This window comes from Candidatus Accumulibacter sp. ACC003, from assembly GCF_907163085.1.
GTDB lineage: Bacteria > Pseudomonadota > Gammaproteobacteria > Burkholderiales > Rhodocyclaceae > Accumulibacter.
This window is the reverse complement of sequence record NZ_CAJQTX010000003.1, coordinates 1-57,671: the sequence shown is the minus strand read 5'-3', so window position 1 is coordinate 57,671 and position 57,671 is coordinate 1. Positions and strand designations below refer to the sequence as shown.

The window sequence follows — 57,671 nt, the reverse complement described above, 5'->3', positions numbered from 1 at the left end:
CGGTGAGTGGATCGGCTTCGGCAGCACCGTCACCGACCCCGGGCGCCAGCACCTTCGCAGTGCGGCCGGGACGGTTTGACGCGTCGAGCGCGTCGAGGTCCAGATACCAGGTCGCCAGGGCATTGGTGCCGGCCAGCGATACCGTCGTCTCGGGATTGTCCATCGCCAGGTGCAACGCTTCACGTTGCCGATCGGCGACGGTGACGGTGTTGGCGGTGGACATGAAGTTGTCGCCGCCGTTGCGTGGCACCGACTCGAAGGGATTGTAGATGTACTCGTCGAACAGCCCGAGGTTGTGCGCCAGTTCGTGACCGACGACCCAGCCGAAGGACTCGCCGACGTCCTGGCGCGTGTCGCCGACATCCACATACGCGCGCAGGATGCCATCGACGACCAGCGTCATCGGCTTACCGCCGGCCATCGCACCGGTACGCAGCGGATTGACCACTTGCGACAACAGGAAGCGCTTGGCGGGAATCGAAATGTCATCGCGCAGAACCTTGCCGCCAAAGCTGTTGACGCCACCACCGGCCTCGGTGAGATCGTTCTCGAAACTGGTATAGGCAAAGTCGAGCCCGGCGAAGCTGCGCGACTCGTCGTCGGTGACGTTGAGCCACGCCCGGTTGATCATGACAATCGGATTGAGACCATTTTCCGCGTAGGCAAACTCGTCCTGCTCGATACTCGGCAGGTAGATCGACGCCGGGTACACCGGCCCCAGCGCATTCGGGTCCTTGCCGAAAACGTTGTGGAAACCAGTCAGCACGTCGGCCCATTCGGCGTCGCTGATCACCGGCGAGAAGAGGTTGACGAAGGTGCCGTAGTTGCCGGTGGCGAAACCGTTGGCGTCGTGCACCGGCGTCGTCGGGTCGGCGAGCCACTGCTCGTACTCGCTGCGAATCGCCTGCACCATCGTGCGCAGCGTCGACAGCGAAACGCCAACGGTCTGTTTCTCGACGGCGCGCGCCTTGACGGTGATCTTGCCGAGGTTGCGGCCGCCCTCCTCGATCTGGTACTCGGCAAAGTCGTCGATCGGGCTGGGGTTCGCCGACTGGTACTTGATCCCCTGCGCGATGTCGCCGACGACCTCGACCGAGAATCGTCCGCTCTGATTCAACAGCGGCTTGACGTCTACCTGTGCGGCATTGTCGAAAGACAGCGTTCGCGTCTTGCCGTCGAGCGTGTCCATCATCGTCCACACGCCATCGCCAGCGTCACCGTCGGCAAAGTCCGGCAGGTAGAAGAGATCGACCACTTCGTCGCGGACGGTGCCGTTGCCGAGCGTGATCGTGAAGTACAAGGCAGTCTTCTCGATCGGCAGGTCGGCGTCGGCGTAGGTCTTGACGAACTTGTCGCCGAACCTCGCTTTCAGGTCGAGGTGCAGGCTGTCGCCGGGATTGAGCAGCAGGTTTTCGTAGATCGGCGCGTGCGCCAGGTTGTCGTTGAGCGCCTTTTCGAAGCCGCCGTCGACCAACACCAGGAAGTCGTTGGGGTCGGTCGTCACGGTAACCGTGAACGATTCCTTGAAGCCATTGGTCAGCTCCACCCACTGACTGTCGAAACCGCCCGCCGTATCGGTAAAGAATACGCCCCGGTCACTCTCGTCGGTGGTGCTGTCGGTGATCAGCCCGCGCGAGAACTGGACATGGTCGAGCAGGATTTCGGCGTCGGCCGAGCCGCCAGCGCTGAGCGAGAACTTCAACATCCGTTCGGCGCCCCGGAACTCGACCGGGACTTCCAGCAAGCGGTTGACGAAACCGCTGTTCTCGCTGTCGACGGCAACCGCGCCGAGGAAAATCCAGCTGTCCGAGTCGGGCAGGTAGCCAGACACCCGCAGCGTCTCGCTGTCACCCGCGTCAAGTACCTGGACGTCGAAACTCAGGTACTCGGCCCAATCGGGGACGACCATCCGGTTGTGCTGGATCCACGAATTGTCGTCGTCGAGCAGCGCCGCGTGCTGGCCGTTGCCCAAGGTGACCAGTCGGTCGCCGGGAGCGTAGATTGCCGCGAATTTGCCGCCATGGAACGACCAACCCGGCAGATCGCCGGTGAGGTTGGTTGCCAGGCCACCCGCCGAGTACTGCAGGAGCCAGCTGCGGTTGAGCGCGCCTTCCTCGAAATCGCCGTTGAAAACCGAGGGTACCGGCAAGCCCGAGGAATTGATCGTCTCGCTGTTGTCGAAACTCACCGGGATGCGGATGGTGCTCGGCGTACCGGCAAAAGGCACGCCACCCTGCGGCGAGAGCGCCCAACCGGTGCCGATACCTTCCGAGGGACCCGAACCAAGGGCAAACGACTGCGCGTTGTACCAGGGGATGCTGACACCCTGGAACTCGATCGCGTCCCGGTCGGCCAGGCGCCGGTAGACCGGCTCGCCGGCCTTGTCGAAGTTCACCGCCGACAGATCGGTGGTTGCGCCGTACCAGCGCCAAACGCGGCTGTGCGGGCCGCCCGGCCTGAGCGAGCCATCGTTGAGGGCGGTCAGCGTCGCCAGCCCGTCGTCGACGGTGAAGCCGGCGCGACCGTTAAGATTAATGCTGACGTCGAAATTCGGCACAAAGCGGCCGTTCGGTGTCGACACGATGCCGCTGCCGAGCGGCAGCGCCGTCGGACTGGCGAGAATCTGAAAATAGTGCTCGGCGAAATCGATGTTGCTCCAGCGCTGCACGTCGGGATCGAGGAAGTTACCCGTCGGAATGATCTCGTTGGTCGGCAGCATTCCCCATAACTGCGTCAGCGCGCCAAGTCCGCCCAGGCCAAGTACGCCGAGAACACCGCCAAACAACTGGATATACTCGCCAACGGGAATGTCGAGCGACGGCTGATTGAAATCATGGACGTCGAGTGAGGTCATCGTCAGCCGCACGTCCTTGGCGTAAATGCCGAAACGCTGGGCGATTTCACTGTTCACCACCGTGCCACGGCTATGACCGATGAGGTGGAGCGGCGAGCCGAACAGCTTGTTATCGCCGACGTCGAAGTTGAGCCTGGCCAGCGCCGAATAGAGCGCGTCGGCGGCCGCCTCGCTGAAGCCGTTGGTCGGAAAATCCGACTCGTTGAACCAGTCGCTGACCAGCACCACCGGCTTGCCGGCCATCGCCGGCGAGGCCAACACCGTTTCCAGATCGACGTTCGTTGCGAAGGTGGCGCCGTTGTAGAAAACCAGCCAGCGGCCGCTGGTCTTCTGGTACAGCGCGGCAACGCCCTCGCCGCCGGCGCGGGCGATGTCCTCGGCCATTTCGATGAACGGGGCAATGCTCTCGGCGACGTTGGTCGGCGCCGTCGGCGAGAGCTGGAAGCCGTGCGTCAGTAGTGTCACGCTGCTGAACGGCTTGGACGCGTCGCGGAAGGCTTCGGTCTTGAAAACGCGCCAGTCGCGGGCGACCACCGTGCCCGCCGGCGACACCACCTCGACGCCCCAGAAATACTGCTGACCGGCGGTCAGCTTGAGTTTCTCGGTCAGCGCCTTGATGAAAATCGCCGACCCTTGCTGGTCGATGCTGCTCGCGTCGAGCAACTCGGACGCGAAGATCCGGTCGGCGTTCTGATCGGGCTTCCCGAGGTCGCTCGGGAAGAGGCCTTCACTGCCCCGGTAGGTGCTGACGTAGAGCCGGCTCTTGGCGTTCTCGAAGCCCTTTACCAGCCACGAGAACGTGGGTAGCAACTCGCTCGTCGTTTTGCCGGGCGCCAGCAGTTCGAGCGACGCGCCGCCCTGCGCGACCAGGCCGTTGGCCTGCCCGCCGACGCCGATCGGGCCGGTGAACTCCTCGCCCGCCGGCACGCCGAAGACCGGGTCCGTGAAGTAGCTGCCGGGCTCGATGATCTTGAAGTTCGAGCGAACGTTGATCGACGGCGCGAGATCGTCGATCGGCTTGCGGTCGAGCTGCCCGGCAAAGTCCGGGTTATTGACCGCTGTTATCATCGCCTGTACGTCGAAGCCCATCACCACCCGCTGACCGCGGTAGGCGCTGTAGAGGGTGTCGCCGTCGGGCGACAGGACCAGATTGTCGGGCCACGACATTGGCACCGGACGCGTTGCGGCGACCAGCGTCGGCGTCGCACCGAGCGGGCCGCGAATGATACCGACGTTGCCCCCGGCCGGGTGGAAGGGGTCGTAGTTCGGGTCGTGCGACGGATTGTCCTGAATGAAGACGTTGAAGCCCGAGACGAAGGCGTACTCGCCGTCCTTCGAGAGCACCACCGAGATCGCATTGTTGACGTCGAAGTAGTCGGTCGCCGGACCCAGATGCATCGCGACGGCGGTCTGCGTGTAGCTGCCGACATCGCCCTTGACGATCACCACGCCCCGCGAGTCCGACAGGCGGTTGGTGTACAGCATCACGTTGGCGTCGTTGGTCGCCGACACGCCGTACGGTTCGCCGCCGGCCAGCAGGACTTCAACGACCTCGCCGTAGGTCTCGCTGCCCTCTTCGACGTCGACCACGAAGACTCTGCCGTCGCCGCTGCCGCTGCCGCCGAACAAGGTCTTTTCGGGAGCGGCGACGAACAGCCGCGTGCCGCTGGCGTTGATCGCCATGCCGCGCAGGCCGGACGGCGCCGGTGCCACATCGAGAGTCTGTACGAGCTTGTGGTAGCTGCCCGAAGATGGATCGATGTCGAGCACGTAGATGCGCCCGGCGACCTCGTCCGAAACGTAGGCCTTGTTGCCATTCTTGCTGACCGCGATCCAGAACGGCCGGGCGCCCGGCAGCAGCTCGATAGTGCTGACGCCGTTGGCCAGGTTGCCGTCGGCGTCGAGCTGCTGCAGCGCGACGGTATCGACGACGGCGACGGCGCTCTCGAAACGCAGCGTCGCGTAGGCGCGCGTGTTGTCGGCGCTGATCGCCACCGAGCGCGGCGCCGGGTAGTCGCCGCCGATCGGGATCCGCGCCGCCAGATACTTGGTCTGGCTGTCGATCACCAGCAGCTGGTTGCCGCTGAGTCCGCCAAAGACGTAGCGTGCGTCGTACGACAGCTGCACGCGGTTGCTTTCCTTGCCGACCAGCTTGTCCCAGGCGCCATTGTTGCTGAGCACCTGCGGTCGCTTGACGTAGACCTTGGCGGTACCGATGGCTACCGACTGCGGCACCTGTACGAAAACCTGCGTCGGCGAACTCGAGGCGTCGGGATGGACCTCGTAGTGGCTGCCATCGGGCGCCTCGAAGATGACGATCAGGTCGGTGATGACGCTGCCGTCCTTGGCCGTAGCCGGCGCCGGCGGGTTGTCGTAGGTGAAGCGATCGCCCGTGATCTCGACGAAGGGAGCGAAGGCGTTGGCGTCGGCCGGCCGAAAGACCAGCCGGGCCTCCGAGATGAAGGGCTCGCTGGCCGCCGAGGTGTTCGGTTCGTACGGATTGACGACCTGGATCGAGTAGTCGCTGACCTTGCCCGGGGCCACCTCGACGCCGACCGTGGTCCGTTGTGGCAGACCCTGCGCCGGCACCGAAATGATCTGCAGCTCGCGCGCGCCGAACAAGGCGGTCATGATGAAACCGGTGGTCAGCGAGAAAGCCGCGCCGATCGCCGCGCCGCCGCCGAGCGACGAGAGCATGGCAAACGACGAGCCACCGTCGTTGATCCCCGACGGGAAAGTGCCGTAGGTCCGCCCGCGGATCTGTCCGAAAGTGGCGTCCGATGCGACGCCGGCAATATAGACGCCCGAGATGGCGACGCCGGCGTATGGCGGTGACGACGTGCGCGCCATGCCATCGGCGCCGACGATGCCGGTTTCCTCCTGCAGCCAGACCGGCAGCAGCGTCCCCTCGGGCGTCGGCACCTCGGCGTAGCGCATGAAGACGACCTTGGTGCCGGCGGCCAGGCCGCTGGTCGGAATCGCCAGCTGCACCGGCGTCGCCAGCTTGCCGTCGCCGACCTCGAGCCGGAAAGCGCCGGCCATGAGCATCTCCTCGGGCATGCTCAGCGGCAGCATCGCCGGCGCCAGCGCGACGATCGAGACCGGCGTATTGCCGGTCAGCGCACCCGCCGCAACCGCGACGATCGAGCCATCGCCTCCCTCGACGATGCCGCCGAGGCTGCCGAGCACCGCCGGCCCGCTGATTGGCGCCTCGACCATCGCCGACAGAACGAACTCACCGCCACCGTTGATCACCGTGACCGTCGAGCTCCCCGCCGCCTTGCCGGTGATCAGGCCGTCGGCCGAAACGCTCAGCACCCGGTCGTTGCCGACAAAGTAGAGCGTGCCACTGCTCGCTGGCGTCAGATCGACCTGGCCGGCGAGGCTGGCGACGATCTGCCGCTGCCCACCGTTCTCGACCAGCGCGACGGCGCCCGGATAAACGTTGATCCCCATTCCGAAGACGTAGGCAGCGACGGTCTCGGTCGGCGTGCCGACGGTGAACGACGTCGCCGCGCGCAAGTCGCCACGTTCGGCGACGAGCACGCCCGAACCCTTGCCGACGGCGCTGATCCGGCCGCCGCTGGTGATCGTGCCGCTGCTCGCCTTGCTGCTGCTCAGCGTGACGTACGACAGCGGCAGTTCGACGCCGCTCTGGTCGGCAAAATCGCCGACCAGGCTGATCCGCCGCGCTTCGCCGACGTCGAGTCGCAAGACACGCTCGGCGAAGTCGATACGCGTCAAGGCCGCGTTGCTGATCATCACGGCGATGCTCTGGATCGTCTGGCCGAAGCCGTCGTCAGCACGGATGGTGAAATCGGCCGTACCGACGAAACCCATCTCGGGCGCAAAGATCACCGAACGACCGTCACCCGAAAGCCGCGCCGCGCCGTGGTTGGCGCCGACGATCGAGAAAAAGCTGCGGTCGCCTTCCGGATCGCTGACGAAGCTCGCTACCGGCGCGCTGACGTCCAGATCCGCGTGCGTGCTGACCGTGCCGGCGACCACCAGCGGCGCCCGATTGGGCGTAAAACCGGTGTTCTGCATCAGCAACTGCAGGTCGAGGCTATCGATCACGCCGTTGCCGTCGGCGTCGAGCGCCAGCGCGTAGCCGACGTCGCCGCTATGCAAGCCGGCGGCGGCAGCGATCAGCTGCGCGTCGCTGCCGTCGGCCTTGCCGTCACGGTTGGCGTCGCCGGCGACGAACAGCGATAGCTGGTAGCTGCCAGCGCTCGCCGCGCCGACGTCGATCAACTTGAGTCCGGCGCGATCGAGTTTGTAAAGCGCGAAGGCACGCTGGCCCTGCACGGACGAAGCCACCGGGGCAAGTCCCGGCAAGACCGGCAGCAGCGGCAGCAGGCCACCACTGCCCTCGACGACCAGCCCCAGGTAGACCGAGCCGCTGGCCGTCGACGCCAGTTCGGAGTCGCGCAGCGTGAACGCGAAGCGGGCCTTCTCGCCGGCGGCGAGATTGCCGGCGACCGGCGCCGCCAGATAGCCGATCGACGAACCGAGGTCGGCGGTGATCGCCTGCTCGACAACGCCGGAGCCACCCATGTCACCGTAAGTGAACACGCTGCCGCCACCAGCACTGGCGAGCATCGCCAGGCGTCCGAGCGCGCCCTCCTCGTAGCCGTAGCGCTGCGAGCGCGCCGCTTCGAGATCGCGAACGGCAAGCAGGCGACCCGACGCGTCGTAATCGTAAAGGAACTGGCGGCCGTCGTCGGCGACGACGCGTTCGATGAAACCATCGGCGTTGAGCGAAAACTGCACGCGTTGGCCGTTGCTGGCGACGATACCGCTATCGCTGAGCAGCAAACGAACGCCGTCGTTAAAGGCGATCTCGCGCACTTCGCCGTCGCCGATGCTGTAGCGCGTGCCGTCGGGAGCGACCAGGACGTAGTCGGTGCCGGTGGCGTTGGCCGGGTTGTAGCCGCGGCCGCTGAGCAGCTCGAAATAGCTGCTGCCGGCGCGCTGCAACAGCGTCGCCGGCGCCTCCAGCGACCAGCCGCTGGCGTCGCCAACGAAGGCCGGCAGATACCAGGTCTGACCCGGAATCGAGTGCTTTTGCGGCGCGAAGCTGAAAGCCATGCGCCGGCCATCGGGCAGCGTCACGAAAACGCGCTGGCCATCGGCAAAGGTGCCGAGCACGCCGGCCGTCTCACGGCCGGTCAGCGACGCGTCGGTCTGCAGATCGACGTCGCGGAAAGCCAGCCGCCAGCCCTCGCCAAAGCTGCCCGGAATCGAGCGCGCCAGCGAATCGTAGTGGCGCGCGAAGGAGAGATCGTGACCGCCGACGGTGAGCACGAAGTCGGTCTCCGAGCGCAGCAGTTGCGGCTGCTTGCTCGCCGAATCGACCTCGATGGTGATGCTCGCCTCGCCACGGCGACCGCCCAGGTCGACGACCCGCAGGCGCAACGAATAGAAGCCGTTGGCCAGGCCGCTCGGATCGAGCTGCAGGAAAGCCGCGCCATCGACGGCGCTGTCGCCGTTGGCCAGCAGCGAAAAGTGCTCGTCGCCGTAGCGGGCGATTTCCAGCGTCCACGTGTCGACGTTGTCGTCGCCGGTGCTGCCGATCAGCGCGCTCGTCGCGGCGATCCGGGCAAACGCCAGCTGACTGGCGAAGGCCGGTGTCGGCGCGCGCTTGTCGAGCGGATCGCGGACGCGGATCAGCGACGTGCTGCTGCCGACGAAACCGTCTACGTCGGCCGCTTCGGCGCGCAGCGCGATCTTGCCGACCGCGCTGGTGGTCAACAGCGCCCGCCCGTCCGCGTCGAGCGGCAACTCGACGTCGTCGGCGAAAAGTCGCAGGCCGGCGATCGCACCGAAGCTTTCGGCGATCACATGCACCAGCACTTGCTGGCCCGGGATGACCGGGAAGCTCGGCGTGTTCTCGATGATCACGCTCGGCGTTGGCGGGGTCAGCGCGGCGCGAAGCAGCAGCGGCAGCGTCGTGCTCGCCAGACCATCGGAGACCTGCGCCATGATCAGGTAGTCGCCCGCCTGGCCAGCGCCCGGAGTCCATTGCAGCAGCCCGGTCACCGCGTCGAGCGTCGCGCCTTCGGGCAGACCGCTGGCGCTGTAGCTGAGCTGCGAACCCTGATCGGCGTCCTGGCCGACGATCTGGAAGCGCAGCGGCCGGCCGAGCAGCGCCGCGTGATTGGCGACGATCAGCTGCGGCGCCCGGTTGACGTTGGCGATCGCCACGCTGACCGTCGTCTCGCTGCTCGCGCCCTGCGGGTCGCGGGCCGAGAAGCTGAAGCTGTAATCGCCGGCTTGTTCGTAGCTCGGCGTCCAGCGGAACTCGCCGCTACGCGCGTCGAAGCGCGAACCCGCCGGCAGCGGCGTCAGCGCGCTGAACACCACCGGGTCGCCGTCGACGTCACCGACGACCAGCTGGAACTGCAGCTGCACGCCCTCGCGGCCACTCTGCGGCAGCAGCGCAACGACGATCGGCGCCTGGTTGCTGTTCTGTACCGAAAGACCAACGGTCTCGCTGCTCGCGGCGCTGCCATCGCTGACCGAGAAGCGCACATCCGGGTAGTCGCCGGCGCTGAAGAGATGCGGCGTCCAGCTGAGGACGCCATTGACGGTATCGAAGCGCGCGCCCGCCGGCAGATTGGCGACCGCGTAGCTGAGCGCGTCGCCGTCGGCGTCGAAGGCCGCCAGTTGCCGGCTGAAAGCCTGGCCCTCGAGCAGCGTCAGGTTGCCGACCGGCGCCAGGACCGGCGCGCTGTTGCTGTTGCGGACCTTGACACGGACCACCTGCGACGCCTTGTTCGGCGCCGTCGCGCCGTTGTTGCCGTTGTCGCTGACTTCGAAACGGACATCAAAGCTCTGGCCGAGGCTGGCCGTGGTCGGCGTCCATTCGACCAGCGCCCGGCCGTAGGTCGGCAGCGGCGTGATGCTCATCCCGGCCGGCGCGTTCAGCATCGCGAAGCTGAGCGAATCCTGATCGAGATCGCTGGCGTCGATGGTGAAGCTCAGGCGCTGGCCGACCAGCGCCAGCTTGTCGCCGAGTGGCGCCAGCAGCGGCGCTTCGGACGCCGACAGCGCGCTGAGGATGAAGCGCCGGGTAAACGACTGCGCCAACCGTGCGCCGCCGCCGCCGTCGTCGTCGGTCGCAGTGAGTGCGATCTCGTAGTCGCCGCGATCACCCGAATGCGGTGCGAAGATGAACTTGCCGCTGCCGTCGCCCTTATCGACGAAACTGGCGAAAGCCGGCAAGCCGCTGACGGCGAGCGTCAGCGCATTACCGTCGGCGTCGCTGGCGCTCACCGGCAGCTCGAAAACGCTGTCGCGCTGGACGCTCTGCGGCACGATCTCGGCAACTTCTGGCGCGCGGTTGGCGTTGCGGATGCTGATCGGTACGACGATCTCGGAAGTCAGCGGCGCGCCGCCGCCGTCGCCGTCGTCGGTGGCGGTGAAGCGCAGGCGGTAGTCGCCGGCCTGGCTGAAATCGGGAGTCCAGTTGAACATCGCCGTCAGCGGATCGAAGCGGGCGCCGGCCGGCAGACCGCTGACGACGTAGCTGACGCTGGCGTCGGAACCTTCCTGGATGGTCAGCGTGCCGCTGCTCTGCCGATCCTGCGGGACAAAACCGGGATTGTCGGGATCGAAGGCGAAGGCGCGGAAGCTCAGCGCCTGCCCCTCGAAGCTGATCCACGAACCGAGTTCGTCGAATCGCGGCGCGGCGTTGACGTTCAGGACGTGCACGCGCAGCTCGGTCTCGGTCGACTTGCCGCCATCGCTGGCACCGAGCTTGAGCAGGTAATCGCCGGCCTGCGTGAATACGGAGGTCCATTCGAAGACGCCGGTATTGGGATCGAGATACGCGCCGACCGGCAGGATGTTGGCAAAGAAGTGGAGTTTCTGCCCGTCTACGTCGCTAGCCTGCAGCTGCAGGCGTAGCGAATCGCCTTCGCGGATCGTCCGTTCGGCGAGCGGCTTGACTTCGGGCGGCGCGTTGTCGGGTTTGACGAGCAGCGTGAACGAGCGCGTCACCGAGGTCTTGCCGTCGCTGACCACCAGTTCGATATTGTTGTAGGTGCCGGCGGACTGGTAATCGGGCGTCCATACCAGTGCCTTCAATTCGGGATCGAAAACGGCTCCCGGCGGCAAGTTGTTGGCGAAGTACTGCAGGAAGTCCTCGTCGGGATCCTGCGCCGAGAGACCGACCAGCAGCGACTGGCCTTCCTGGCCCTCGATCTCGCTCGGCAGTTCCGAGACCACCGGCGGCCGGTTGGCGCCGGCGACGTCGATGACAAAGGCCTGGGTGTCGAAACCGCCGCGCGTGTCGTAGACGCGCAGCAGCAGCGACGCGCTGGCCGGAGCGAGCACCATCGGCAGCCAGCTGACAACGCCGCTGTGGCTATCGAGCTGCAGGCCGCTCGGGCCATCGAGCAGCAGGTAGGCCAGCGCGCTGCCGTCGGGGTCGACGGCCAGCGCCTGGTAGCTGTACGCCTGGCCGACGGCAGCGACGCTCGGCGGCGTCGACGTGAAGCTCGGCCGCTGGTTGGCATACGGCACGGCGTAGATGCCATGGCCGACGCCAATCTGCTGCGCCGCGCCGTTGCTGATCGAGACGCTGAAGGTCGCCAGCGACGCGCCGGCCTGCAGCTTGCCGTTCGGCAGCTTGCCCGAGAGGTCGATATACCACAGGCTGCCGGCGCCCTGCGGCGCAATGCCGCCAAGCGGCCGGCCCTGGAAATAGCGCGCCGGATCGATGACCAGCGACGCCGGCAGCAGCAGGTCGTAGTCGGCCTCGTTGCTGACCGTGACGTCGTAGGAAACGATACCGCTGCCGCGGTCGAGGCGGACGCGATCGAAGTCGAGGCGGATCACCGACGAGAAATCCTGGGCAGCGACGAAGCTCGAGATGAACGCCGATCCGAGCGCCATGCCGGCGCTGCTGCCGACGCTGCCGAGGACGCGCAGGTCGTAGAGGTCGGCTTCCAGGTCGCTGACCGCCAGCGTGACGGTACGCGCCGCTGCGTCGTAGCTGACGCCGCTGATCGTCGCCAGGCCGCCGTTCTGGCGGACGACCTGGTAGTTCAGCGGATTGAGCACCGAGGCCGAAGCCGGCCCGGCAAACATGTCCTGGTCGAAAGTGATCGTCAACTCGGACAAGGGCAGCAGCACCACCGCCCGGTTGGGTGGGTTGCTGGCGATCACCTGCGGCGCGACGATCGGACTGATGACGTCGACCTGCTGCGACTGGCCGAGCAGGACGCGACCGTCGCGGGTCGCCACCACGGCCTCACCGCGCGAGCCGCCGCGAGCAATCTCGACGCTGCGCAGCGTCGCCAGATCGATCATCGTCAGCGCCGAGCCGACTTCGCCGTGCGTGGCGTTGCTCGAAACGAACAACAGCCCCGCCAGGCGCGTGCCGGCCTGGCCAAAGGCCAGCGAGTCGACTTCGCCGTCGAGGCGCACCATGACCGTCGCGCGGCCACGCTGGTCAAAGCTGACGACGTCGCCACGCGCCGGCCACGAGGTCGCCCACAGCGTCTCGTCGGCGGCAAAAGCGAGGTCGTCGACGCGCCGGTCGCTGAAATGCCGGAACTTGCCACTGCTTGGGTCAAAAATTTCGACGCCGTCGCCCGACGAAACGTAGATCTCGCCGGTCGACGGCTTGATCGCCAGCGCCTGCGTGATGCCGGTGCCAAAGCGCGCCAGGATTTCGCCGCTGTCAGCAGCCAGGCGCAGCAGCGCGCCACCGCCGGTGGTCGCCCACAGCTGCCCCTGGTCGTCGAGCGCCAGGTCGAAGATCGGTTCGTCGAGTTCGACGAAAGGCTGCAGCGCGCGACCGCCATCGTGCGCGATGCGATACAGCCAGCCGCGGTTCGGGCCACCGCTGACGATCGCCGAACCATCGGGCATCTCGACGATCGCCAGCGGACCGATCGCCGCGTGGCTTTCGACGAAGTCGGTGGCCCACGACTGCGCGGTAAACGGCCGGATGGTCGCGGTGAACACGGGCAGCCTGGCGAGCGGCGTCGCCGCCGGAATCTGCTGCTGCGCGGCGACGAACAGCGGATTGGTCGGCGGCAGCACTGGCGCTGGCGGCGGCGGCAGATCCTGCGAGCTCTGGCCGAAGCTCGGCAGGCCGCCAAGCTGGGCGCCCGAGCCGTCGTCGGGCGCCTGCACGCCACCCGGCGGACGTTCGCGATTGCCGGCCAGGTCGGTCGCCAGCGCCAGGAATTCGTAGCGGTGACCGGCGACGCCGGCGTAGATATCAAAGGTATCGGTGCTCTGCCGCTTCCAGATCCGGAAATCGCCGCCGTCGCTGGCGACATAGACCGTGACGTGCGCGACGCCCGAACCGCCGTCTTCGTCGACGGCGCTCCAGCGCACCTCATAGTCGGCGCCACCGCTCTGCACCGGCGTCGCGGTCAGTGTCGTCAGCGGCGCAGCGCTATCGAGCGTCTGCAGCAGTTGCTGCGTTTCCTGCGGCGCGATGGCGTTGAAGCGAACCACTGCTTTGGCCTTGATCTGCGTTCCCGAGGCGAGACCGTCCCTGGCCTGCACGCTATAGCCGAGCTGGCCGACGCCACGACCGTCGGCGGCGTTGGGCAGCAGCAGGCCACGCGTCGCATCCACCAGCACCTCGCCGGTGTCCGGGTCGATGGCCTGGAAGACCCACGAAGCGGTGTTCGTGCTGGGGTCGATTCCCGCCGAGACGCGCAGGATGAAACCTTTTGAATTGCGCAGGTCGAAGTCGCCCTGGAACAGCGCCCGGCCGGTCGGAATGTGCACGGTCAGGTCGGCGAGCTTGATGTCGCCGAGGCGGAAGGTGCTCGGATCGAGCGCCGGGTCGAGTTCGCTGACGACGCGGATCTCGGTCACCGAGGTCGCCGCCGCCGACGGATTCTCGAACTTGATGGTGTACGGCAGCGCCTGCCCGACCGGCACGAACTGATCGACGCCGTAGCCCTGCGGACCGGCGATCGATGCCAGCTGGCTGTCGCCGATCGCTTGCTCGTAGAGGCGCGAGAAATCGAGCGCAGTCAGTTCGTTGGACGCCGCGACCGAGGCATAGTCGGGCAAGGCAATCGTCGCCGCCGATGCACCGTCCTTGCTGAAGCCGACGTAGGGGACGAAGATGTTGAAGGTCTGGAAGTAGGTCGGATGCGAAAGACCGAGGTCGTAGTCGTCGAATACCGGCAAGGCCGGAACCGGAATCACCCCTTCAAGGCAATCGCTCTCGCGCGGCTCGAAGTGGTCGATGAGCGCCTTGCTCCCCGGTACGTCGCCGTACCACTCCTTGATCTTGGCGAAGAAGTCGGCGAGGTCACCGGTCGTGCGGATCTGCGCACCGGCCGGACCGACCAGGACGCCGCTCGCCAGGGTACTCACCAGGCTCATGACCTTGATGTCCTGGCGGATCGGCGGCGCCTGGTCGACCGGCCGCAGGATACCCACCTGTTCGAGCGCCGCCAGGTAGGCCTGGCTCCAGGTCGTCGCATCGGCGGCGAGGACGCGCAGCGCAATCGCCGCCCGCTTTTCGGCCAGCGACGTCTCGTCGCTACGCGTGTCGGCGATCTGCGCGCTGAGATCGGCGTCGGCGAGAATTGCCGCGCGCAGCTTGAGCGCCTCGGCGGTCTGGTCGGCGACGAACTCGTCACGAGTCATCGCCGTCGCCGCGCCGACGACGTTGAAGCGGTAGGGAATGAAGGGGATTACGCACTTGTCGGGCAGGCCTTCTTCCGAGCCAGCCAGCAGCCACAGATCCCAGAATTCGGGCAGCACCGTGATCAGCGACTGCGGGCCGCCGGCGAGCGCCTGAATCGGCTCCAGGTCGGGGTACATCTCGTACAGGCCAAGACGCAACGCTTCCCAGTTGAGCGTCGCCAGCGCTTTCAGCAGCGGGTAGGTCTGGACGTTGAAAGTGGCGCCGACGTAGCCGCCGGCGATGACGTCGTAGGCGTAGCCCGACGACAGGATCTGGCCATTGGTATTGGTCGCCGAATCGAGGCTCGCCCACGGCACGTCGCCGAGGTCGGCGCCGCTCTCGGGCTGGCCGCGCAGGTTGTTGTAATACTTGAGGAAGGGCAGATCGTAGACGTAGCTGTTGGCGCCCATCTCGGGAACGCCGAAGCTGAAGCGCACGTAGGGCGTGTCGACATTGGTCAGGCTCTGCAGCGCGACGCCGTAGGTGCCGGTCTCGCCAGCGGCGAGCACGCGCGGACCGCCGAGGCCGATGGTCACGTCGGTTTCGAGGGCGCGCTCGATCAGGAAGCGGTAAGCGACCACCGCCTGAGCGCCGTTCGGGTTGATCACCTTGAGGTCGTAGAGACCGAGCGGCGCGTCGCGGAAATCGAAGGTCGCGCGAATCCACGTCGAATCGATGACGTCCCACTTGACGGGTTCGTACTCGGCGACGCCCGGCCGCACCAGTTTGAGGATCGCGTTGTCGGCGAATTTTGCGCCACGCACGTCGATCGTCACCCAGCGGCTGTCGCCGCCCTGGTCGACCTGCACGCCGGTGATCGCGAAAGGCACGACTTCGGCGAGCAGCTTGACCTGCGCGTTCGCCTTCGGTTCGCTGTGACCACGAATCAGTACGTAGTAATCGCCCGGCTTGCTAAACGGAATGACCGCCGTCTGGTTGGCCTGCAGCGGGTTCTCGTAGGTCGCGTCGTAGTTGAAGCCGTCGGGAACGTCGCCGTAACGAACGAAGATCTCGTTGGCGGCGTCGTGGTCGGCAGCGCTCAGGCTCAGCCTGAGCGTCTCGCCCGCACCGATGGTGAGCTTGTAGACGCGGCTCTGGCCGGTCGACAGGGTGGTGCTCAGCGCGACGCCGAGATGCAGTTCGTCGACGGCGACGCTGAGGACGTTCGCCGAGGTGCTGAAGTTGTTGGCTTCGCCGGCCGCCCGGTAGGGGCCTTCGAAGACTTCGTTGTAGATGTCGGGGCGGACGATGAGGCGATACTGGCCGATCCTGATCGGCGGCACCAGCGCGTCGAGGATCGCCGTGTAGCTGTCGTTCTCGGCGAGCACGCCACTGTGCGCGACCTTGCCGAGCAAGCGGTCGCCGATGTCCCAGAGGTTATCGTCGGAGAGATAGACGGCGTCGCTCCAGGCAGCCGAAGTGGCGTTGCTGCTGTGGTTGGCAACGGTCCACTCGACGTGCAGGGTTTCGCCGGCCGAGCCGCTGCCGGAAAAGATAATCGCGTCGACCTGGACGTCGGCCGGCGGCGGCAGTTCGAAGATCGACGGCGGCGAACTCGGCGTCGCGTTGTTGCGCTCGAAGCCACCCTCGAAAACCTTGCCGCGACTACTACCACGAGCCGGATCGGCGACGACGAAGACGTAGTACGCACCACTGATGTCGAGCGGTGCGCGCAGCGTCTTGCTGACCGTGTAGGAGTCGCCCTTTTTCAGGCCGTCAACGTGCTCGACGGTCAGCAGGTAGCGGTCGCTGTCGAGGTCGAGCAAGGCGTCGCGCGACAGGTAGATCAGGTCGTCCCAGCTCTTCTGCTCGGGCAGCGTGTCGGCGCCACCAAGGTTGCCGACGGTATAGGTGACGGTGAACTCGTTGCCGACGGTGATGTGATTCGGCGCGCTTACCGCGGTGACCTGCAGGTCGGCGAGCGGCGCCGCGGTCACCAGCAGCGAGGCGACGGTGATGTTGTTGCCCTCACCGCGGAATTCCGGAACGGCGTCGCTGTTGGCGTCGATGCCGACGCCGCGATACTCGGGAACGATGTTGCTGTTCCACCACGCCAGACGGCTGTCGGCTTCCGAATCGGTGAAGGCCAGCAGGCTGAAGGCACCGGCGATGCCGTCGGGCAAGCTGACGGTCGCCGTACCGGTATAGCTGTCGCCGGCGTTCAGTATGCCGTAGTGACGCGCCTCGGCGACCTGCAGGTCGAAGGTGTCGAGCGAATCGTCGCGTGACAGGAACAGCCGGTCCCACCAGCCATTCTCGCGAGTGTCGCGGTTGCCGATGTTGGTCACCGTGTAATTGACGGTGAGCGTGCTGCCCGACTGCCCGCCGCCGACCGGCACCAGCAGCGCCGTGACTTTCAGGTCGGGTTCGCGGTAGGTGACGGCGATGCTGCCGACGCCGCGGTTGTTGTCCTGGCCGCCAACGCCTTCGTACGCCGAAGTCGGGTAGTAGCCATCGCGAAAATACGCATTGTCGCCAGCATCGGCCTCGCCGGCCGGGTAGCGCGGGTCGTAGCGGTTGGCGTCGGTGATCACGTAAATGTAGAAGTTGCCGCCGATACCGCGCGGCAGCGTCACCTCGGCGCTCTCGGTGTAACTCGCGCCGGCTGCCAGGCCAGCCGCGTTGCTGTGCACGAAGCTGCCGAGGTTGCTCGCCCGCTCGGGCAGGAAGACCGGGTCGGGCGACAGATAGACGCTGTCCAGCCAATAGCGAGTACCTTCCCAGAGCGCGCCGCCGAAGTTCTTGACGGTCCAGCTGATGGTCGTCTTCTCGCCCGAAAAGTTCTCGCCCGGCGCGGCGATGGTCAGCACCTGCAGGTCGGCCGGCGCCGGCACGACGCTGCTGTCCTGGACGCGGGTGTTGTTCTCTTCGTCGGTCTCGACAACGTCGTAGGGCTTTCCCTTGTAGACGTTGTAATCGGTATAGGCGATCAGGTACTGGCCGGCGGCTGCCGGGTTTAGCGCAAAGCTGCTGCTCTGCGTATAGCTGGCGCCCGGCGCCGCACCGCCGTCGTGCGTCACCGCGCCGAGATACCACTGCCTGGCGCCGGGCGCGTTGAGCGTCGGCTGGTCGGACAGCCAGAAGACGTCGTTCCAGCTGCCGGCGGCTTCACCGGCGCCGGCGTTGACGACACTCCAGGTGACGTTCAGCGGCGCGCCGGTCGAGGCTTGCGGCGACGCGGCGAGAGCGCTGATCCGCAGGTCCGGCGGCGGCGGCGCAAAACCGCCGATGACGTCGATCGCGCGCGCCTTGTAGTTGTTGTTGTCGAGCTCGTTGATGTCGTCGGGGTTGAGGTTGCTGGCCAGCGTGTCCTCGAGGATGACGTCGTAGGAGTCGCTCCAGACGGTGATGTAGTAGGTTCCCGAGACGACGTGCGCCGGCAGGGCGACCTGCGTGACGACGTCGTAGCTGCCACCGACCGCCAGCGCGCCCTGGTGCTGCAGCGCGCCGAGCAGGATGGCGCTGTTGCCGCTGGCGTTGGGCCGCGTCTTGTCGCGCGACAGCCAGATGGTGTCGGTCCAGTTTTCGCCGGCGGTGGTGCCGCTGCCGCGGTTGGCGACGCTGTAGCGGACCTCGATGTTGGCGCCTTCGACGGCCTGCGCCGGCGCGACGACGCCGCCGGCAACGAGGTCGGCGAGCGGGTACGGTTCGACGAACAGCGGCACGGCGGCAATATTGTTGGCGTCGTTGGGGTACTCGTCGACCGAGCCACTGCCGTCAGCCTGGACGATCAGGAAAACGTCGCCGCGGAAACGGATCGGGATCTGCACGCTGCCGCTTTCGGTCGCGTACTGCTCGCCGGGATTGAGCGCCGCACCATTGTCGTAAGAGCCGATCAGCAGGTCGTCGCCGCTGAGCTTGTTATCGAGCGACAGGTAGACGCGATCCTGCCAGCGCGGCGTCGTCGTCGGCACACTACCCTGGTTGATGATCGAGAAGCGTAGCGATACCGTCGCGCCGGCCGAGGCGCGCGCCGGTGCGACGACGTTGGCCACCTGCAGGTCGGAGCGCGGCAGCAGCGCGACCTGCAGTACCTGGTCGTCGGCGGCGCTGTTGTTGGCGGCGGCGGCGCCGTACTCGTACACCTGCCGGCTGGAATTGGTCAGCACCAGCAGCTGATAGACGCCCTCGGTGCGCGCTGGCAGGCGGAAGCGCTCGGTGCGCGTGTAGGAAATACCGGCTTCGAGGCCGCCGGCATCGTAGGTGAAGCTGCCGAGGAAGATCCCGGGGTCGTTGGGCTGGCCGACCTTGCGCATCGAGACGACGTCGGTCCACGCGCCTTCGGCCCTGGCCAGCCCCTGGTTGCTGACCGTCCAGCGAACGTCGATGGTGTCGCCTTCGGACGCTGTCGCCGGCGTCTCGATGTCGGTCACCTGCAGGTCCGGCGAGTCCGACAGTGCGACTTCAAGCGGCCCGGCAACGCGGCTGTTGTTGTCGGTGTACACAAACTCGAAGGGACCCGAGCTGCGCACGCGCACGTAGTACTTGCCCGACAGCCCGTTGGGGATCGTCACTTCCTGGGTGCGGCTGTAGCTGTCACCGGCGGCGAGCACGCCGAGGTGCGTGAACACACCGAGCACGGCGACGACCTGCGTGCCGGCCGCATCCGAAGTGAGGACCAGCTCGTCGTTCCAGCCCGGGATGTCGGTCGGGCCGATGCCGACGTTGCTGACCTGCCACGAAACCTCGACAGCGCGACCCGAACGCGCAGTCGCCGGCACACTCGCCTGGCTGACGACCAGGTCGGCGTTTGGTATGCGCATGACGTCGAAGAGGCGCGCCGGCTCGCCGGCATTGTCGGTCTTGAGGCCGTTCTCGAAGACCGTGTTGGCGGCGTCGCTGCGCACGAAGAAGTGATAGCGCCCCTGCAAGTACGCCGGCAACAGGAAGGTTTCGGAGCGCGTGTAGCTGTCGCCGACGGCGAGCGCGCCGACGTGCTCGTAGCTGGCGACGACGCGGTCGTCGCCGTTGCCGACGATGCTGTCGGTGGACACCAGCAGGGTGTCGGTCCACTGCGTCGTCTGGCCGACGCCGGTGCCGTCGTTGCCGACGGTCCAGCTGACGGTGATCTGCGCCGGGTCGCCGACGACCACCTCGGGTGCCGGCGCATAGGGCACGCTGGCGTCGGCGCTGACGGCGCTGACGACGAGGTTGGCGTAGGGCGCCAGGTTAGCGGTAAACGGCGTCGCGCCGACGTTGTTGTCCTCGGCGCCAACCTCGTGCACCTGCCCGAGCGCGTCGCCATAGACCAGCAGGAAGTAGTCGCCGCTGGCTGCCAGTGGCAGCTTCACCTGCAGTTGCGCGTCGTAGCTGGCGCCGGCGACGAGCGGCCCGCTGTGCGCCAGTTCGCCGAGCAGCGTGTCATCGACGCCGAGCGTCGCGTCGCGCGACAGGTAGACGCGATCGGTCCACGCGCCGAGCGCGTCGCTGCTGCCGGCGTTGCCCATTTTCCACGAAACGATGATCGCCTCGCTGGACAGCGCACCGGCCGGCGCGCTGACCGACAGCGGCTGCAGATCGGGATGGACGACGCGCAGCGTCGCCGTTGCGACGCTACTGTTGTTGCCCTCCTGGTCGCCTTCGAAAACGCTATCGCCGACGTCGCTGCTGACGACGATGTAATAATCGCCGTCGGCGACGTCGGGCAGCGTGATCTCGGCGCTGTTCGTGTAGCTGGCCAGCGCCGCCAGCTCGCTGCTGTGCGCCACGGTCGCCAGCAGTTGCGCGCCGCCGAGACTGCCGTCGGCGCTGAGGTAAACGCGGTCGCTCCAGCTGCCACGCGCAGCACCGCTGCCGCTGTTGACGACGGTCCACGCGACGGTCCGCGTCTGACCCGGCGCGCCCGCACCTGGCACGATGATCTCGCTGACGGCGAGATCGGCCAGCGTCGGCGCCAATACCAGGACCGCTGCCTGGCTGGCGGTGACGTTGTTGGCGTCGAAAATGCTCTCGAAGACCTGGCTGGCGGCGTCTGTTTTGACCAGGATGCGGTAGTCGCCGATGACGCCGAAGGGCAGGAAGACATTGCTCAGGCCGCTGTAGCTCTCGCCAACTGCCAGCCCGCCGCTGTGCAGGATCTGCGCCAGCAGCGCGTCGCCAGAGTCAAGAACGGCGTCGCTCGACAGGTAGATGCTGTCTTTCCATTGCGTCACGTCGGTCGGCCGATCGCCGGCGTTGCGCACGCGCCAGCTGACTGGCGTCGCTTCGCCGCTACGCGCACTGGCCGGCGCCGCGACGACTTCGACCTGCAGGTCGGCGTGCGGCGTCGACAAGTCGATCGTCGCCGTCGCGGTGTTGTTGGCGCGCGTGTCGGGTTCGCTGAGCTCGCCGAGCGCGTCGACGACGACCGCGACGCGGAAAGTGCCGTCCAGACGCTCGGGAACGAGCAGCTGCCGGCTCTGCTGATACGCGGCGCCGGGCGCCAGCACGCCGTAGTGGCCGACGCTGGCCAGCGTCAGGTCATCGGCGTTGCCGATCACGTCGTCAGCGCTGAGAACGATGCGGTCGCTCCACTGCGCGCCGCTGGCGATCGACCCCTGGTTGAGCACCGCCCACTCGACACTGATGGTCTCGCCGCCGCGGCCGCTGGCGGGTGCGCGCAAGCTGCTCACCGCTACGTCGGCGTACGGTCTGGCCGCCGCGGTGAACGCCAGGCGGGCGCTGTTGTTGCTCTCACCGCTGCCGCCAGCGGCGGTATATTCGACCAGGCTGCCCTGACCGGCGGCGTTCTCGTCGACACGCAGCTCGATCTCGATCTGGCCGCTGCCGCGCAGGCCCTCGGGCAACTGGAAGGTGTACGAACGCGCGACGCTGGCGCCGGCGGCCAGCGCGCCGTTGCCGATCAGCGTGATGTTGTAGGGCAGACCGACGTCGAGCAGCGTTTCGTTGCTGCTCAGGTTGCGCACAATCAGCCGGTCGTGCCAGCTCGCCGGCGTGGCGATCAGACCGTCGTTGCGGTCATCCCAGAAGACGGTGAGGGCATCGCCAGCGCTTACCGTGGGCGCTTCGACGCGCAGCCTCTCGACCAGCAGGTCGGGCGCCGAGGCGACGACCAGCAGCGCCGCGTTGTTGGTTTCCGCGGTGTCGCTGGAGTTGCTCTCGAATAGCTCGCCATCGTCGTCGGTGCTGACCAGGAATTCGAACTGGCCGCTGCCGCCAGCGCCGGCCGGCCAGCTGAAAGTGAAGCGGCGCTCGATCGCAGCGCCGGCGGCGAGCGCGCCATCGACCGCCGGCAGATAGCGGCTGCTGGTGTTGAGCAAGATCGCACCGGTGCTCAGATTGCGCACCCGGATGCGGTCGTTCCAGGCGTCGTTGACGCCGACGCTGCCGCTGTTGTTCACCCGCCAGCTGACGGTGACGCTGCTGCCCGCCGCCCAGCCGCTGCTCGGCGCCACCGCGAGGCTATCGACCTGCAGGTCGGGATACGGCGTAGACGCGGCCAGCGCGGTCAGGCTGGCGCCATTGTTCAGCTCGCCGATGCCGGGTTCGGCGACGACGTTGGTGACGTCGGCAGCGACTTCGAAACGCAGATTGCCGGCACCGCTGTTGCCGGGCGGCAGGCTGACCGTCACCTGCCGCGAACGACTGGCGCCGACGGCCAGCGGAACGGCAGCGGCAGCGCCGAGGTCGCTGTAATCGACCAGCACATTGACCACCAGCTCGCCACCACGATCCATGTTGCGCACCAGGAGGCGATCCTTCCACGGCGCATCGGCGGGCAGCGTGCCGCTGTTGCTCACTTGCCAACTGACCAGCACCTGGCCGCCGGCGGTGAGGCCGCCGCCGACCGGCGTCAGTGCCAGATTCTCGACCTGGAGGTCCGGACCCGGCTCGCTGCCAAGACCCGAGATGATGATCTTCTGCGCGATCGGCGATGGCGAGACGTTGAGCGTGTAGTTCGACGTGCCGCTCTCGTGGTAGCGGCCCTCGACGAGCAGGGTGTACAAACCGTCGAATTCGAGCGTCGTGACGTCGACGTCGTTGTAGTAGAAGTGCGTCGGCCCCCAGACCGTGTTGCCCCAGGGGTCGAGCAAACGCCACTCGGTATAGTAGGCGCCGCTGAAGCTGACGCGGTCGAAGTAGAAGCGGTCGCCAGCGGCGGCATTGAAGCGGTAGATATTGGTCGAATTGGCCGGGTTGAGCTGGCTGCTGACCGGCGTACCCGGCGTGATCAGCTGTCCTGCGGCGAGGTCGAGCAGGCGCAGGGCGTAGGCGCCGGTGGTTTCACCGCTGCCGTCGATGGTCAGCGTGTAGTCGCCCGGCAGCAGGTTCAACAGCGACAGGCCATGCACGCCGTCGGTGGCGCCGAAGGAGCGGTTCGACACCTCGACGCCACGCGGGCCGCTGAGAGTCCACGAAAAGTTGGTGTTGTTGGTCAGGACGTCGACGTAGACCTGCCTGGCCTCGGTGAGCGTGAAGGTATGCAGGCCGCGCTGACCGACGCTGTCGATCGAACCGGCGACCTCGCTGTCGAGCGTCATCGGCGTGACGTGATCGATCACCGGCTGGACGTTGATGGTGTAGGTCGACGTCGCCGCGTCCTCGTGGTAGCGGCCTTCGACCAGCAGGGTGTAGCGGCCGCTGCGCGGCAGCGTCGTCACGTCGACGTCGTTGTAGTACATGTGGGTGGGGCCCCACAGGGTGTTGCCGGCGGGGTCGAGCAACTGCCAGTCGGTGTAATAACCGCCGCTGAAGCTGACGCGATCGAAGTAGAAGCGCTCGCCGGCGAGCGCGTCGAACCAGTAGACGTCGGTCTCGTTGCCGGGCGTCAGCGTTCGGTCGAGCAGCGGCGTGCCGGGGACGATCTGCATCCCCGCCGCCAGATCGAGCAGACGGAAGGCGTAGGCGCCGGTAGTATCGCCGCTGCCGTCGATGATCAGCGTGTAGCTGCCCGGCGCGAGATCCATGATCGAGCGCCCGTTGGCGCCGTCGGTGGCGGCGAACGAGCGGTTCGATACCACCGTGCCGCGCGGCCCGCTCAGGGTCCAGCTGAGTTGGCTGGTGTTGGTCAGGACGTCGAAGTAGACGCGGCGTGACTCACCGCCAGCGATCTCGAAGCTGAAGCTGTCGACCTCGCCCGGCTTGCTCAGCTCGGCGTCGACACGGTCGCCGACGACGATCGGCGTGCTGACGCTATTGGCGATGCGACGCGCGTTGATCGTGTAGTTCGACGCCGTATCCTCGTGATAGCGCCCCTCGAGCAGCAGATAGTAGGTCCCCGAGTACGGCAGCGTCGTCAGGTCGACGTCGTTGGCGTACATGTGCGTCGGCCCCCACAACGGCCGGCCGAAGGGATCGATCAAGCGCCAGTCGGTGTAGTAGCCGCCGCTGAAGCTGACGCGATCGAAATAGAAACGCTCGCCGGCGAGCGCATCGAAGCGGTAGATGTCGGTCTCGTTGCCGGGGCTGAGCGTGCCGCTGGTGTCGGTATCCGGCGTCAGTATTTCGCCCTGATCCATGTCGATCAGCTTGAAGCTGTAGGCGCCGGTGCTGCCGAAAACCGACAGCACATAGTCGCCGGCCGCCAGATCGATCAGCGACAGGCCCTGGTAGGCATCCGACGCGGTGAAGCTGCGGCCGGCAACGAGCGTGCCGCGCGGCCCGCTCAAACTCCAGCGCAGATTACTGTTGTTGGTCAGCGAGTCAAAGTAGCTGCGCGTCGTGCCGGCGACGCTGAAACGGTAGCGATCGACCTCGCCGCTGGCCGACAGCGTGCCGCTGACCGGTGCGCTGCCCAGCGTCCGGAGCGGCAGGTCCTCGGCGGTACCGGCAACGACGGCGACATGGATGTTGTCGAGATCGTTGTCGGCGCGCCAGCCGCCGTTGCGTGCGCCAAAGGCCATGCGGCCGTCGTAGGCCTGCATGCCGCTGATGAAATAGTCCTCGACCACCGCCAGCTCGTTGCCGCCATTGGGCGTCAGGTAAACGGAAACCCTGCTGCCGCCGGTGACCGCGGTGATGACGACACGCGCGTGCTGGAAATCGCCGCTGTCGAGGCGGAAGCCGGAGACGGCGAACTCGGCGTACTTGCTGCCGTCGAAATGCAGCGAGACGTGGTTGTCGCTGACCTCGCCGTTGTTCACCGGGTCGAGGCCGACGCCGAAGCTGCCGGCCAGGTTGACCTCTTCGCCAAACTGCGGTGCCGGACCGCTGTTGCCCCAGGTGTCCGCGTTCAACCAGGCGAAGCCGATGCCGTCGCCCTGATTGCTGACCTTGCCGATCCGGAAGTCGAAATCGACAGTCACCGTCGCCGGGATGACGCCGATGCCGGCGTTGGTGAAGCCAATCGTGTTGTAACCGGTGACGCTGCCCGGCAGCAAGCGCAGGAAGTTGCCCGACTGCCCGCCGGGGAGCACCACCGGCACCGAGTTACTGAAGCTGGCGGCACCCCACGGTAGGCCGGCAAGGTCAAAATCCTGACTGCTGTGAGCGCCGGTATCCGGCAGCGCGGTGTCGGCGATCCTGAAACTGTAATCAAAGACCTTGCTCTCGCTGACGCGCCCTTCGAGCAGCAGGTAGTAGGTGCCGCTGAAGGGCATCGTCAGCGTGCCGGCGTCGGCAAAGTTGCTGGGCCCGAAAATGAGCCCCGAATACGGGTCGAGCAGACGCCAGTAGGCGCTGTTGCTGCTCTCGCTGAGCATCTCGAAAGCCAGACGGTCGCGGGCCTTGGCGACGAAGCTGAAGACATCTGTCTGGTTGCCCGGTTGCAGGCTGCCGCTGACGTCGGTGCCAAGGGCGATGGCGCTGGCCGCCGAGAGGTCGAGCAGCCGGAAGGCGAAAGCGCCGGTGGCGTCACCGACGCCGTCGACGACCAGCGTGTAATCGCCGGCGATCAGATCGAGAAGCGGGCTACCGCCGAGATCGGCCGAGTCGGACTTGTTGAACGCCCGGCCGGCGACGACGTTGCCGCGCGGTCCGCTCAGCGACCAGTTGAGGCTGGCGTCGTCGGTCCGCGAATCAAAATAGACGACCTTGTCGCTGCTCAGGCTGAAGGTATGGGCCTGCCGCTGGCCGGCGTTGGCGATACTGCCGACGACATCGGAATCGAGCACGAGCGCGCTGGCGCCGTCGTTGGCCGGCTGCACCTTGAGCGTGTACGACGAACTGCTGCCGCCCCAGTGGTTGCGTCCCTCGATCAGCAGCGTATAGGTGCCAACGAAAGGTAGCGTCGTCTCGACGTCGTTGCTGTTCGGGTTGTTGACCGCGCTCGGGCCGAAGACCGTGGCGCCCCACGGGTCGAGCAGTCGCCAGTAGGCGTCGGCTCCGCTGCGGGCGATGGCGTCGAAGAACCAGCGCTGATCGGCAACGCTCACTTCGAAGCGATAGGCGTCGGTGCGCCGCGCCGGGTAGAGGCCACCGACGACGATCGTTCCCGGCGTCAGGACCTCGGCATCGCTGAGGTCGAGCAGGCGGAAAGCGAAGGACCCGGTGGTCTCGTCGAGCGGGTCTACGGTCAGCGTGTAGTCGCCGGCGGCGAGATTGAAGAACGACGAGCCATCGTGCGAATCGCTCTGGCTGAACGCGCGGTTGCCGACCAGCTGGCCATTCGGGCCGGCCAGCGACCAGCGCATCGTCGAGGCGTTGGTCAGCGAATCGAAGTACAGCAGCGTCGGCGCCGCCAGGCTGAAGCTGTGGTTCACTGCCTGCCCCGGCTGCTCGACGCGACCCAGCACGATGCCGTCGGCGAGCGCCCTGAGCAGCCCCGGATTGCCGTCGCCAGAGAGGTCGCCGAGTGTCTCGCCGCTGCCCTCGTCGGCCTTCAGATAGAGTACCAGGCCGGCCTCGGCGCCGCTCAGCGGCGCATCCTTGGCGGCCTGGATCTGCGCCTGGCTACGCGCGCCATTCCAGATTCGTACCTCGTCCAGCGCGCCGGCAAAGACGTTGCTGTCGGCGGACTCGTAAAGCCCGCCGCCGAGCAGCAGCGGCTGCTCGTAGGCCGTCGAAGGCGTGCTGCCGATGTCGTCGCGGCCAGCCGCCTGCTCGCCGTTGACGTAAATTCGCAGACTGCCGGTGGCGCGGTCGATGGTCCCGGCGACGTGCGTCCAGACGCCGGCCTGGACCAGGCCGGCAGCGGTGCTGGAGTAGCGCGTATCGGAGCCGAAGAGCAGCGAGCCATCGCTGTTCAACCACATGGCGTAGCTTCTCTGTCGCCAGTCGCTGCTGGCGTCGCCCTTGTAGAAGATCGGCTGCCAGGTGTTGGTGGCGTGGTCGAGCTTTATCCAGGCCTCGAGCGTCAGGCTACCGGTGAGGTCGATGCTGCTGCTGTTGGCTACTTCCAGGTACTGGAAACCGTTGAGTTCAATGCCACCTGCCAGCTGGCCATCAAGCCAGTTCGCCGCCATTCCCGAGGCGACGCCGGGCACGATCGCCAGCGTCTGGTCGACCACCGTAGCGACGCGCAAGCCATAGCTGGAACTGCCAGCGCCGGCGTCGCGGCGGCCCTCGATCAGCAGCGTGTACACCCCGGCAAACGGCAAGGTCTGCAACTGCACGTCGTCGTTGGGCATGTAGTTGGGGCCCCAGAGCGTGCGGCCCCAGGGGTCGAGCAGGCGCCAGAAAGGCGAACCGCCGCTGCTCGCGGTGACGTCGAAGTACAGCCGCTCGCCGGCATTGGCGCTGAACTGGTAGACGTCGGTCTGGTTGGCCGGCGTCAACAGGCCAGTGACCGGGGTGTCGCGAGGCAGCGTCTCGGCGCCGGCGAGGTCGAGCAGACGGAAGCCATAATCGCCGGTGGCGTCGCCAACGCCGTCGATACGCAGCGTATAGTCGCCGGCGACCAGGTCGACGACGCTCAAGCCGTTCTGCGAATCGCTGTTCTGGAACGAGCGATCGGCAAGCAGCGTGCCGCGCGGCCCGCTCAAGGTCCAGCGGAGCTGGTTGTTGTCGGTCAGCGAGTCGAAATACAGCCGCGTACTTTCAGTGAGCGTGAAGCGGTAGTAGTCCTGCTGCCCGAAATCGATGCGACCGGCGACGACGCCGGGGGTGCTCGCCCAGGGATGGACGATCTGCCCGGTATTGCCGCGGCCGCTGCCGTCGGCGAGAGTCGTGCCGCTGGTTTCGTCAGCCTTCAGGTACATCAACAGGCCGGCCTCATCGCCGAGCAGCGTGCGGTCCTTGTTGTCGGCGATCTGCTGGGCGCTGCGCACACCGTTCCACAGGCGGACATCGTCGACCGCGCCCTGGAACACCGGGTAATTTTCCAGGTTGCTGCCGATCAGCAAGGGGTTGGCATTCGAACTCGCGGCAGTCCTGGCAAGAGCGCCGCTGGCGGCCTCGACGCCGTCCAGGTAGATCTTCATCACGCCGTCCGCACTGTCGCGGTCGAGCACCACGGCGACGTGCTGCCACTGACCAAGGACGACGCTGCCAGCGGCGGTGTTGACGTAATTGTTGGCGTTGTTGCCGGTCGACAGGTGCAGGTAACCCGCCGAATTGAGCCACAGCGTGTAGGTCCGCTGGTTGCTGTTGCCGTTGCCCTTGTAGAACAGCGCCTGCCAGGTACCGGCATAGGCGTCGACCTTGAACCACGCTTCGAGAGTCAGCGACCCGGTCGCGTCGAGGTCGCCATTATTGGCGACCTCTGCGTAGCGCAGGCCGTTGACATTCAGCGCGCCGCCGACCTGACCTTCGCTGCTGAATTGGTCGATCCCGTAGCTGACGCCAGGAACGATGTCCACGACGTCGTCGCTAATCTCCAGCAGCTTGAAGCTGTAATCGATTGTCGCGCTGTATTGCGTCTGCCAGATGCGGCCCTCGACGATCAGCGTGTAGGCACCGCTTTGCTCGAGCGTGAAGATATCGACGTCGTTGAGGTTGGTCGGGCCGAAGAGCTGCCGACCGTCGGGATCGAACAGACGCCAGGTCAGGCGGTCGGCGCCGCTACTCAGCGTCTGGCGGTCGATGTAGTAGCGCGTGCCGGCGCTGGCGTTGAAGGTATAGACGTCGGTTTCATTGGCCGGATCAAGCTCGCCGGCGACGACGCTGTTGCTGGTGAATGCCGTCGCGGCGGCGACGTCGAGCAGCCTGAAGCTGAAGTCGCCGGTCTGGTCGCCCTGCGCGTCGAGCGTCAGCGTGTAGTCGCCGGCGATCAGGTCGAGCAGCGGACTGGTCGCGCCGAGTTCGTGCGATTCGGAGCCGTAGAAGCGGCGATTGCTGATCTCGGCGCCGCGTGGCCCGCTCAGCGTCCAGTAGATATCGGGATTGGTGTTGTTCGGCGTCAAGCCGTCGAAGAGCAACCGGCGCGCGTCGCTGAGCGTGAAGCTATAGCTGGCGCGCTGGCCGGGCGCGCTGAAGCTGCCGCTGACGGCCTGCCCCAGCGTCAGGCTGGCGCTGATATCGACGACCCTGTGCATGTTGAAGCTGTAGGCGTTGCTCGGCGCGCTGTTGCCGACGCGGCCTTCGACCAGCAGGTAATACGTTCCGGACAGCGCAAAGGCGCTCATCTCCTGGTCTTCGGGCCAAACGTAGCCACCCCAGACCTGCTTGCCCTGCGGGTCGATCAGGCGGTAGGTGGTGTTGTAGTAGTCGCCGTAGCTGACCCGGTCAAAGTAGTAGCGCTCACCGGCGACGACGTCGAAGCGGTAGAAATCGCTGACGCGGGCGCTGCTCAGGCTGTCGCTGACCGCCGTTCCGGGGATCAAGGCGGCGGCCTCCTTGGCGACATCCACCAGTCGGAAGCTGTAAGCGCCGCTGCTATCGCCGACGCCGTCGAGGGTCAGCGTGTAGTCGCCGGCGGCCAGCCGCAGCAGCGGGTTGCTCTGGCCCAGTTCGTACGAATCAGAGTTTTGCAGGTTGCGACTCAGGAGGTAGCCGTCGGGACCGCGCAGTGTCCACGCGACGTTGGCCTTGCTCAGGCTGTCGAAATAGAGCAAGGTCTCGTCGGCCAGCGCGAAGGTATAGCGGTCCTGCTGACCGGTATGCGCGATGTTGCCGTCGACCGTGTCGCCGATGCTCAGCGCGCTCTCTGGGTCATCGACGACTGGCTGGACGTTGAAGCTGTAGTCGAAGCGGGCGATCGAATCGCTGGTCCAGACGCGCCCCTCGATCAGCAGCGTGTAGACGCCGGCAAACTCGAGCGTGCTGACGTCGACGTCGTCGTAGAAGTTCGCCGGCCCCCAGACCTGGCGGCCGTAGGGGTCGAGCAAGCGCCAGCTGACCCAACCCGAGTAGGCCGGGCTGAACGCCTGGCGGTCGAAGAAGACGCGGTCGCCAGCGTTGGCGGTGAAGCGATAGACGTCGGTTTCGTTGGCCGGATTCAGGCTCGCGCTGACCGGTGTGCCGGGCGTCAGCGTCGTGCCGTCGGCCAGGTTCAGGACGCGGAAACTGTAATTGCCGGTGGTGTTGCCGCTAGCCCAGACGCGCAGCTGATAGCGCCCGGCGAGCGGCACGTCGATCACCGGGTTGCCGTTGCCGAATTCGTAGGACTCCGAGTAATAGGTGCTGCGATCGGCGATCTCGGTACCGCGCGGGCCGAGCAGCGACCAGTGGAACTCGCCGCTGTTGCTGGGCGCGAAGCTGTCGAAGTAGAGCTGCGTTGGCCCGGCGACGTCGAACACGTAATCGTCGACCTCGCCAACGGCAGCGACGGTGCCGGCAACGGTGGCGCCCAGGGTGATCGCCGTTCCGGTCAGCGCGGCGACCGGCGCATTGCCCTGGAGGGCGATCTTGAAGCTGTAATCGATGTCGCCGCTTTCCCAGCTGCGACCTTCGAGCAGCAGGTAGTAGGTACCGCCAAGGCGCAGACTGGTACTCGCCCGGTCGGCAAAAGGCTCGGGCGCGAAGACCTGGAAACCGGTCTCGTCGAGCAGCCGCCAGTACGGGCTGCCGCCACTGAGCGCGATGCGGTCGAACTCCACCTGATCGCCAGCGCTGGCGGTGAACTTGTAGACGCGAGTCAGGCCTCCCGGAGCGAGCGTGCCGCTGACGTCGCTGTCGTAGACAACGACGCTGCTCGCCGTCGCCACGTTCAGCAGGCGGAAGGCGTAAGCGCCCGTCTTGTCGAGATTGCCGTCGACGCTCAGCGTATAGGTCCCGGCGGGTAGATCCAGCAGCGGCTTGCCACTGTACTCGGCCGAGTCCGAGTACACGAAGCTGCGCCCGACGACCTCGCTGCCGCGCGGCCCGGACAGGCTCCAGTTGAAGTTGTTGTCGTCGGTCAGCGAGTCGAACAGCAGCGGCGCCGGCGCCGCCAGCGTGAAGGTGTAGGCCTGCCGCTGACCGGCATGATCGAGATTGCCGTCGACCCGTGAATCGAGCAGCAGCGGCGCGCTGCTGTCGACGACGCGCTGCAGTTTGAACTGGTAGCCGCTGGAGTTGGTGTTGTAGATGCGGCCTTCCAGCGCCAGCACGTAATCGCCGTCGTAAGCCGCGGTGAACACCTCGACGTCGCTGCTGAACGCCTGCGGCCCGTAGATCAGGCCGCCCTTGGGATCGAAGATACGCAGCGAGCAGTTGTCGCCGGACAGCCCCTGACTGTCAAAGAAGAAACGCTCACCAACAGCGGCCGAGAACTTGTAGAGCCGTGTCTCGGTGGCCGGTTCATTGCTCGGCGGGCCACCGTTGGCACCGGCGTCGGCCAGCGTACCGCTGATCGTCGTGTTCACCGCAATTGCCTGTGCAGCGGCCAGGTCGAGCAAGCGGAATGCATAGTCGCCGACGCGATCGCCCTCGCCATCGACGGTCAGCGTGTAATCGCCGGCGCGCAACAGAATGCCGTTGTTGCCGGCCAACTCGTACGAGTCCGAATACTGGAAACGACGATCGGCGACGACCGTGCCATTCGGTCCGCTGAGCGACCACAGCATGTTGTAGTCGGCGGTCAGCGAGTCGAAAACAAGGCGCGTGTCGGCGGCCAGAGTGAAACTGTGGATGGCCCGCTGGCCGGCCTGCGCGATGCGACCGGCAACCAGCGCCGCCAGGGCCATCGGCTGCGGCAGCGGGTCGTCGACCACGGCGACGTTGAAGCTGTAGCTGGCGCTACCGGTGGTGTAGGCACGGCCCTCGATGAGCAGCGTGTAGCTGCCGTCCACGGGCAGTGTCACTTCGCCCAGATCATTGCCCATCTGCGTGCGATCAACGACGGTGCGGCCGTAGGGATCGAGCAGTCGCCAGTAGATGTCGCCGCTATTCGACAAGCGGTCGATGAAGAAGCGCTGACCGGCGGCGACGCTGAAGCGGTAGGCGTCGGTTTCGTTGGCCGGATCGAGTTGGCCGCTGACCGTCGAGCCGAGCGTCAGCTCCTGCGCCTGCGCGATGTCGATCAGTCGGAAGCTGTACGTGCCGGTGCTGTCGGCGACAGCATCGACGCTGAGCGTGTAATCGCCCGCGGCCAGTTCGAGCGCGACGTCGCCGCCGCGCTCGTAGGAATCCGAAGCGTCGAAGCCGCGATCGCTGACGACCGCGCCACGCGGCCCGGCGAGCGACCAGCGCATGCTGGCGTCGTTGGTCAGCGAATCGAAGACGACGCGAACCGTTTCGTTGAGCGTGAAACCGTAGCGATCGGTCTCGCCGGCGACGTCGATCGAGCCGTCGATCTGGGTGACCGGGATGCTCGGCGCGCCGTCGAGCAGAATGCGCGGTTCGAGCGCCTCGAAGCGCAGGCGCTCGGCAGGCATGGTCGGCTCTGCAGCCGGTCGCCGGAAGGCCTTGGCCAGAAAACCGCTCAACCAGGCCAGGCCGCGGCGAGTCCGCAGCGGGTTTCTCGGCGCCGTATTGCTCCGGCGAGGCGACGGTGGTGAGGCTTCCGGACGCGCTTTGCTATCCATCAGCCTTGCCACCGGAGCGTGGTTTCGCTATCCAATAGTCTTCTCCCGCTATCCACCTGCAACGAGTTTTCGGCATCGCGTCCTTGCCGCCTGCCTGCCTCTGAAGTCACTACACCTGCCAAGACGGCGCCGCTACCGTAGCCAGTGCTGGCACACCGAACGGCGCGCCAGCAGAGGCGTCGATCGCTCGCCACTGGAAACAAGCGCCCTCAACTATAAGCAATTCCTATACCGACGAGCAAACCAATTTTTATCCTCTTGATTAATCGGCATTTGACGGCATCGAGCCGACGCTGCTGCTGCCAGCTGTAAGAAATTCCGACAGAGTTCAGGCGCTCACTCGCCTTCCTGCCCAGCCTCGACTGGCCGCCGCTTGTTCTACGACTCCTTGCGGCGACCCTTGAGCAGCCAGCCGAGGAGCAAGGCTATCAGCGCGAAGGCCAGGCCGCAGACCAGCAGGAAGACGACTACGGCCAGCGGCGCGGCGAGCAACCACGGCAAGGCGCTATCGTGATTGTCGGCGCTCGAGAAAACGCGCCAGAAAGCGGCGCGCGCTGCCCAGTAGCCGAGAGGCACCGCACCGAGCGCGGCGACGCCCAATGGCAATAGCGAGCGGCCCAGGTTGGCAGGCGCAGCGACGGCCTTGCCGGCCAGCCGTTGAGCGCGCTTGCCGAGTCGCCAACGAACGACCAGCACGGCCAGAGCGCAGAGCAGCACGCCGGCAAGAGCCAGCAGCAGCGGCAACAGCCAGCGCTCGACACCGCCGACCCACGCCAGGTCGCGCGTCGGCGCCGACGTCGATATTGCCGCTGGCGTCGGCACGGCGGCCGACGCGGCCGTCGGCGCGAGCAGCGCGCGCGCCACTGCTGATTCGCCGCCGCGACGCTGTTCGGCTTCGTCGCAGCGCTCCTTGCCGGGCGGCCGAATCGTCCGCGCCGCCGCCGGGCAAGGCCCGTCGAGCAGGTAGCGGACACCGTTCAAATCGCAAATCGCGGAGTTGCGCAAGCGGCACTCCTGCGCCGGCGTCGGCACGTCGGCGTGGCCGACGCCGAAGAGCAGCGACAACAGCAGCAGCCGCGTCGCGACGCGCACCGCGCCGGCTCGATCGCGTGTTATGCGGCGGGCAGCGAGCAAGGGAGCCGCCAGCGCCTACATCGGCTTGCCGGACACCGCCGGCGCCGGCTTTGCTGGCGGCCGTGCAGCGCTTGCCGCCGGCGGCGCCGAGCGGCCAGCGATCGCCGGGAAACTGGCCCGGCACTTGATGCCGGCGGGTAGTTTCAGCGTTGGATTGGGCAATTCCAGGCGCACGCCAAAGGTACCGCTGGCGGCGTCGAGGACGCGATCGATGACCGCCACCGTCGCCGTATGACGACCGCCGACCGGCGCCTCGGGCAACACTTCGACCTTCTCGCCGATGCTCAGCTTGCCGAAGGCTTCGATCGGCATCAGCACTTCAACGTGCAGCGTGCCGATGTCGGCCAGCTTGAGAATTGGCTTGCGCAGGTCGCGGTTATCGGCCAGCTCGCCGGCGTTGAGCAGGCGGTCGACGACGATGCCATTGACCGGGCTCCTGATCGTCCGCAGCCGCAGTTGCTCGGACAGGCGCTGGTACTCGATCTCCGACAGACGGCGTTCGTCCTTGGCCTCGAGCAGCTCGGACTCGGCCAGCCGTTTCTCGGTCAGCGCTTCGTCGCGGTCGCTCAGCGAGATGAACGACTGGCTGGCGAGTTGCTCACGGCGCTTGTACTTGGTCGTCGAGAACTCGACGCGGCTCTGACCCGTCCGGATCTTGCCCTGCATCGTCGCCCGATAGCGCGCCGATTCGGCGGCCGCACGCTCGACGCCAGAATCGAGGGTGACCAGCACCTGATCCTTCTTGACCGTGTCGCCGCGGTCAACCCAGATCTTTTCGATCAGCCCCTCGCTCGCGGCGCGTACGTCGACGCTCTTGCTCGGTTCGATGATGCAGTCGAACTCGGCGGCGAGCCCACTGCCCGCCCAGCACAGCGCCAACAGCACGGCGCTGCCGACTCCTCTTACTCTTCCCCTTCCCGGCCCACCCTGGCGACTCGGCATTTTCCTATTCTCCTCTTCCGGCAAACGCCAGAGACTGTTCGACGCGCTTGTCCATTTCAACCGTCTGCCGGCGAACCAGCGAGTTCTGCCGTTCGGCCGCTGCTTGCGCCGAACGGCGCAGCACGCGTACCAGTGGCGGTGGCAGCAGCCCGGCCGCCGATACGTGCTGGCGCAGCCAGCCCAGCAGAGGCGAAGCATGGGCGAGAAACAATTCATCATCAAGCGAGACGATCGCTTCGCACGATCCGGGATCGCCCTGCCGACCGGCACGGCCGAACAGCTGCCGATCGATTCGCGCCGAATCGTGGTACTCGGAGAGAATGACGTGCAGGCCGCCCGCCTGACGAACTTCCGGACTGAGCAGGATATCGGTACCGCGCCCGGCCATGTTGGTGGCGACGGTGATCCGTCCCGGCTGCCCGGCCTGCGCGACGATCTCGGCCTCGCGCTGGTCCTGGCGCGCGTTGAGCACTTCGTGCGCCAGTGCGGCCGCGCTCAGGCGCGCGCTGGCCAGCTCGGAAGCCGCCACCGAACGCGTGCCGATCAGCACCGCGCGACCGGCGGCGCGCATTTCGGCGGCGCGCTCGACGACCGCTGCCCAGCGGCTGTCGCTGTCGACGAACACGCGTTGCCCGAGGTCACGGCGGACGACCGGCCGATTCGGCGGAATACGCAGGACGTCCATCGCGTACACCGAGCGCATTTCCGGCGCCACCTCGATCGCCGTGCCGGTCATCCCGGCCAGGCACAGGTAGCGGCGAAAGAAGCGCTGATAGGTGATCCGCGAGATGGTGTCGCGCCGTTTGCTGATTGCCAGCGCTTCCTTGACCTCGATCATCTGGTGCAGGCCGCGCTCCCACGAACGGTCGGCCATCACCCGACCGGTGTACTCGTCGACGATCTGCACCTTGTCGTCGGCGATGATGTAGTGCCGGTCGAGCTGAAAAAGATGCAGCGCCGACAACCCCTGTTCAACGAGTTCCTCGCGCGCCCGCGGGATGCGCCACAGTCCGGCCAGCCCGCAGGCGAAATCGCCGACCGCCGCGCGACCAGCGTCGGTCAGTTCGATGCTCCGTTCCCGGGGCCGCAAGACGTAATGCCCCTTGCTCTTCAGGCTGGCGGCGAGCGCCAGCGCCTGCTCGTAAAGCGCCCGCCCGTTCGCGTCGTCGACGTCACTGGAAATGATCAGCGGCGTTCGCGCCTCGTCGATCAGGACGCTATCGGCTTCGTCGACGATCGCGAAGTACAAGCCGCGCAACAAGACGCTGGCACTCGCCGGCGCGTGCGGCCCGGCCAGCCAGCCGTCGAGCACGGCGCGCGGGCCGCTGCGCACACGCTTCTGGGTAATGCGGTCACGCAGATAGTCGAAAACCAGGTCCTTGTTGACGCAGTAGGTGACGTCGGCGGCGTAGGCCTCGGCACGCTGCGCGCTCTCCTGTTCGGGGACGATCAGGCCGACGCGCAAGCCGAAGTACTCGTAGACCGGCGTCAGATACTCGGCGTCGCGAGCCGCCAGGTAGGGATTGACGGTGATCACATGCACCGGCGCGCCAGCCAGCGCGACCGTCACCGCCGGCAGAACGGCGGTCAGCGTCTTGCCCTCGCCGGTCTGCATTTCGGCCAGCGTCCCGGTCAACATGGCGTAGCCGCCCATCAGCTGCACCGGGTAGTGGCGCAGGCCGAGCTGCCGCGAACACACCTCGCGGACCAGCGCAAAACACTCGGCGACCAGCGCATCCTCCAGCCCGTCGACCGCCAGGGCCGCGCCAACGGCCGCCGCCCGGCGGCGCAGCGCCACATCGTCACTGGCCAGCAAGCCCTCTTCGAGCGCCTGCACGCGGCCGGCAAAACGTCGCATGGCGCGCCCGCGCAGCGGCGAGCCGGCCTGCGCACAGCGCCCCAGCAGGCGGCCGATGAAGCGATCGAGGCGACCGTCCTTGAGGTCCCGACGTTCCGCGTACAAGCCGGGAGCGAACTCTTGCACCTGCCAGCGCTCGAGCAGCGCCCTAGACATTGAAGCGCGACAGAAAGAGTTGCCGCAAGCGCCGTCCCCACTGCTTGGCCAGCGGTTCGGCGCGGTGCTGGAAACGCACGTAGACGCGCGTGCCGATGTGCAGCGCGCCGACTTCCGGCGGCAACTCGAGGTCGAACTGGAACAGCCTTTGCAGGGTTTTGAGGCCCTGCGGGTCGCGCGGATCGGTGCCGTGCTGGCCACCACCTTCAAGCGACAGCGCCTTGCTTGGCAACTGCTCGTGAGCACCCGGCACTTCGCGAATCAGGCGCGCCGAATACGTCTGCTCGAGGCGGTCGGCGATCTTTACCTGCACCTCGTCATGCGCCTCGCGAACCAGGGCAATGTCGTCCTGGCTGACGACCACCCGCACCAGGCGCGGCGGCCCGTCGACGATGTAGCCGAGCAGCTCGCCCTTCTTGACGAAGCGCTGCGGCAGATCCTGCGGCCGCGCCAGCTTGAGCGCGCCGGCGACCTCGGCGATGACCAGCAGCGAATCGAGCTTCTCTTCGGCGCGCGCCAGGGTCGCTCTTTCCCGGCGCAGGTCTTCGCTGATCGCCGCCGCCTGCACGCGCTCGTCGAACATCTGCGTGGTGTACTGCACCTCGAGCTGGCGTATGCGCGCCCGCACCTGCTCGACTTCGGCAGCCAGCGTCGGCTGGCTGGTCACCAGCAACAGCTCGCCGACCTCGACGCGGGTTTCCGGCTGCACCAGCAAGCGCTCGACAAAACCGTCGGCACCGGCGCGCACCTCGGCGTTCTCGGGAACCCAGACGACGCCCTCGGCGTGCGTTCGCAAGGGCATCGGCACGAGGACAACGAAGAGCAGCAAGAGTGCCAGCGAACCGAAAGTGACGAGGCGCGCGCGCCCCCGGTGGCGCTGCAGTTCGGGGCTCGAAAGCACGTAAGCGAGGCCCTTGCCGATCGGCAGGACGAACATCGTCGTCGCCGCCCAAAGCGCCAGCACCACCCCGACGAAGAAGAACTCGCCGGCGATGAACAGCGTGATGACGATCATCACCAGCGTTCGATAGACGAATGAGGCGGCGCCGTAGAAGACAAACCAGCGCCGCTCGCCGACCGACGCCAGCGGCCGGTCGACGGTCTTGACGCCGAACAGGTAGCGCTTGGCGAGCCATTGCCAGTATTGATTCGAGCGGTTGCCGAGGTTGGCGATCTCGATCAGATCGGCGAGGACGTAGTAGCCGTCGTAACGCAGCAGGGGATTGCCGTTGAACAGCAGCGTAGACGCACCGGCGACGAAGAGCACGTTGAAGGCGACCGAACGAACCAGCCCCGGCTCGACGAGCACCCACACGGCCATCGCGATCGCCGCCAGGAACAGTTCGACGAGCATCCCGGCGGCACCGACCATCGCCCGCCGCCACTTGTTGCGAAAGGCGCCGGCGGCGGTCGCGTCGACGTAGGGAATCGGCGCCAGGACGAGCAACATGACGCCCATCTCGTGCACCTCGCCATCGCCCGACTTGACCGCGTAGGCGTGCCCCAGCTCGTGCAGCGCCTTGATCAGCGGATAGACCAGCCAGAGCAGAAAGAGATTGTGCGCCGACAGCACCTGATCGCTGAGGTTGGCCGTCAGCTCGTGCCAGTTGACGCCGGCGAGAACGATCGCCGGCAGCACCACCAGCAACCACAGCAAGGCGCCGAGAGGAGCGAACAAGGGCTTCACCAGCGGCCAACTGCGGTTCAGGAAAGCGTCGGGATCCCACAGCGGGATGCGAATCGACATCGGATTGATGAAGCTCTGCAACAGCTTCTGACGCTTCTGCTTGCTGCCGCGCTCGGCGAGTTCGTCGACATCGGGAGGCAGGTCGGCCTGCAGCAGGTCGCCGGCGTGCAGCTGCGCCAGCAGGCGGATGACTTCGTCCTGCGTCGGCGCGTCTTCGCCGGCTTCTGCCGCGACCTCGGTCCAGACCTCGTCGATCGTTCGCTGGCCGTCGAGCAGCTGGATCACCCGGTAGGCGGCGGGACTGAAACGATGCAGCTTGCCGGAAGCGCTGTCGTGCAGGACGTACCACGGCTGACCACGAAAACGCTGGCGATGGATGCGCGCGTGCGCGCGTAGCTCGGGGCGAAGTTCGGCGACGCGATACCACGAGGCGCTGAGGAAAGGAGCGGCCATGCCGGTCAGCCTAAGGCAACCAGATCCAGGCCTGCATGCGCAACCAGTCGCTCAGGCGATGCGTCCAGATCCACACATAGCTCTGCTCGCCGACGCTGATCTTGCCGACGCCCTCCATTCCCGGGCGCAGCTGCAGGTCGCTGCGATCGAGTTGCGCTTCGACGCGGAAGGTATTCTTGCCGTCTTCGGCCTCGGCCATCGACACGTTGCGAACTTCAAAAGCAAGCGCCTCGCCGGCCAGCCCGGTGAGCACCAGACTACCCGACTGGCCGATGCGCACGTCGCGAATATCGCGATCCTCGACTTTCAGGATCACCCGATAGGCTTCCAGCGGCGCCAGCTCGAAGAGCAGCTTGCCCTGTTCGACCGGCGAACCGAGCAGCTGACTGAGATCGCCCGAAACGACGACGCCGTCGAAGGGCGCGACGATCGTCGCCCGCGCCAGTTTCTCGTCGACCAGCGCCAGTTGCGAGTCGGCTTCCTGCATCTGCGCCAGCGCGACGTTGGCGTTGGCTCGCTCGTGCTTGGCCAGCGCATCGCGGTAGCGCCCCTGGTGCTGCTCGCGTTCGGACAGCCAGCGCTGCCGCTCGACGCGCAGATCGCGATCGTCGAGGGTCGCCAGCACCTGTCCCTGCTTGACGACGAAACCGGCGCGCACCGGCGCTTCACGCAGGAAGCCATCAAAGGGAGCCACCGCCGCGCGTTGCAGCGCACCCTCGACGACCGCCCTGGCGCTGACGCGATAGTCCCCGTCGACCAGGAAAACGCTCAGCAACAAGGCCAGCGCCAGCGCCAGGCCAACGCGAAAACCCGGCCGCCGCGGATCCTTGAGGTGCCGCCACCAGCCACGCAGCTGGTCGACCAGACGGCCGGCGAACCAGCGATGCAGATCGAGCCGGCTCTCGAGCAAGGGGCCGAGCAAGGCGCTGACGGCTTCGAAAGTCCTGGCTTCGTCGGCGCTGAAAGGCGTCCCCTGATTGCGCTCGAAGGTCAACACGCCGACGCCGATGCCGCGGCTGCTGAGCACCACCGAGCACACCGCTCGCGTCGCCGCGAAGTCGCGGTGGGCGATGCCGACGCCGCTGTCGCCGTCGACGGCGGCCGGAAAGGCAACGCTGCGCCGCTGGTCGAGCGCCTCGTCCATGGCGTTTTCAAGCGCGGCGACGAACTGGCTCTTCTTCTCGAAGAACGCCGAGTGCGACATCGCCAGCAAGCGCGCGCGCCCGCCCTGGTCGACGCCGAGCGATACCCGGTCGCAAGCGAAACGGCTGGCCAGATCGTTGACCACCGCCATCGCCATCGGCTCGAGGCGGGCCTGCTCGGCGGCGACGGCGAGAACGTCGAGAGCGACTCGCGCGCGCTGCAGGGCCTGCGCGTCGTCGCCATTCTGGCGGCGCAGGAAGAGCGTTTCGATCCAGCCGATTCCCCAGTGCAATTGCCTGAGCACGGCCTGCAAGGCCTCGCCGCTGCGTTCGCCGACGTCGAGCACGACGGCGCCGTGCACCCGCCCTTCGAGTTCGACCGGATAAGCGACGACGATCACGGCACCCGCCTGGCCCGGCAGGAGAACACCGCGCCGCTCGCTCAGGCACTGTTGAGCGGCCGGCGCCAGATAGGTCACGTCGGTCTGCTCGGACGGCCAAACAGCAGCCGGAACGAAGGTGCCGCTACCCTGTTCGAGCAACAGCAAGGCGGCGCGCACGTCGGCCACCTGCAGGCATTGCAGCGCCAACCAGCTGCTGCAGAATTCAGCCGACGTTTCTGCCGACGCAAAGCTTCCCCACAGCGCCTCGTCGTGCGCTCGCCGGGAATGATCGCCGGCAGCGGCAGACAAGCCGGCGCCTGGCGTGTTGGCAGAGGAAGAGCTGGCAGACAAGTGGTGGCCTCAAAAGCGGCGGCGCAATGGAAAGCAAAACGACGCCTGCCAGGCACCGGCAGGCGTCTCTGGGGCAGCCCGACGCTAGCGGCCGGGGGCCGCCGGCCGCGCTCGGCTGCTCAGCTCAGTTCGCCGTAGCGACCCTCGTATTCGGTGACCAGCTTGCCGAGCATCAGCGCCAGACGTTTGGCGGCGAACGGACTCATCACGATGCGATGCTCCAGGCGCACGTCGTACTCGGAGGTGCCCCGGTCCCAGCTCTCGTTGACGCCGAAGTTCATCACCACTTCCTCGCGCGTCGTCGTCACATTGACCATGTTGCAGTAGCTGCTCTTCACCGACGCCGTGTTCATCCGGATCTGCTGAGCTTCCTGCCCCGTTGACGCTACGGGAGCGTCGCCTGTTGCCGCTGAGGTTTCCGCGTTCTCGGCGCGGCTTGCGACTTTCTCTTGTGCCACTATCGTTCTCCTGGAAAATAGTCTTGCGCGACTTGCCGCAGGTCGATGCTGGAGCGCCCTTGATGGCAAGCGGCCCCGCAGCGGCTGCGACGGCTCATACCGACAGTGTCGATTGTAACGAAGCTTTGCGCGTCGCCGGCAAGCAGCTGTTTGGATTGACGCAATTAATCGGCCTATTGTCACGAACGAGTTCGTCGGCTTGTCGTGCCGGTAGCGCGGCGATTGTTTCATCGACGCGACCGACAACGAGGAACGCGGCAGGTCGAGTCAGGTAAGCAGCGCCGCCGCGTGATGGCGCAGGTGATCGTCGATGAAGCTGGCGATGAAGTAGTAGCTGTGGTCGTAAGCCGGGTGTACCCGCAAGCGCAGCGGATGCGCAACGGCAGCGCAGGCTTGCCGCAACGTCTCGGGCTGCAACTGCTCGACGAGAAAAGCGTCGGCCTCGCCCTGGTCAACCAGCAAGGGCAGGCGTTCGCTGGCGTCGGCGATCAGTTCGCAGGCGTCCCAGGCCTTCCAGGCCGTACGATCAGCGCCAAGGTAGCGCGAAAATGCCTTCTCGCCCCAGGGACTGGCGAGCGCGTGGCAGATCGGCGCCAGGGCCGACAGCGAACGGTAACGACCGGGATTGCGCAGCGCACAGACCAGCGCGCCGTGGCCGCCCATCGAATGGCCACTGAGGCCGCGGCTGGCGTTGATCGGCAAACTCGCTTCGATCAGCTCGGGCAGCTCGAAGACGACGTAGTCGTGCATCCGGTAATTCTCGGCCCACGGCGGCTGCGTGGCGTTCAGGTAGAAGCCGGCGCCGTGACCGAAATCCCAGGCCCCGTCGGGGTCGCCCGGCACAGCCGCACCGCGCGGGCTGGTATCGGGCGCGACGATAGCCATTCCCAATTCGGCGGCGACGCGCATCGCACCGGCTTTCTGCATGAAGTTCTCGTCGGTGCACGTCAGGCCCGACAGCCAGTACAGCGCCGGCACCTTGGCTCGTGCCGCCTGCGGCGGCAGATAGACGGCGAAAACCATCTCGCAGCGCAGCGTCTCCGAGTAGTGGCGATAGCGTCTGTGCCAACCACCAAAACTGTGGTTGGCGGTGATCTCCTCGAGGGAGCCTGGAGTTCGGATCAGCATGCTCAGAAGCGAATCACCGAGCGGATGCTCTTGCCTTGGTGCATCAGCTCGAAAGCGTGGTTGATATCCTCCAGCCCCATGGTATGGGTGATGAAGGTGTCGAGCGGAATCTCGCCGCGTTGCGCCCGCTCGACGTAGCCCGGCAGCTCGCTGCGTCCACGCACACCGCCAAACGCCGAACCCCGCCAGACACGGCCGGTCACCAGCTGGAACGGTCGCGTCGAAATCTCTTCGCCGGCACCGGCGACGCCGATGATCACCGATTCGCCCCAGCCCTTGTGGCAGCATTCGAGCGCCGCACGCATCACCTTGACGTTGCCGATACACTCGAACGAATAGTCGACGCCGCCATCGCTGAGGTCGACGATGACTTCCTCGATCGGGCGGTCGAAATCGGCCGGATTGACGCAATCGGTCGCGCCAAGCTGCCTGGCGATGGCAAACTTGTCCGGATTGGTGTCCACGACGATGATTCTTGCCGCCCTGGCCATCACCGCGCCGATGACCACCGCCAGGCCGATGCCGCCAAGACCAAAGACGGCGACCGTCGCACCGGCTTCGACCTTGGCGGTGTTGACCACCGCGCCGATGCCGGTGGTGACGCCACAGCCGAGCAGGCAGACCTTCTCCAGCGGTGCGTCGTTGGCGATCCTGGCCAGCGAGATTTCCGGCAGCACGGTGTACTCGGAAAACGTCGAGGTGCCCATGTAATGGAAGATCGGCTTCCCTTTGTACGAGAAGCGGCTGCTGCCGTCGGGCATCAAGCCCTTGCCCTGGGTAGCACGAATCGCCTGGCAGAGATTGGTCTTGCCCGACTTGCAGAACTTGCACTCGCGGCACTCGGGGGTGTACAGCGGAATCACGTGATCGCCGACGGCGACCGAAGTGACGCCGGCACCGATCGCCTCGACGATACCGCCTCCCTCGTGGCCAAGAATGCTCGGGAAAATCCCTTCCGGGTCGGCTCCCGACAGGGTGAAGGCATCGGTATGGCAAACGCCGGTGGCGACGATGCGCACCAGCACCTCACCCTGGCGTGGCGCCGCGACATCGACTTCGATGATTTCCAGAGGCTGGCCGGCAGCCCAGGCAACAGCGGCACGTGCTTTGATCATTGGCGACTCTCCTCTAAGCATCATGGACTGGCGCGACGCCCGCGAAGATGAAAGTCATGAGCACCTCCATCGATCCAGGCCCTTCTCCCACCGCGCGAAGAGGCGAGATTCGTGAGTCGCGTACCCGACTTTCACATTAACAGCGTTCGGCTCGGCGATCGCCCGCCGCGAGTCAGGGCCGGACGCAAGACGACGCGGTTCAGTGCAAATCCGTCACCTTGAGCCGCGGCACGCGCAGCACTTCGACGCCTTCGTCGCGCAGCTCCTCACATTCCTCGGCGGTGGCCTCGCCGCGAATCGCCCGCTCGGGTACTTCCCGGTAGTGAATTTTTCGTGCCTCTTCGGCAAAGCGAGCACCGACGTCCTCGCACTTGGCAAGCAGCATCGCGGTCAGCTGCCGATAGGCGGACAGCGCACCGGCACGCGGATCGATCCGGGGTGCTGCCGGCAGCTTTTCTTCCGAAGCCTTCGCCGGGACGCCTGGTGGCGTCGGCTGCGGCTTGCCGAGATGCAGCGCCGAAGGAACCCGGCGAATGTCCTGCGAACCGCACTCCGGGCAGCCGACCAGACCCGCCGACAACTGGCTATCAAAATCGTCCCGCGACTGGAACCAGCCTTCGAAGCGATGGTCGTGCTGGCAGGCAAGGTCAAAAATGATCATCGGAAACCATGGCAGGAAGCTGGCGAAACAGAGGTGGTGCCCGGAGCCGGGGTCGAACCGGCACGGCCGCAAGGCCGAGAGATTTTAAGTCTCTTGTGTCTACCTATTCCACCATCCGGGCGGCGCAGGCCATTATACCTGCCCCGAAAAGCAGAAAAGGGAAAGTGCTTGCGCACTTTCCCTTCGATGTTTGGAGCGGGAGAAGAGTCTCGAACTCTCGACCTATACCTTGGCAAGGTATCGCTCTACCAACTGAGCTACTCCCGCTTGGAAGCTGTTCCGGAAGACTATACCGCCTTCCAGCCAAGTGCCGGAATGCAGATCGGCGAAAACTGCAGCGGATCGCTTTCCAACACCAGCGGGGCGCATTATCCCGATGCCTGCAGGCAGTGTCAAGCCCTGTATTGCCTCACGGCATGGCACGCCGAGAGTCTGCCGGCGAGCCGCCTGGCCAGTGCTAGCCACCGCTATCGTGTCGGCTCGGTGACGAAGGCGATGCGCACCAGGCCGGCGCGCTGGGCGTTGGCGAGAACCTCGGTGACGCGTTCGTAGCGCGTGCCGCGGTCGGCGCGCAGGTGCAGCTCGGGCTCGCCGCCGGCGGCGCCGATGGCCGCAAAACGCGCCGCCATGTCGGTGTCGGCGACGGCCAGACCATCGATGAACACTGCGCCGGCGGCGTCGATCGCCACCGAGACGACGCGCGGCGGGTCATCGAGCCGGCTCGCATCGACGCGCGGCAGATCGACCGGCACCGCCTCGTGGAAAAGCGGCGCGGTGATGATGAAGATCACCAGCAGCACCAGCATCACGTCTACCAGCGGCGTCGTATTAATTTCCGCCATCGGCTGGCTGCCAGCATTATTTTCGAATGAACCGAAGGCCATCGTGCTTTCCCCCTCAGCCGCTGCGACCGGCGCGAATCGCGCTCAGATCGACCAGTTTGTCACCCGGTCGGCCGCGCAGACCGGTCGTCAGATAGGCGTGCAGATCGTGCGCAAAACCGTCCAGCCGGGCCAGCGTCAGACGGTTGCCGCGCGTACAGGCGTTGTACGCGAGGACCGCCGGAATCGCCACGAAGAGCCCGCCAGCGGTCATGATCAGCGCTTCGCCGACCGGACCGGCAACCTTGTCGAGGACCACCTGCGTGGCTCCCGACAGCGCGGCCAGCGCGTGGTAGATCCCCCAGACGGTGCCGAACAGGCCGATGAAAGGCGCCGTCGAGCCAACCGACGCAAGGAAGGTCAGCCCGGATTCGATACTGGCCTGAGCGTCGACGATCTGGCTGCGTAGAGAACGCGTCACGAACTCGCTAACGCTGACCCCGGCGCCGATGCCGCGATCGGCATGTTCGTGGTGCAGTCCAGCGGCGTTGGCGCCGGCGATCGCCAGGTTGGCCAGGATGCCGGTCCGGTCCTCGCGCCGGATCGCGTCGATCGCCGCGGGCAGGCTTGGCGCTCCCCAGAACGACGCCAGCGCCCGTGCATGACATTGCCTGGCCTGCCACACGGCATGCGCTTTGACGGCCATCACGTACCAGCTGACCACCGACAGCAAGATCAGCACGATGGCCACCGAGTGCGTCACCAGATCGCCCTGCTGCCAGAAATGCGCCAAACCCAACTCGCTATTCATGATGCTTTCCCGTTCAACCGTTCAGAGTGAATTGTAGCGGCACCAGCACCGACGACTCGACCGCTTCGCCGCCCTGCCGGGCAGGGATGAATCGCCAGCGTTCGACAGCTGCCCGGGCCGCGTCGTCCAGACGCTGGAAACCGCTCGACTGTTTGATTTCGACGCGCAGCGGCAGGCCCTGCGCGCTGACCTTGATCCGCAGCAGCACCCGCCCCTCCTCGCCAAGGCGCCGCGACGCCGCCGGATAGGCGGGACTCGGATTGCGCAGGTAATCGGCGTCGAAGCGTGCGGCGATCATCGGCGCCGCCGCCGGCGCCGAGGCCGCGCTCCCCGCCGCCTCTTCTGCCGGCGCGGCCGGCGCTGCCGCTGCCGCTGCCACCGCGAAAGTCGTCGCCGGCGCCGTCGCCGCGGCGGTCAACAGCGGCGCTGACGGTGTCGGCGGCGCCCTCCTGGCCACTGCCGGCGACTCGCGCGCCGGCCGCCGTCGCTGGACTTTTTCCGGCGGCGCAACGCTCGCAGGTCGCTCGGCGCGTCTTGGTGGCTCGACCTTTGCGGGCGCTGCTGGCGCTTTCGCTGCTTCGACTACTGGCGGCTGCGGCGCCAGTTCGAGCAAGCGCACGGTCAGCACCGGCAGCGCTTCCGGAAGCGTGTCGCGACTGATCGTTCCGAAGGCCAGAAAAAGGCCGAGCAAATGCAGCGCCAGGACGGCCAGCACGAACGTCGCCAGCCGCCAGAGCGGTTGCCGACGTTCTTGCGGAAACTCGAAATAAGCGGATGCGGTGCGCACCTGGCTCGATATGGCGCTCAAATCTGTCCCGTCTAAGCGAGCAGCGAAGCTGATCGAAAGGGCGTCATTCTATGTCGCCAGGCCGGCCAGCGGCTGCGGCATTTGGCCTCATCGCCGGACTGGCGGGAACGACGACGCGGCAGAGCGCGTGCCGACCAATCTTGATCCACATCGAGTTTGACCATCTTTGCCGGCAAGCGGGTTGCCAGAAACGGCGCTCGCTGCAGCGCTCGACACGCCGATCACGGGCAGGGACTTATCGGCTCAAGGCGATCAACAGTTGCCACACACAGCTGCCGCTGGCAGCAAGCAGAAGCGGCAACATGACACGCGCTGGCGGCGTGCCCGGAGCTTCAATGACTAATAACGCGGAGCAAGTCCTTGGCCTGCGCCACCCAGTCCTGCACTTGCGATAGCGTCGGGATCTTGCGAACAAGATTTTTTTCGCCGTTCAATTCAGCCATCTTCGCTTGCAGATTCTCGGCGTTTCTCTGCGCCAGCTCGGGAACTGTATCAACGCCGGCACACTCGAGAAGGTCGGAGTACTGCGTGCTGACACCCTTGATTCGTGACAGATCGGCGCGATTGACCCAACCGAGGATCAGCTTTTCACTGATTCCCGACTTCTCGGCCGTTTCCTTGCGGCCGCTTTTTTGGCAGCATGTCCGCAACAGGCTCTCCAGCGAAGCAATCCCCGCCGCTTCGAGCTTGGCCGCGTACGCTTCGCCAATTCCTTCGATTTCAGAAAGTTTTGCCATGGTCTTTGATCTCCTGGTTGAGCGGCAGAAATCGCCTGAGCAGCCGCGTGCCGCCGAAATGGAGCGACGCGAGATGGCTGTTGAGGGCATTTTAGGACTGCCGCGGCACTTGTCAAACCGACGTGCACCGCGTCGTCAGGAATGAACCGCGTGCGAATGCGCTAATGATCGTCGCCTCGGATGCACCGCCCACTGGCGACGCAAAACCGCCAGCGTCGCCGCTGCCGCCCGTGCCTGCCGCCAGCGCCCGCCTGTTCCTCGCGCTATGGCCGGCAGCGGACGAGCGACGGCAACTCGTTCGCCACGCGCAGGACTGGTCGTGGCGCCAGGGCTCGGCGCTGGTCCAAGCCAATGATTTGCACCTGACCTTGCATTTCATCGGCGCGCTCGACCGCCAGCGAATCGCCGAAGTGAGCGCCGGCCTGCAGGTCCCGATGGCGCCTTTCGAACTGTCGCTGACGCGTGCCGAACTGTGGCCGCGCGGGCTGGCCGTGCTGCGCGTGGGCAAGCCCGCCGCGGCCTTGATACAGCTCCATGACCGCCTCGGCCAGGCCATGCGTGCGCTCGAACTGCCACCCGAGCCACGGCGCTTTCGGCCGCATGTGACGCTGGCCCGACGGGCAGCCGAATCGACCCTGCCGACGACGCCGCCACAGCACATCTGGCGCGTCAGCAGCTACGTTCTGGTCGAGTCCCTGGCGCACGCCGGCGGTGCTTACTCCATCGTGCGTCGCTACGCTTGAGCAGCCACCGCCATCCGTCGGATACGGCAGCTTGGCCAACGACGCCATAGACTGCCCGCGAGACCAACCAGACCGTCAGGCACGGGGCGCGAAGCCAATGCCTGAGGTGGCAAAAACGAGCTTGTTCAGGCCGCTAGCAGTTACCGATTGGCGCGGCTCAGCATGCTGCGGATTTCACCATTCGCCGGCAGTACATAGTCGTATGCGGCGAGCACGTAGTTGCTACCGGGCTGGACGATTTTCATGTTCACGTAGACCGCAGAACCGCTCGTCCCATAACTGCCGAGGATCACGGCCTGGGCCTTGTTGACTCGCGCCAATTCGGCAATTTCGCGCGTCAGAACGAGTTCTCCCTCGCCCTTTCTCATGTAGACATTACTGCGGAATTTCATCTCGATCATGCTGAATCCGCGCTGCGAGAAGCGAGCCGAGATCTGTTCTGAAATCAATCGACCGAGGGTAGACGACTGATCCAGTGCATCAATATTGACGACCGTTGCCACAATAAGTGGCCCCCCGTCGGCACCGCTGCGAAACTGTTCAATCAAGGCATCCGCAACGCGGTAGTTGCTTGCGACGAAGTCGCTCTTGGCCGCTGTTTCATACGTCGGCTCAGGGACACGATTGTTTTCCGTCGCGCAACCCGTTACCAAACCGACAGTCACTGCGCCGGCGAACAAATAGGGCTTGATCATCATTGCCCCCCCGTAACCGCGATGTTGTAGAGCGCTGGCGGCGGCGAGTACAACATGGCGTCGCTATCGGCGACGTAGTAGACGTTGGTGGCACGACCGAGATACTGCGCGGCGTCACTGGCGGAGACAGTGACGATTACTTCGAGTTGCGGTGTCGGCCCGGCAGCGAATTCGGCTGTCAGCCAACGGTAGGCGTCGAAGGCCCCGACGGCAAGCACGCCTGCTGCACCCGGCGAAGCCTGCTCCCACACGCCGGACAAACCCCATAGTCCGGCATAAATTACCGTGGCGCTATTGAAGGTGCCATCCGGGCGGCGCGGTGAGAATTTCACCACCTGGATGTCAAAGTCGACCTCCTTCGCGCCAACAGGGCTCTTGGCGACGCTGACGCCGGCATTGACCAACGACGTGATGAACGACGTCCGAAATGCCTGGGCAAACGCCGACGCTTCGTTAGGCTGCTTTACGTATATGCGATCGCACTCGGGCTGCGCCGCGATGCAGCCCTTGCCAAGCTTGAGCGAGTTGACAAGCGTGACGGCCGCATTGGCCGCGATGGCATTCCAGTGGGACCCCGCCTGTAGCTTGAGTTGCTTGCTACTGGGAAAATTCGTTGCCGTCGGAGCTTCGCTGTATGGAGTGGCGCAGGCGGTCAGGACCACCCCTGCGCAAAGCGCTAGCGCGCGCTGGATGCTGGATGCTGGATGCTGGATGCTGGATGCTGGACAAAAACCTGAATTCGTCGACTTGGACATATTCCCTTCCCTCCCCCTAAATTAGTGCCTACCAAGCAGTCCGGGATAATACCTGCTTCCCATTGCGCATATCGCAATAATTTTCGCATCGGCGCCTGTGGGAGGGCGCCCAACATTTGCGAATCATCGAAGCCAGCGCCGCCGATCACGGCAGTCACTTTGCTTCCAGCAGTTCGCTTTGCTGACCCCCTACGTTGCCAATGCCGGCGGCTGCGCAAACGCTGACGGCGAGGAGCGCCGCGACCTCATCGTCCAGCCACAGTTTCTGGCAATTACCCTTCCCGCAGATTGCCAAATTGCGGGCGCAAATTTCGCGGCAAATGCGGCACAATGGCTGCCTTTTCTCCGACCGCGTCGCCCCTGGCGGGCAGGAAGCGCTGAAATGTCGCACCGCCGTGCGCTGGCCCTGATGATCCTGATCACGCTGCTGTGGAGCGTCGCCGGGGTCGTTTCCCGCCATCTCGAGTACGCCGGCAGCTTCGAGGTCACTTTCTGGCGCAGCATCTTCAACGCCGTGACGCTGAGCATTGCGCTGACGCTGATCCGTGGCGCAGGCCTGTGGCGCACACTGCTGCGCGCGCCCTGGCCGGTGTGGTTCTCGGGTTTCTGCTGGTCGGTGATGTTCACCGCCTTCATGGTCGCCATTACGCTGACCACCGTCGCCAACGTGCTGGTGACGATGGCCATCGGGCCCTTGATCACCGCCCTGTTCGCGCGCATTTTTCTGCGCCACAGCCTACCGCTCAGGACCTGGCTGGCAATCGCGGTCGCCAGCCTGGGAATTGCCTGGATGTTCGGACAGGAAGCGAGCTCGGGGCTGTCGCTGACCGGTACGCTGGTGGCGCTGGCCGTTCCCCTGGCGGCGGCACTCAACTTCACGATGCTGCAGCACGCCGGCCACGGCCAGGTCGTTCCGGCCCGTCCAGTGCGCCACGACATGCTGCCGGCGGTGCTGATCGGCGCCGTCCTGTCGGCGCTCTACACCCTGCCCCTGGCGCTGCCGTTCCAGGCGTCGACGCACGACCTGGCGCTGCTGGCGATGCTCGGCAGCGTGCAATTGGCGCTACCGTGCCTGCTGCTGGTGCGCGTGTCGCGCGAACTGACGGCGCCCGAAATCGCCCTGCTCGGCCTGCTTGAAGTCGTTTTTGGCGTCAGCTGGGCGTGGCTCGGCGCCGGCGAAACGCCGACGGCAAGCACGCTGACCGGCGGCGCGCTGGTCCTTGGCGCGCTGTTCGCCAACGAGGCGCTGGCCTTGCTCGATCGCCGCCGCAAGCTGCCGCGGCGACAAGGCCACGCGCGCTGATCGCCGCCCGCCATGCGGCGACCGTCTGTCAGCCGTCGGCGAGCGCCCACTCGGCGGCTTTAGCCGCGTGCAGTTGCGTCGTGTCGAAGAGCGGCACGGCGGCGTCACCGGCGTCGATCAGCAAGGAAATTTCGGTACAGCCGAGAATCACCGCCTGCGCGCCCGCGGCGACCAGGCGCTTGATGATTCGTCGATACTCGGCACGCGACGCGTCGTGCAACTGCCCGCGGCACAGTTCGTCGTAGATCACCCGATGCACCAACTCGCGCTCCGCCGGCGCGGGCAGCAGCACGTCGATACCGCGCCGGTACAGGCGCTGACGATAGAAGGCCTGCTCCATGGTAAAGCGCGTGCCGAGCAGCGCCACCCGGGTAAGGCCGGCGCCGCGGATTGCGTCGGCGGTCGGATCGGCGATATGCAGCAAGGGGATGGCGACCGCGGCCTCGATGGCCGGCGCCACCCGGTGCATGGTGTTGGTGCACAACACCAGGAAGTCGGCACCGGCGACCTGCAGGAGCGCGGCCGCTCGTCCGAGCAACTCGCCAGCGGCGGCCCAATCGCCGGCGCGCTGCAACTTCTCGACCTCGTCAAAATCGACGCTGTAGAGCAGCAGCCTGGCCGAATGCAGGCCGCCGAGCCGCTTGCTGACGGCTTCGTTGATGATCCGGTAGTAGGGGATCGTCGACTGCCAACTCATGCCACCGATCAGACCAATGACCTTCAAGCACGCCTCCTCCAGAGTCGTCGTGCGCTGGCGTGCGTGTCGCGAATCGATACGCTTGCCAAGCCTGGCCGTCCAGCTTGCCCGCTACGCGACGCTTGTCAAGCGCGGTAGCCGTATCGAGCGGCCGCTGCCGCCGGAAATATCCTTGGGCCGACGCCACAGAATGACGGACAATGATTAACTTCCATCAAGGCGGCAAAGCAGCGCGGCGCCGATAATGCCCGACGCGACGCCAGCAGCTGTTCGCGCCGAGCGCCGGCGAGCAGCAACACCCGGTGAACAGCACACGCTTGCTGCCGATCGTTGCCGAGTAGGCGCTGAACGTCGGCGAGCAGGCTCACGGCTCACCAGACCTTGGCCTCCACACCCCACTTCCTCACGCCAGGCGCTTACGGCCGGCAATTGACAACATGAAAATACTCTCGACGCTGATCCTTGCCCTCGGCCTGCTGCTTTCCGGGTGTTCGCCGACACCGCACGCGTTCAAGTCGACCGACATTTCCCAGGTCGATTGGGGCAAGGACTTCGCCTTGACCGACCAGCACGGGCAGTTGCGTCATCTGGCCGACTTCAAGGGCAAGGCGGTGGTCGTATTCTTCGGTTATACGCAGTGTCCCGACGTCTGCCCGACGACGCTGTCGGCGATGCGCGAAGTGCTGTCGCGCCTCGGCGACCAGGCCAGCCAGGTGCAAGTGCTGTTCGTCACGCTCGACCCCGACCGCGACACCGAACAGTTGCTGTCGCAATACGTCAGCGCCTTCGACCCCAGCTTCATCGGGCTGCGCGGCGACGCCGCGACGACCAAGGCAGTGGCCAGGGATTTCAAGGTCTTCTACGCCAAACAGTCCGGCAAGACGCCCGACAGCTATAGCATCGATCACTCGACCGGCAGCTTCGTTTTCGACCCGCAGGGTCGGATCCGTCTGCTGGTCCGCCACGGCGAAACGCCGGCCAGCATCGCCGCCGACATCAAGCTCTTGCTCGCCGGCAAATGACCGTTCAGGAGACATGAAATGAAACGCCTGCTCTTGCTCCTCGCCTTCCTTTCGCTGCCGGCCACCGCCGCGCCGCCCAGCGACCCGATCAATCTCGATATCGGCACGCCGCCGGTGATCATCGTCAGGCACACGCTCGCGCAACGAAGCTCGCGACTGGTCTATTTCTACGATCCCGGGATCATCGGCCTCGGTAACGACGGCATGATCAAGATCCGTGACGGCAGCCGGCTCAACCTGGCGCAACGGCAGATCGCCGAGAAACTCATCGACCAGGAAAACCCGGACCGCAACTCGCTGATCTACGCCCTTGCCGAAGCGCACGGCGGCCAGGACGCCGAGCCGGCCGCCCGCGAAGCGCAGGTCAAGCGCTGGAAAGCGCAGTTTCATTCCGGCTGGTGGGTCGAGGACGCGCAAGGCAACTGGCACCAGAAGCCCTGAACGCGGCAGCTAGGCAAGCGTCGCTTGCGGCATTTTGTCGCAGCCGCGCCGCGCCGGCCGCCGTCTATAATCCAGCCTCCCCTGAACGACCGAGGAGTACAGCTTGAAAGCAAGAAGAATCCAACTGGCGCTGGCCATCGTGCTTGGCGCCGCGGCGGCGAGCGCACTCGCCGGCGACGTCGAGGTCAAGGATGCGTGGGTACGCGGCACCGTCAGCGGCCAGCAGGCAACCGGCGCCTTCCTGGAAATCACCAGCAAATCCGGCGCGGCGCTGGTCGGGGTAGTCAGCCCGGCAGCCGGCGTCAGCGAAATCCACGAAATGAAGATGGACGGTGGGATCATGAAAATGCGCGCCGTCGAGCGCCTGGCCTTGCCTGCCGGCACGCCTGTGCACCTGGCCCCGGGTGGCTACCACGTCATGTTGCTGAACCTCAAACAGCCGCTGAAGAAGGGTGATTCGGTACCGCTGACGCTGCAAATCGAGGGCCCCGACAAGCAGGTCGAGACCGTCCAGATCAAGGCCGAGGTCCGCGACCTGACGGCGATGGCGGCACCGGCCAGCGACCACCAGCACCACTAGACGAGGCCGCTGGGTGCGCGCCAGGCGGCGCCGCGTCCTGAAGTGTAGCTAGCGTCGGCGCAGGCTGCTCAGCGCCGCCAGCAGCGCCGCGGCACCGACGACATGGGCAACCGCCAGTGACAGATTGAAGCCGCTGCGCACCACCAGCCCACCGAGCGCAACTTCGCCGGCGAGCAGCAGCAGCAAAACCACCGCCAGCTTGCGCGTGGCGTCGTCAGTCAGCGTCTGCAGCGCAGCAGCAGCCAGCAGCAGCAGCAGCGCGGCAAGCGCCCCCCAACGGTGCAACAGATGCAGCGTCACCGCCGCCGTGTCGCCGGCCGGCGGCACCGCAGCCAGCGTCGCGAAGCCTTGCCAAGCGGGCCAGCCGACCGCCGCCGGCCACCACTGGCCGCCACAGTCGGGAAACGAAGGGCAAGCCAGCGCGGCCGAACCAGCACCGATCAGCGCGCCAACAACGACCGTCAGTGACAACACGGCCGCACCGAGACGCAGCGCCAGCGTCGGCGTCGAAGCGCGCGCGCGTTCCGGGTAGGCGGGGCTACTGACGAGCACTACTCGCCACGAGCAAGTCACCAGACCGAGGCCGCCGAGAATGTTCAGAAAACCGACCAGCAACAGGCGCGGGTCCGAACTCCAGAAGCCGAGCAGCGCCAGCGCCAGCACCAGCACGGCCAGCAGCGTCGCCGGACGCAGCAGCTGCCGCATCGACGGACGACGCAGGCACAGCCAGAGCAGGTAGCCGACCAGCAACAGGATCAGCGACGCGGCAGCACGATGCAGCAGTCGCGGCAAGGCCAGCGCCGGCGCCTGCACCTCGCCGCGCAGCAGCTGCCCGTAACACGCGGGCCAATTCGCGCAAGCCAGGCCAGCGCCATTGAGCCGCAGGTAGGCGCTGAGCAGCACCACCAACAGCGACAACGCGGTCAGCAGCAGCGCTGTCCGGTGGATTCGCCGCAAGCGCCAGGCCGGGCTGCTGATCAACGGGTAATGCTCCTCACAAGCGCCACTCGCGCGCCACCCGCAATTCATGGTTCAACCACAGCAGCATCCCGAGGACGAGCATCGCCCCGCCTTGATGCGCAGCGCCCAGCCCGACCGGAACGGCCAGCAACAGCGTCGAAATTCCGAGCACGATCTGCACCAACAGCACCACCAGAAGCAGCGTCGCGACCCGCCGCGCGGTGGCCGACACCGCGGCCGCCGATTTGATCTTCCACCAGAACCACGGCACCAGGAAGGCCAGCAGCCAGGCGCCCAGGCGATGGTCGAACTGAACCAGCGCCATGTTGTTGAAGAAGTTGAGGTACCAGGGATCGATGACGAAGCTTTCCGGCGGCAGGATGTGGCCGTTCATCAGCGGAAAGCTGTTGTACGCCTTGCCGGCGCGAATTCCGGCGACGAAACCACCGCTGACGACCATGTAGCCGACCAGGATCAGCAGCCAGAAGCCGATGCGCTGCAAGCCTCGCAGCGTCGCATCGCTGGTCGTGCGGGTGCGCTCGGCGAGCAGCCCGAGCGCCAGCCAGAACATCGCCACGAAAATCAGGAAAGCCAGCGACAGATGTGCAGTCAGCCGGTAGTGGCTGACGCGCGGGTCATCGACCAGGCCGCTCTTGACCATGTACCAGCCCATCGCCCCCTGCATGCCGCCGAGCAGGAAGATCCCGAGCAGCTTCGGCACCAGCGCCCGCTCGACCTTGCGTCGCCAGCAGAAATAGAGGAATGGCAGCAGGAAGACGACGCCGATCAGGCGCCCCAGAACACGGTGCCAGTACTCCCAGAAAAAGATGCCCTTGAACTCGTCGAGCGACATCTGATGGTTCACTTTCTGGTATTCGGGCGTCTGCTTGTACTTGTCGAACGTTTCGTCCCATTCGCTCTGGTTGAGCGGCGGCACGACGCCGATGAGCGGCTTCCACTCGACGATCGACAGACCCGAATGCGTCAGGCGGGTAACGCCACCGACGACCAGAATCGAGAAGACCATGGCGCTGCAGATCAACAGCCAGAGCGCGATTTGCCGACGAGCGACTTTGTCCATACCAGGAACCCGGCCAAGAGAGGATGAGCGAAGCGCGGATTATAGGCCCATTAAGCGCCTCTCCGAGCGCTCCGGCAGCTGCGACAACGGGTCGCAGGGCCGGGCCTGCAAGCCCCGTCCTTGCTGGCTTTGCCGGCAACCGCCGTCTTTCCGCGTTCTTGACGTGCATCAAATCAAAAGCCCGCCAAGAGCGGGTATCCTTCCGCCAATTGTGCCCCGAAAGCCCAAGAAATTCGCCGCTAGCGGCAAATACCAAGCGCCACGAGCGCCAATCAGTGATGGAGGACTACCCATGGTCGACGAGAAAGATGACGACATCCCGTTCATGCAGAAGCTGCTGGACAACCACTTCCTGCTGCTGTTTCTCGGTGTGGCGTCGCCTGGCTTGCTCTACATCCTGTGGGGCATCATCGACATCATGAACACGCCGGTTGCCAAGTAAGCCAGTCAGTCACATCAGGGAGAAAGAAATATGAGTGCAATTCTGCCGCCGTCAGATCGGCTCTGGTGGAAGCAACCCATCGACAAGGTCGAATGGGCGTGGATAGCGATCGCCTTCGTGTGGGGGATGATCATGTTCGGCATGATGATCTACTGGCATGTCTACGGGAAGCAGAACCTGTCCAACGAGGCGTACAGGATCACCCCCGAGTTGTTCGCCGCCAAGGCCGAGAAATTCATCGCCGAGAACACCATCCGTACCGAGACCGACCAGGACATCCCGGTGGTCAAGGTCCCCGCTGGTGGTGACGGCTACCTGATCGCCCGCCTGTGGGCCTGGTACCCGATCCTCGAACTCGAGGAAGGTCAAACCTACAAGATCCACCTGTCGTCGATGGATTACCTGCACGGCTTTTCGCTGCAACCGGTCAACATCAACATCGAGGTGATCCCCGGCTATGAGCACGTGGTCAAAATGACGCCGACCAAGGCTGGTACTTACGCCGTGGTCTGCAACGAATACTGCGGTATCGGCCATTCCTCGATGCTCGGCCGTATCTACGTGACGAAAAAGGGGGAGTAAATAGATGGCAACCACGTACCGTACCTGTCCGATCTCGGGAATGCAGTTTGAGGACCAGGCCGAGAAACTGATGCGCTGGAATGCCGTCGCCGGCGTCCTCTGGCTGCTCGTCGGCGGCGTCACCGCGCTGCTGGTGATCCTCACCCGCTGGCCGGCGATCAAGCTGCTGCCCGCCGACCAGTTCTACCTGATCCTTACCGCCCACGGCATCGACATGCTGATCCTGTGGATCCTGTTCTTCGAAATGGCCGTTCTTTACTTCGCCTCATCGACGCTGCTGCGTTGTCGAATAGCGGCACCGAAGGTCGCCTGGCTAGGCTTCTGGCTGATGGTCGTCGGCGGCATCATCACCAACGTCGCGATCTTCCAGGGTGAATCGAGCGTGATGTTCACCTCGTACGTACCGATGCAGGCGCAACCGCACTTCTACCTGGGCATCATCCTGGTCGCCGTCGGTGCATTGCTCGGCACTTGCGTCTTCTTCGGCACGCTGGTCGTCGCCAAGAAGGACAAGACCTACCAGGGTTCGCTGCCACTGGTGACCTTCGGCGCGCTGACCGCGGCGATCATCGCCACCTTCACCATCCTCTCCGGCGCCGGCATCCTGATCCCGACCTTCTTCTGGTCGATGGGCTGGATCAAGGAAATCGACGCGCAGTTGTACCGCATGGTGTGGTGGGGCCTGGGCACTCGTCGCAGCAGATCAACGTTGCCGCACACGTCTCGGTCTGGTATCTGACCGCCGCCGTGCTGTTCAACGCCAAGCCGCTGTCCGAGAAAGTTTCGCGCTTTGCCTTCCTGCTCTACATCCTCTTCCTGCAACTGGCCAGCGCGCACCACCTGCTGTCCGACCCGGGCATGAGCGCCGAGTGGAAAGTGCTCAACACCTCGTACTTCATGTACTTCGCGGTGATGGCGTCGATGATCCACGGTTTCACGGTTCCCGGTGCGATCGAAAGCCGCGCAAAGGCGCAAAGGTTTCACCAACGGCCTCTTCGAGTGGCTGCGCAAGGCTCCCTGGGGCAACCCGGTGTTCTCGGGCATGTTCATCTCGCTGGTCAGCTTCGGCTTCCTCGGCGGCATCTCCGGTGTCGTCCTCGGTACCGAGCAGATCAACATGCGATTCAGACATACCTTCAGCGTCCGGCACTTCATACCACGTGTCAGCAGGGGCACGACCCTGTCCTTCCTGTCGATCACCTTCCTGCTCGTTGCCGGTCTCTCCGGCGCGAGCTGATCCTGCCGAATCTGTGCCCGATCCATCCCTACCTGTAACGCATCCAGCATGGGCATTCTCGCCTGTTGAGGAAGCGCCGCACTCTGGGCGTTCCCGCCGCCTGGGACTGGCCTTTCTCGGGCGCACCGTTCCATATGATGGCCGGGACGCTTCCTACCTGCTGGATGGGTCGGACGGTATCTCGGGGTGCTCGCGGTG

The 57,671-nt window shown here is 65.9% G+C and carries 28 protein-coding genes and 2 tRNA genes (1 of these 30 running past the window's edge); 9 read left to right on the top strand and 21 right to left on the bottom strand.

Annotated elements, in window-relative coordinates; all coding sequences use genetic code 11:
• From QZ656_RS06675 to QZ656_RS06600, 16 genes are all read right to left on the bottom strand, one after another.
• Positions 1-32,290 carry the 5' portion of an Ig-like domain-containing protein gene (locus QZ656_RS06675; RefSeq protein ID WP_291992682.1) on the bottom strand. It extends 4,475 nt beyond the left edge of the window, so 32,290 of the gene's 36,765 nt are visible here — the first part of the coding sequence; the start codon lies at positions 32,288-32,290; its stop codon lies off the left edge, out of view.
• A gap of 378 nt (positions 32,291-32,668) precedes the next feature.
• Positions 32,669-33,382 (bottom strand): hypothetical protein, encoded by a 714-nt coding sequence (locus QZ656_RS06670; RefSeq protein WP_291992681.1) that lies wholly within the window; start codon positions 33,380-33,382, stop codon positions 32,669-32,671.
• 57 nt (positions 33,383-33,439) lie between these two features.
• Complete coding sequence (locus QZ656_RS06665; protein ID WP_291992680.1) at positions 33,440-34,366, bottom strand: efflux RND transporter periplasmic adaptor subunit; 927 nt, start codon at positions 34,364-34,366, stop codon at positions 33,440-33,442.
• 4 nt (positions 34,367-34,370) lie between these two features.
• Complete coding sequence (locus tag QZ656_RS06660; protein WP_291992679.1) at positions 34,371-36,380, bottom strand: preprotein translocase subunit SecA; 2,010 nt, start codon at positions 36,378-36,380, stop codon at positions 34,371-34,373.
• Positions 36,373-38,520, bottom strand: coding sequence for a PqqD family peptide modification chaperone (locus QZ656_RS06655; protein WP_291992678.1), 2,148 nt, complete (start codon positions 38,518-38,520; stop codon positions 36,373-36,375). Before QZ656_RS06655 ends, QZ656_RS06660 begins: the two co-directional genes overlap by 8 nt.
• Positions 38,521-38,530: 10 nt before the next feature.
• Entirely contained in the window at positions 38,531-40,354 is a 1,824-nt protein-coding gene (locus QZ656_RS06650) for an HlyD family efflux transporter periplasmic adaptor subunit (RefSeq protein ID WP_291992677.1), read from the bottom strand.
• A 161-nt stretch (positions 40,355-40,515) separates the two neighbouring features.
• Positions 40,516-40,854: a DUF3467 domain-containing protein gene (locus tag QZ656_RS06645; protein ID WP_291992676.1), complete on the bottom strand. Its 339-nt coding sequence runs from the start codon at positions 40,852-40,854 to the stop codon at positions 40,516-40,518.
• Between the two features lie 267 nt (positions 40,855-41,121).
• Positions 41,122-41,982 carry an S-formylglutathione hydrolase gene (gene fghA, locus QZ656_RS06640; protein WP_291992675.1) on the bottom strand — a complete coding sequence of 287 codons (861 nt, stop codon included), beginning with the start codon at positions 41,980-41,982 and terminating at the stop codon, positions 41,122-41,124.
• Between the two features lie 2 nt (positions 41,983-41,984).
• Positions 41,985-43,097: an S-(hydroxymethyl)glutathione dehydrogenase/class III alcohol dehydrogenase gene (locus QZ656_RS06635; RefSeq protein ID WP_291992674.1), complete on the bottom strand. Its 1,113-nt coding sequence runs from the start codon at positions 43,095-43,097 to the stop codon at positions 41,985-41,987.
• Positions 43,098-43,296: 199 nt separating this feature from the next.
• Positions 43,297-43,758 (bottom strand): DUF1178 family protein, encoded by a 462-nt coding sequence (locus QZ656_RS06630; protein ID WP_291992673.1) that lies wholly within the window; start codon positions 43,756-43,758, stop codon positions 43,297-43,299.
• Between the two features lie 34 nt (positions 43,759-43,792).
• Positions 43,793-43,879 (bottom strand) — tRNA-Leu (locus QZ656_RS06625).
• A 70-nt stretch (positions 43,880-43,949) separates the two neighbouring features.
• Positions 43,950-44,025, bottom strand: a tRNA-Gly gene (locus QZ656_RS06620).
• A gap of 200 nt (positions 44,026-44,225) precedes the next feature.
• On the bottom strand, positions 44,226-44,600 hold the full coding sequence (locus QZ656_RS06615; protein WP_366522118.1) for a biopolymer transporter ExbD: 375 nt from the start codon (positions 44,598-44,600) through the stop codon (positions 44,226-44,228).
• A 55-nt stretch (positions 44,601-44,655) separates the two neighbouring features.
• Entirely contained in the window at positions 44,656-45,390 is a 735-nt protein-coding gene (locus QZ656_RS06610; protein ID WP_291992671.1) for a MotA/TolQ/ExbB proton channel family protein, read from the bottom strand.
• 13 nt (positions 45,391-45,403) lie between these two features.
• Entirely contained in the window at positions 45,404-46,177 is a 774-nt protein-coding gene (locus QZ656_RS06605) for an energy transducer TonB (protein ID WP_291992670.1), read from the bottom strand.
• 353 nt (positions 46,178-46,530) lie between these two features.
• A complete protein-coding gene (locus QZ656_RS06600; protein WP_291992669.1) occupies positions 46,531-46,935 on the bottom strand; it encodes a DUF4332 domain-containing protein in 405 nt (134 codons plus the stop codon).
• A gap of 164 nt (positions 46,936-47,099) precedes the next feature.
• Between QZ656_RS06600 and thpR the strand changes: the two genes are divergently transcribed.
• Positions 47,100-47,678 carry an RNA 2',3'-cyclic phosphodiesterase gene (gene thpR / locus QZ656_RS06595; RefSeq protein ID WP_291992668.1) on the top strand — a complete coding sequence of 193 codons (579 nt, stop codon included), beginning with the start codon at positions 47,100-47,102 and terminating at the stop codon, positions 47,676-47,678.
• A gap of 140 nt (positions 47,679-47,818) precedes the next feature.
• On the opposite strand, the gene QZ656_RS06590 is transcribed toward thpR, so the two are convergent.
• Both QZ656_RS06590 and QZ656_RS06585 read right to left on the bottom strand, forming a co-directional pair.
• Entirely contained in the window at positions 47,819-48,373 is a 555-nt protein-coding gene (locus tag QZ656_RS06590) for a FlgO family outer membrane protein (protein WP_291992667.1), read from the bottom strand.
• Entirely contained in the window at positions 48,373-49,128 is a 756-nt protein-coding gene (locus tag QZ656_RS06585; protein ID WP_291992666.1) for a hypothetical protein, read from the bottom strand. Before QZ656_RS06585 ends, QZ656_RS06590 begins: the two co-directional genes overlap by 1 nt.
• A gap of 382 nt (positions 49,129-49,510) precedes the next feature.
• Here QZ656_RS06585 and QZ656_RS06580 point away from each other — a divergent pair, with 382 nt between their 5' ends.
• On the top strand, positions 49,511-50,431 hold the full coding sequence (locus QZ656_RS06580; RefSeq protein WP_291992665.1) for a DMT family transporter: 921 nt from the start codon (positions 49,511-49,513) through the stop codon (positions 50,429-50,431).
• 28 nt (positions 50,432-50,459) lie between these two features.
• Here QZ656_RS06580 and QZ656_RS06575 read toward each other — a convergent pair whose 3' ends face one another.
• Positions 50,460-51,155 (bottom strand): aspartate/glutamate racemase family protein, encoded by a 696-nt coding sequence (locus QZ656_RS06575; protein ID WP_291992664.1) that lies wholly within the window; start codon positions 51,153-51,155, stop codon positions 50,460-50,462.
• 410 nt (positions 51,156-51,565) lie between these two features.
• Here QZ656_RS06575 and QZ656_RS06570 point away from each other — a divergent pair, with 410 nt between their 5' ends.
• The 3 genes from QZ656_RS06570 to QZ656_RS06560 all read left to right on the top strand — a co-directional run bounded on the left by QZ656_RS06570 (position 51,566) and on the right by QZ656_RS06560 (position 53,171).
• Positions 51,566-52,150, top strand: a complete 585-nt coding sequence (locus QZ656_RS06570) for an SCO family protein (protein WP_291992663.1) — start codon at positions 51,566-51,568, stop codon at positions 52,148-52,150.
• Positions 52,151-52,168: 18 nt separating this feature from the next.
• Complete coding sequence (locus QZ656_RS06565) at positions 52,169-52,591, top strand: DUF1318 domain-containing protein (RefSeq protein ID WP_291992662.1); 423 nt, start codon at positions 52,169-52,171, stop codon at positions 52,589-52,591.
• A 103-nt stretch (positions 52,592-52,694) separates the two neighbouring features.
• Positions 52,695-53,171, top strand: a complete 477-nt coding sequence (locus tag QZ656_RS06560) for a copper chaperone PCu(A)C (protein ID WP_291992661.1) — start codon at positions 52,695-52,697, stop codon at positions 53,169-53,171.
• A 48-nt stretch (positions 53,172-53,219) separates the two neighbouring features.
• On the opposite strand, the gene QZ656_RS06555 is transcribed toward QZ656_RS06560, so the two are convergent.
• Together QZ656_RS06555 and QZ656_RS06550 are read right to left on the bottom strand one after the other, a co-directional pair.
• Entirely contained in the window at positions 53,220-54,152 is a 933-nt protein-coding gene (locus QZ656_RS06555; protein WP_291992660.1) for a COX15/CtaA family protein, read from the bottom strand.
• Positions 54,153-54,165: 13 nt separating this feature from the next.
• Positions 54,166-55,212, bottom strand: a complete 1,047-nt coding sequence (locus QZ656_RS06550; protein ID WP_291992659.1) for a COX15/CtaA family protein — start codon at positions 55,210-55,212, stop codon at positions 54,166-54,168.
• 292 nt (positions 55,213-55,504) lie between these two features.
• On the opposite strand from QZ656_RS06550, the gene QZ656_RS06545 reads away from it, so the two are divergent.
• The 4 genes from QZ656_RS06545 (at position 55,505) to QZ656_RS06530 (ending at position 57,473) form a co-directional block, all read left to right on the top strand.
• The gene (locus tag QZ656_RS06545) at positions 55,505-55,654 is read left to right on the top strand and encodes a hypothetical protein (protein ID WP_291992658.1); all 150 of its coding nucleotides are present in this window, start codon (positions 55,505-55,507) and stop codon (positions 55,652-55,654) included.
• A 30-nt stretch (positions 55,655-55,684) separates the two neighbouring features.
• Positions 55,685-56,236: a cytochrome C oxidase subunit II gene (locus QZ656_RS06540; protein ID WP_291992657.1), complete on the top strand. Its 552-nt coding sequence runs from the start codon at positions 55,685-55,687 to the stop codon at positions 56,234-56,236.
• A gap of 4 nt (positions 56,237-56,240) precedes the next feature.
• Positions 56,241-56,975, top strand: coding sequence for a cbb3-type cytochrome c oxidase subunit I (locus tag QZ656_RS06535; RefSeq protein WP_291992656.1), 735 nt, complete (start codon positions 56,241-56,243; stop codon positions 56,973-56,975).
• Between the two features lie 207 nt (positions 56,976-57,182).
• Positions 57,183-57,473: a hypothetical protein gene (locus QZ656_RS06530; protein WP_291992655.1), complete on the top strand. Its 291-nt coding sequence runs from the start codon at positions 57,183-57,185 to the stop codon at positions 57,471-57,473.
• The last annotated feature ends 198 nt before the right edge of the window (positions 57,474-57,671 follow it).

Excerpts from the sequence above, each read along its gene's own strand:
- QZ656_RS06535 (WP_291992656.1), top strand. The coding sequence starts at position 56,241 with ATGGCAACCACGTACCGTACCTGTCCGATCTCGGGAATGCAGTTTGAG.
- QZ656_RS06590 (WP_291992667.1), bottom strand. The coding sequence starts at position 48,373 with ATGATCAAGCCCTATTTGTTCGCCGGCGCAGTGACTGTCGGTTTGGTA.
- QZ656_RS06665 (WP_291992680.1), bottom strand. The coding sequence starts at position 34,366 with ATGCCGAGTCGCCAGGGTGGGCCGGGAAGGGGAAGAGTAAGAGGAGTC.
- QZ656_RS06565 (WP_291992662.1), top strand. The coding sequence starts at position 52,169 with ATGAAACGCCTGCTCTTGCTCCTCGCCTTCCTTTCGCTGCCGGCCACC.
- QZ656_RS06600 (WP_291992669.1), bottom strand. The coding sequence starts at position 46,935 with ATGGCAAAACTTTCTGAAATCGAAGGAATTGGCGAAGCGTACGCGGCC.
- QZ656_RS06660 (WP_291992679.1), bottom strand. The coding sequence starts at position 36,380 with ATGTCTAGGGCGCTGCTCGAGCGCTGGCAGGTGCAAGAGTTCGCTCCC.
- QZ656_RS06580 (WP_291992665.1), top strand. The coding sequence starts at position 49,511 with ATGTCGCACCGCCGTGCGCTGGCCCTGATGATCCTGATCACGCTGCTG.
- QZ656_RS06630 (WP_291992673.1), bottom strand. The coding sequence starts at position 43,758 with ATGATCATTTTTGACCTTGCCTGCCAGCACGACCATCGCTTCGAAGGC.
- QZ656_RS06615 (WP_366522118.1), bottom strand. The coding sequence starts at position 44,600 with ATGGCGGAAATTAATACGACGCCGCTGGTAGACGTGATGCTGGTGCTG.
- QZ656_RS06635 (WP_291992674.1), bottom strand. The coding sequence starts at position 43,097 with ATGATCAAAGCACGTGCCGCTGTTGCCTGGGCTGCCGGCCAGCCTCTG.
- QZ656_RS06550 (WP_291992659.1), bottom strand. The coding sequence starts at position 55,212 with ATGGACAAAGTCGCTCGTCGGCAAATCGCGCTCTGGCTGTTGATCTGC.
- QZ656_RS06610 (WP_291992671.1), bottom strand. The coding sequence starts at position 45,390 with ATGAATAGCGAGTTGGGTTTGGCGCATTTCTGGCAGCAGGGCGATCTG.
- thpR (WP_291992668.1), top strand. The coding sequence starts at position 47,100 with ATGATCGTCGCCTCGGATGCACCGCCCACTGGCGACGCAAAACCGCCA.
- QZ656_RS06570 (WP_291992663.1), top strand. The coding sequence starts at position 51,566 with ATGAAAATACTCTCGACGCTGATCCTTGCCCTCGGCCTGCTGCTTTCC.
- QZ656_RS06540 (WP_291992657.1), top strand. The coding sequence starts at position 55,685 with ATGAGTGCAATTCTGCCGCCGTCAGATCGGCTCTGGTGGAAGCAACCC.
- fghA (WP_291992675.1), bottom strand. The coding sequence starts at position 41,982 with ATGCTGATCCGAACTCCAGGCTCCCTCGAGGAGATCACCGCCAACCAC.
- QZ656_RS06545 (WP_291992658.1), top strand. The coding sequence starts at position 55,505 with ATGGTCGACGAGAAAGATGACGACATCCCGTTCATGCAGAAGCTGCTG.
- QZ656_RS06585 (WP_291992666.1), bottom strand. The coding sequence starts at position 49,128 with ATGTCCAAGTCGACGAATTCAGGTTTTTGTCCAGCATCCAGCATCCAG.
- QZ656_RS06655 (WP_291992678.1), bottom strand. The coding sequence starts at position 38,520 with ATGGCCGCTCCTTTCCTCAGCGCCTCGTGGTATCGCGTCGCCGAACTT.